47 protein-coding genes and 7 pseudogenes are annotated in these 51,736 nt (G+C 62.6%); 24 read left to right on the top strand and 30 right to left on the bottom strand.

Annotation, left to right across the window (positions count from 1 at the left end):
* A partial coding sequence (locus ABIB49_RS17155; RefSeq protein WP_354157447.1) for a helix-turn-helix domain-containing protein occupies positions 1-304 on the bottom strand: 304 nt, incomplete at its 3' end.
* A 46-nt stretch (positions 305-350) separates the two neighbouring features.
* Between ABIB49_RS17155 and ABIB49_RS17150 the strand changes: the two are divergent.
* Both ABIB49_RS17150 and ABIB49_RS17145 read left to right on the top strand, forming a co-directional pair.
* Positions 351-650, top strand: a pseudogene (locus ABIB49_RS17150) (integrase core domain-containing protein); the annotation flags it as partial.
* 45 nt (positions 651-695) lie between these two features.
* Positions 696-1,184, top strand: a pseudogene (locus ABIB49_RS17145) (ATP-binding protein); the annotation flags it as partial.
* Between the two features lie 645 nt (positions 1,185-1,829).
* Here the strand turns inward: ABIB49_RS17145 and ctaD are convergent.
* Entirely contained in the window at positions 1,830-3,575 is a 1,746-nt protein-coding gene (gene ctaD, locus ABIB49_RS17140; RefSeq protein WP_354157445.1) for an aa3-type cytochrome oxidase subunit I, read from the bottom strand.
* Between the two features lie 1,642 nt (positions 3,576-5,217).
* On the opposite strand from ctaD, the gene ABIB49_RS17135 reads away from it, so the two are divergent.
* Both ABIB49_RS17135 and ABIB49_RS17130 read left to right on the top strand, forming a co-directional pair.
* Positions 5,218-5,307, top strand: a complete 90-nt coding sequence (locus ABIB49_RS17135; RefSeq protein WP_354157444.1) for a YceI family protein — start codon at positions 5,218-5,220, stop codon at positions 5,305-5,307.
* Positions 5,304-5,507: a hypothetical protein gene (locus ABIB49_RS17130; RefSeq protein ID WP_354157443.1), complete on the top strand. Its 204-nt coding sequence runs from the start codon at positions 5,304-5,306 to the stop codon at positions 5,505-5,507. Before ABIB49_RS17135 ends, ABIB49_RS17130 begins: the two co-directional genes overlap by 4 nt.
* A gap of 439 nt (positions 5,508-5,946) precedes the next feature.
* Here the strand turns inward: ABIB49_RS17130 and ABIB49_RS17125 are convergent, their stop codons facing one another.
* From ABIB49_RS17125 to ABIB49_RS17110, 4 genes and pseudogenes are all read right to left on the bottom strand, one after another.
* The gene (locus ABIB49_RS17125; RefSeq protein ID WP_354157450.1) at positions 5,947-6,210 is read right to left on the bottom strand and encodes a DUF2630 family protein; all 264 of its coding nucleotides are present in this window, start codon (positions 6,208-6,210) and stop codon (positions 5,947-5,949) included.
* A 583-nt stretch (positions 6,211-6,793) separates the two neighbouring features.
* A complete protein-coding gene (locus tag ABIB49_RS17120; RefSeq protein WP_354157442.1) occupies positions 6,794-6,997 on the bottom strand; it encodes a cold-shock protein in 204 nt (67 codons plus the stop codon).
* 416 nt (positions 6,998-7,413) lie between these two features.
* Entirely contained in the window at positions 7,414-9,927 is a 2,514-nt protein-coding gene (locus ABIB49_RS17115) for an ATP-dependent Clp protease ATP-binding subunit (protein ID WP_354157441.1), read from the bottom strand.
* 491 nt (positions 9,928-10,418) lie between these two features.
* A pseudogene (locus ABIB49_RS17110) lies at positions 10,419-10,760 on the bottom strand (NADPH-dependent FMN reductase); the annotation flags it as partial.
* Positions 10,761-11,275: 515 nt separating this feature from the next.
* Here ABIB49_RS17110 and ABIB49_RS17105 point away from each other — a divergent pair.
* Positions 11,276-12,160 carry a slipin family protein gene (locus ABIB49_RS17105; protein WP_354157440.1) on the top strand — a complete coding sequence of 295 codons (885 nt, stop codon included), beginning with the start codon at positions 11,276-11,278 and terminating at the stop codon, positions 12,158-12,160.
* Between the two features lie 235 nt (positions 12,161-12,395).
* On the opposite strand, the gene ABIB49_RS17100 is transcribed toward ABIB49_RS17105, so the two are convergent.
* From ABIB49_RS17100 to ABIB49_RS17090, 3 genes are all read right to left on the bottom strand, one after another.
* Positions 12,396-12,686, bottom strand: coding sequence for a hypothetical protein (locus ABIB49_RS17100; protein WP_354157439.1), 291 nt, complete (start codon positions 12,684-12,686; stop codon positions 12,396-12,398).
* Positions 12,687-13,320: 634 nt separating this feature from the next.
* The gene (locus ABIB49_RS17095; protein ID WP_354157438.1) at positions 13,321-15,222 is read right to left on the bottom strand and encodes a UvrD-helicase domain-containing protein; all 1,902 of its coding nucleotides are present in this window, start codon (positions 15,220-15,222) and stop codon (positions 13,321-13,323) included.
* Positions 15,219-17,165 (bottom strand): ATP-dependent nuclease, encoded by a 1,947-nt coding sequence (locus ABIB49_RS17090; RefSeq protein WP_354157437.1) that lies wholly within the window; start codon positions 17,163-17,165, stop codon positions 15,219-15,221. Before ABIB49_RS17090 ends, ABIB49_RS17095 begins: the two co-directional genes overlap by 4 nt.
* Before the next feature lie 473 nt (positions 17,166-17,638).
* Here ABIB49_RS17090 and ABIB49_RS17085 point away from each other — a divergent pair, with 473 nt between their 5' ends.
* The gene (locus tag ABIB49_RS17085; RefSeq protein ID WP_354157436.1) at positions 17,639-18,247 is read left to right on the top strand and encodes a recombinase family protein; all 609 of its coding nucleotides are present in this window, start codon (positions 17,639-17,641) and stop codon (positions 18,245-18,247) included.
* A gap of 224 nt (positions 18,248-18,471) precedes the next feature.
* Here ABIB49_RS17085 and ABIB49_RS17080 read toward each other — a convergent pair whose 3' ends face one another.
* On the bottom strand, positions 18,472-18,648 hold the full coding sequence (locus tag ABIB49_RS17080) for a CsbD family protein (protein ID WP_354157435.1): 177 nt from the start codon (positions 18,646-18,648) through the stop codon (positions 18,472-18,474).
* Positions 18,649-18,853: 205 nt separating this feature from the next.
* Positions 18,854-19,048, bottom strand: a complete 195-nt coding sequence (locus tag ABIB49_RS17075) for a hypothetical protein (RefSeq protein ID WP_354157434.1) — start codon at positions 19,046-19,048, stop codon at positions 18,854-18,856.
* 640 nt (positions 19,049-19,688) lie between these two features.
* Between ABIB49_RS17075 and ABIB49_RS17070 the strand changes: the two genes are divergently transcribed.
* From ABIB49_RS17070 to ABIB49_RS17055, 4 genes are all read left to right on the top strand, one after another.
* Positions 19,689-20,162 (top strand): rhodanese-like domain-containing protein, encoded by a 474-nt coding sequence (locus ABIB49_RS17070; RefSeq protein WP_354157433.1) that lies wholly within the window; start codon positions 19,689-19,691, stop codon positions 20,160-20,162.
* A gap of 245 nt (positions 20,163-20,407) precedes the next feature.
* Positions 20,408-20,689, top strand: coding sequence for an SHOCT domain-containing protein (locus tag ABIB49_RS17065; protein WP_354157432.1), 282 nt, complete (start codon positions 20,408-20,410; stop codon positions 20,687-20,689).
* A complete protein-coding gene (locus ABIB49_RS17060; RefSeq protein WP_354157431.1) occupies positions 20,689-22,191 on the top strand; it encodes a multicopper oxidase family protein in 1,503 nt (500 codons plus the stop codon). Before ABIB49_RS17065 ends, ABIB49_RS17060 begins: the two co-directional genes overlap by 1 nt.
* 56 nt (positions 22,192-22,247) lie before the next feature.
* A complete protein-coding gene (locus tag ABIB49_RS17055; protein WP_354157430.1) occupies positions 22,248-22,658 on the top strand; it encodes a DUF302 domain-containing protein in 411 nt (136 codons plus the stop codon).
* Between the two features lie 107 nt (positions 22,659-22,765).
* On the opposite strand, the gene ABIB49_RS17050 is transcribed toward ABIB49_RS17055, so the two are convergent.
* Positions 22,766-23,065 (bottom strand): hypothetical protein, encoded by a 300-nt coding sequence (locus ABIB49_RS17050; protein WP_354157451.1) that lies wholly within the window; start codon positions 23,063-23,065, stop codon positions 22,766-22,768.
* On the opposite strand from ABIB49_RS17050, the gene ABIB49_RS17045 reads away from it, so the two are divergent.
* Positions 23,034-23,528, top strand: coding sequence for a DUF4395 family protein (locus ABIB49_RS17045; protein WP_354157429.1), 495 nt, complete (start codon positions 23,034-23,036; stop codon positions 23,526-23,528). The two genes, ABIB49_RS17050 and ABIB49_RS17045, sit on opposite strands and share 32 nt — an antisense overlap.
* Positions 23,529-23,706: 178 nt before the next feature.
* Here ABIB49_RS17045 and ABIB49_RS17040 read toward each other — a convergent pair whose 3' ends face one another.
* Complete coding sequence (locus tag ABIB49_RS17040) at positions 23,707-23,886, bottom strand: hypothetical protein (protein WP_354157428.1); 180 nt, start codon at positions 23,884-23,886, stop codon at positions 23,707-23,709.
* A 460-nt stretch (positions 23,887-24,346) separates the two neighbouring features.
* Here ABIB49_RS17040 and ABIB49_RS17035 point away from each other — a divergent pair, with 460 nt between their 5' ends.
* The 3 genes from ABIB49_RS17035 to ABIB49_RS17025 all read left to right on the top strand — a co-directional run bounded on the left by ABIB49_RS17035 (position 24,347) and on the right by ABIB49_RS17025 (position 25,999).
* Positions 24,347-24,598, top strand: coding sequence for an SHOCT domain-containing protein (locus tag ABIB49_RS17035; protein WP_354157427.1), 252 nt, complete (start codon positions 24,347-24,349; stop codon positions 24,596-24,598).
* Positions 24,595-25,164: a sulfocyanin-like copper-binding protein gene (locus ABIB49_RS17030; protein ID WP_354157426.1), complete on the top strand. Its 570-nt coding sequence runs from the start codon at positions 24,595-24,597 to the stop codon at positions 25,162-25,164. Before ABIB49_RS17035 ends, ABIB49_RS17030 begins: the two co-directional genes overlap by 4 nt.
* Before the next feature lie 163 nt (positions 25,165-25,327).
* On the top strand, positions 25,328-25,999 hold the full coding sequence (locus ABIB49_RS17025) for a class I SAM-dependent methyltransferase (protein ID WP_354157425.1): 672 nt from the start codon (positions 25,328-25,330) through the stop codon (positions 25,997-25,999).
* Positions 26,000-26,074: 75 nt separating this feature from the next.
* Here ABIB49_RS17025 and ABIB49_RS17020 read toward each other — a convergent pair whose 3' ends face one another.
* On the bottom strand, positions 26,075-27,322 hold the full coding sequence (locus ABIB49_RS17020) for an IS256 family transposase (RefSeq protein ID WP_354157424.1): 1,248 nt from the start codon (positions 27,320-27,322) through the stop codon (positions 26,075-26,077).
* A 666-nt stretch (positions 27,323-27,988) separates the two neighbouring features.
* On the opposite strand from ABIB49_RS17020, the gene ABIB49_RS17015 reads away from it, so the two are divergent.
* A complete protein-coding gene (locus tag ABIB49_RS17015; RefSeq protein WP_354157423.1) occupies positions 27,989-28,591 on the top strand; it encodes a recombinase family protein in 603 nt (200 codons plus the stop codon).
* A 382-nt stretch (positions 28,592-28,973) separates the two neighbouring features.
* On the opposite strand, the gene ABIB49_RS17010 is transcribed toward ABIB49_RS17015, so the two are convergent.
* The 4 genes from ABIB49_RS17010 to ABIB49_RS16995 form a co-directional block, all read right to left on the bottom strand.
* The gene (locus tag ABIB49_RS17010; protein WP_354157422.1) at positions 28,974-29,966 is read right to left on the bottom strand and encodes an Abi family protein; all 993 of its coding nucleotides are present in this window, start codon (positions 29,964-29,966) and stop codon (positions 28,974-28,976) included.
* A gap of 202 nt (positions 29,967-30,168) precedes the next feature.
* On the bottom strand, positions 30,169-30,495 hold the full coding sequence (locus ABIB49_RS17005) for a histone-like nucleoid-structuring protein Lsr2 (RefSeq protein ID WP_354157421.1): 327 nt from the start codon (positions 30,493-30,495) through the stop codon (positions 30,169-30,171).
* A 532-nt stretch (positions 30,496-31,027) separates the two neighbouring features.
* Complete coding sequence (locus tag ABIB49_RS17000; protein ID WP_354157420.1) at positions 31,028-31,822, bottom strand: GNAT family N-acetyltransferase; 795 nt, start codon at positions 31,820-31,822, stop codon at positions 31,028-31,030.
* Between the two features lie 75 nt (positions 31,823-31,897).
* Positions 31,898-32,791 (bottom strand): NmrA family NAD(P)-binding protein, encoded by an 894-nt coding sequence (locus tag ABIB49_RS16995; RefSeq protein WP_354157419.1) that lies wholly within the window; start codon positions 32,789-32,791, stop codon positions 31,898-31,900.
* Between the two features lie 557 nt (positions 32,792-33,348).
* Here ABIB49_RS16995 and ABIB49_RS16990 point away from each other — a divergent pair.
* The 4 genes and pseudogenes from ABIB49_RS16990 (at position 33,349) to ABIB49_RS16975 (ending at position 35,935) form a co-directional block, all read left to right on the top strand.
* Positions 33,349-34,503, top strand: a complete 1,155-nt coding sequence (locus tag ABIB49_RS16990; protein WP_354157449.1) for a protein kinase family protein — start codon at positions 33,349-33,351, stop codon at positions 34,501-34,503.
* A gap of 92 nt (positions 34,504-34,595) precedes the next feature.
* Positions 34,596-34,745, top strand: a pseudogene (locus ABIB49_RS16985) (helix-turn-helix domain-containing protein); the annotation flags it as partial.
* Positions 34,746-34,757: 12 nt separating this feature from the next.
* Positions 34,758-35,084 (top strand): helix-turn-helix domain-containing protein, encoded by a 327-nt coding sequence (locus ABIB49_RS16980; RefSeq protein ID WP_354157448.1) that lies wholly within the window; start codon positions 34,758-34,760, stop codon positions 35,082-35,084.
* Between the two features lie 38 nt (positions 35,085-35,122).
* The gene (locus tag ABIB49_RS16975; RefSeq protein ID WP_354157418.1) at positions 35,123-35,935 is read left to right on the top strand and encodes an IS3 family transposase; all 813 of its coding nucleotides are present in this window, start codon (positions 35,123-35,125) and stop codon (positions 35,933-35,935) included.
* 167 nt (positions 35,936-36,102) lie between these two features.
* Here ABIB49_RS16975 and ABIB49_RS16970 read toward each other — a convergent pair whose 3' ends face one another.
* Positions 36,103-36,606, bottom strand: a complete 504-nt coding sequence (locus tag ABIB49_RS16970; RefSeq protein WP_354157417.1) for a hypothetical protein — start codon at positions 36,604-36,606, stop codon at positions 36,103-36,105.
* 706 nt (positions 36,607-37,312) lie between these two features.
* Positions 37,313-38,308 carry a GIY-YIG nuclease family protein gene (locus ABIB49_RS16965; protein ID WP_354157416.1) on the bottom strand — a complete coding sequence of 332 codons (996 nt, stop codon included), beginning with the start codon at positions 38,306-38,308 and terminating at the stop codon, positions 37,313-37,315.
* 203 nt (positions 38,309-38,511) lie between these two features.
* Between ABIB49_RS16965 and ABIB49_RS16960 the strand changes: the two genes are divergently transcribed.
* Positions 38,512-38,976, top strand: coding sequence for a hypothetical protein (locus ABIB49_RS16960; RefSeq protein WP_354157415.1), 465 nt, complete (start codon positions 38,512-38,514; stop codon positions 38,974-38,976).
* A gap of 71 nt (positions 38,977-39,047) precedes the next feature.
* On the opposite strand, the gene ABIB49_RS16955 is transcribed toward ABIB49_RS16960, so the two are convergent.
* The 10 genes and pseudogenes from ABIB49_RS16955 to ABIB49_RS16910 form a co-directional block, all read right to left on the bottom strand.
* Entirely contained in the window at positions 39,048-41,252 is a 2,205-nt protein-coding gene (locus tag ABIB49_RS16955) for a tyrosine-type recombinase/integrase (protein ID WP_354157414.1), read from the bottom strand.
* 107 nt (positions 41,253-41,359) lie between these two features.
* Positions 41,360-42,577 (bottom strand): tyrosine-type recombinase/integrase, encoded by a 1,218-nt coding sequence (locus ABIB49_RS16950; protein WP_354157413.1) that lies wholly within the window; start codon positions 42,575-42,577, stop codon positions 41,360-41,362.
* 41 nt (positions 42,578-42,618) lie between these two features.
* Positions 42,619-42,981, bottom strand: a pseudogene (locus tag ABIB49_RS16945) (ParB/RepB/Spo0J family partition protein); the annotation flags it as partial.
* 93 nt (positions 42,982-43,074) lie between these two features.
* Positions 43,075-43,797, bottom strand: coding sequence for an AAA family ATPase (locus tag ABIB49_RS16940; protein ID WP_354157412.1), 723 nt, complete (start codon positions 43,795-43,797; stop codon positions 43,075-43,077).
* Between the two features lie 64 nt (positions 43,798-43,861).
* The gene (locus tag ABIB49_RS16935; protein WP_354157411.1) at positions 43,862-45,985 is read right to left on the bottom strand and encodes a tyrosine-type recombinase/integrase; all 2,124 of its coding nucleotides are present in this window, start codon (positions 45,983-45,985) and stop codon (positions 43,862-43,864) included.
* Between the two features lie 274 nt (positions 45,986-46,259).
* On the bottom strand, positions 46,260-47,435 hold the full coding sequence (locus ABIB49_RS16930) for a tyrosine-type recombinase/integrase (protein ID WP_123255250.1): 1,176 nt from the start codon (positions 47,433-47,435) through the stop codon (positions 46,260-46,262).
* A gap of 67 nt (positions 47,436-47,502) precedes the next feature.
* Positions 47,503-48,441: pseudogene (locus ABIB49_RS16925) on the bottom strand (ParB/RepB/Spo0J family partition protein); the annotation flags it as partial.
* Between the two features lie 251 nt (positions 48,442-48,692).
* Positions 48,693-48,833: a hypothetical protein gene (locus tag ABIB49_RS16920; RefSeq protein ID WP_354157410.1), complete on the bottom strand. Its 141-nt coding sequence runs from the start codon at positions 48,831-48,833 to the stop codon at positions 48,693-48,695.
* Between the two features lie 183 nt (positions 48,834-49,016).
* Complete coding sequence (locus tag ABIB49_RS16915; protein ID WP_354157409.1) at positions 49,017-49,367, bottom strand: DUF3846 domain-containing protein; 351 nt, start codon at positions 49,365-49,367, stop codon at positions 49,017-49,019.
* Between the two features lie 77 nt (positions 49,368-49,444).
* On the bottom strand, positions 49,445-49,873 hold the full coding sequence (locus ABIB49_RS16910) for a hypothetical protein (RefSeq protein ID WP_354157408.1): 429 nt from the start codon (positions 49,871-49,873) through the stop codon (positions 49,445-49,447).
* A 492-nt stretch (positions 49,874-50,365) separates the two neighbouring features.
* Between ABIB49_RS16910 and ABIB49_RS16905 the strand changes: the two genes are divergently transcribed.
* From ABIB49_RS16905 to ABIB49_RS16890, 4 genes and pseudogenes are all read left to right on the top strand, one after another.
* Entirely contained in the window at positions 50,366-50,644 is a 279-nt protein-coding gene (locus tag ABIB49_RS16905; protein ID WP_354157407.1) for a hypothetical protein, read from the top strand.
* Positions 50,645-50,875: 231 nt separating this feature from the next.
* Positions 50,876-51,208, top strand: coding sequence for a hypothetical protein (locus ABIB49_RS16900; protein WP_354157406.1), 333 nt, complete (start codon positions 50,876-50,878; stop codon positions 51,206-51,208).
* On the top strand, positions 51,189-51,497 hold the full coding sequence (locus ABIB49_RS16895) for a hypothetical protein (RefSeq protein WP_354157405.1): 309 nt from the start codon (positions 51,189-51,191) through the stop codon (positions 51,495-51,497). Before ABIB49_RS16900 ends, ABIB49_RS16895 begins: the two co-directional genes overlap by 20 nt.
* Before the next feature lie 6 nt (positions 51,498-51,503).
* Positions 51,504-51,736 (top strand): annotated as a pseudogene (locus ABIB49_RS16890) (hypothetical protein); the annotation flags it as partial.

Raw genomic sequence — 51,736 nt, 5'->3', positions numbered from 1 at the left:
TCTCCCGCACCCCGCAGTCCTGCGCACGCCACAACGCGATGTCCTCGCGGTCACTTGAGGACAGATACCGCCCGGACAGTGTCGGGGCCAGCTGAGGATTCACACCGCCAGCGTGCAGGAACCAGCGATGCGCCACTGGTTCTGACACGCCCGCCGCGACGCCGGCGTCCCTGGTCTTCGCACCGGAGGCGATCGCGACCCAGAACCGTACCCGGTCCTCGCGCCAAGCCACTGACGGCCGACCCGGCGAAGGGATATGCCCCCGATACGCCCGTACCTCCTTCTGACGACTTCGAACCGACATCCAACACCTCCGTGATCAGGTGTTGCTTCGATCGGTTGAATACGCCCAATACACGTCCCGGGAAATGGGCGCCTGGTGCACCGGCAACGGCGTCCGGCAGTCGATGGGAGCCACCGGGGTCTGCTGGGATAACGCCGTCGCAGAGTCGGCGTTCTCGTCCCTGAAAAACGAGTTCTACCACCACCACAGCTTCGCCACCCGCCAGGACGCCCGCCGGGCGACCATGCGCTATATCGAGGTGTTCTTCAACCGCTGGCGGCCCCACACCAACAACGCCGGCCTGCCACCAGCGACAGCAATGGCGAAATTCACCACCCACCAGCAGCCGCTACCTGCGGCCGCCTGACCAAAACGAAACTACGCGACTGTCTCACATCCTTGACACACCTCAGTGTTGACCCAGCTCGGCACCTGCTCGTTCGTGACCCGCCAGCAGAACGTTGTCTTCCAGGGGTTCACCGGGTCGGGGAAGTCGTATCTGGGCTGCGCGATCGCCAAACGCGCCTGCGAACACCGCATCCGCGCCTACTACGTCCGGATGCCCGACCTCGAGGAAGCCTGGGTCGCCGCCCAGGACGCCACCGGCGGCGCCGGCAAGTTCCTGCGGAAGTATGCCGCCTTCACGCTGCTGGTGATCGACGAGTGGTTACTGGACCGGCCGACGGAATCGATGCGGACAATGCTGCTGGAGTTGATGGAGCGCCGTTACGGCGAGACATCGACGGTGTTCTGCACCCAGTATCAGCAGAAGGACTGGCACCAGCGCCTCGGCTCCGGTGTTCACGCCGACGCGATCATGGACCGCATCATCCACAACACCGTCTGGGTCGAGACGGGCACCTACAACATGAGGGAGCAGACCGCCCTCACCAGCGCTTAACGATCGGGCCGAGAGCCAGTGGCTCCCAACCACACCACCACTGGCTCTCCTCCGCACGATCGCTGGCTCTGAACCGCACGATCGGGTGGCTCCCAAGGCATCAAATACTCAATGAGCAGCTCCACGCCGGCCACCCGGCCCCGGAACTGCTCTCAATTTCCAACTAAAAACGTCTCCACAAAACCCGGGCTTGACAATTGCTCCGTTTCGCTCGGGCGGGGCGGGTGCCTGACGTACCGGCTTCCCTCTCCCCCACCATGTTTTTTGCCTGCTGGCGGAGCATCGCATAGCTGTGCCCGACGGAGCCGGGGCATGCCGAACGGCCAGCAGCGGATGGATTGTGTGAGGAAATAAGCGCAGCGCCGAGCGCAAGGGATCCGGTGCGCTGCCGACCGCAAGACGGTTGCGCCGGTGGAGCGGGCACGTACGATCCGCAGGAGAGCAGCAAAAAAGACAAGAATGCTTGAGCTGCCCGAGCGAAGCGAGCCCCTCATCGCCCGTGCCCTCCGCCCGGGCCGGGTCTTCGACGATACGTCGAAGGCCGCAAAATCGCCCTGATCACCGCCTGGCGCCCGCAGCGCCGGAGCGGCTCTGCATGGGCTGGCGCCGGCGACCATCCGAATTCGGGGGCGAGGCTCAGATCTCTCAGTCGCTGGGATCCGGGGAACGCAGATCCCGTTCGCCGATGTCTGCTGCGCCGAGCGCGTCAGCAGCCGGGCTGTGTGCCGCATCGTGTAGACGGACGCTCAGCTCGGGGTGGTGCAAATCCAGCGCGGGACGTTCCGAGCGGATCCGAGGCAGTGAGGTGAAGTTGTGACGCGGCGGCGGGCAGGACGTGGCCCACTCAAGAGATGCTCCGAAGCCCCAGGGGTCATCCACTTCGACCCGCTCGTTGCTGCGCCAGGTGATATAGACGTTCCAGAAGAACGGGATCATGGACGCGCCGAGGAGGAAGGACGAGATGGTGGAGAACTGGTTCATCCACATGAAGTTGTCCTGGGGCATGTAGTCCGCGTAGCGGCGCGGCATCCCCGAGACTCCGAGCCAGTGCTGGATGAGGAAGGTTCCGTGGAAGCCGAGGAACAGCATCCAGAAGTGGATCTTGCCGAGGCGTTCGTTGAGCATTTTGCCGGTCCACTTGGGCCACCAGAAGTAGAAGCCGGCGAACATCGCGAACACGACGGTGCCGAAGACCACGTAGTGGAAGTGCGCGACAACGAAGTAGCTGTCGGTTACATGGAAGTCCAGTGGCGGGGAGGCCAGGATGACACCCGTCAGGCCCCCGAAGAGGAACGTCGCCAAGAAACCAATGCTCCACAGCATGGGGGTCTCGAGGGTGATGGAACCGCCCCACATGGTGCCGATCCAGTTGAAGAACTTCACGCCGGTTGGGACGGCGATCAGCATCGTCATGAAGGAGAAGAAAGGCAGCATCACCGATCCGGTGACGTACATGTGGTGCGCCCACACGGTCACGGACAGCGCAGCGATGGCGATCGTTGCGTAAACGAGGCCCTTGTAACCGAAAATCGGCTTGCGGCTGAAGACCGGGAAGATCTCCGAGACGATGCCGAAGAACGGCAGCGCGATGATGTAGACCTCGGGGTGGCCGAAGAACCAGAACAGGTGCTGCCAGAGGACGGCGCCGCCGTTCTCCGGGTCATAGATGTGCGCGCCGAAGCGGCGGTCCGCGCCGAGGGCGAACAGGGCCGCGGCCAGCGGCGGGAACGCCATCAGGACCAGGATGGAGGTGACGAGGGTGTTCCAGGTGAAGATCGGCATCCGCCACATGGTCATGCCCGGGGCGCGCATGCAGATGATCGTGGTGATGAAGTTGACCGCGCCGAGGATGGTGCCGAAGCCGGTGAGCGCCAGTCCGAAGACCCAGAGGTCTCCGCCCACGCCGGGGCTGAACGTCGTGTTGGACAGCGGTGCGTAACCGGTCCAACCAAAGGATGCCGCGCCCTGCGGGGTGATGAAGCCGGACACCGCGATCGTGGAGCCGAAGAGGAAGAACCAGAAGGCCAGTGCGTTCAGCCGCGGGAACGCGACGTCGGGGGCACCGATCTGCAGCGGCATGATCACGTTGGCGAAGCCGGCGAACAGCGGCGTCGCGAACATCAGCAGCATGACCGTGCCGTGCATGGTGAAGAGCTGGTTGTACTGCTCCTTGGTCTGCAGGATCTGCATGCCGGGCTCAAACAGCTCCGCCCGGATAACCAGAGCCATCACGCCGCCGAGACAGAAGAAAGTAAAGGAGGCGATCAGGTACATATACCCGATGGTCTTATGGTCGGTCGAGGTGATCCAGTTGACAACCAGCCGGCCCTTTGATCTGGGCACTGGAGATGTTCCTGTGATTGCGGCAGCGTCTATCTGGTTCACAGCCATAGCGGCCTCCCATGACTCCTAGTGCCCCTGCTGCCACACCGGCAGGGAACCCCTTTCACTCGACCGTAGCCACGCAGGGTCCTCCCCGCAAGGGCCAAACCGCACTCTCTTGGAGGAAGAGGCATATCGGGACGCGCGCCGACCGTCTCCGAGGTTCCCCACGCAACCTTTTGTTGTCCTGTCGGGGGCCCTCAGCGCGGGCGTCGGGGGCTGGTTAGAACCCAGCCGGTGATCCCGCCGAGCAGGGTGAGACCTGGGACAAGATTCCACGACAGACCTTGAAGCTCCCGGATCCACCCCGGGCTTGCTTCCAACACAGGCGTAATCAGCAGGTAGACAACCGATGCCAGGACGAAGCCTGCTGTCCCGCCTCCGAGGGCACCCCACAGCCTCCGACGGTGTTCTCCCCTCTTCGGCGCCAAGGTGACTTCGTTGTAGAACGTAAGCATCCAGCCAAAGGAGACGAATCCTGTCCTGCCATCACCGCCACGGACCATGGTGCTGCGACGACTATTACAACTCGCCACCGGCATATCGGGCGCAAAATTATGCCCCGGCACCACAGCAGTATCCGCCACGGGGGTATGCTCCCGTGCCTCCGGAGTCCCGCCGCCCCACCCCCACAGGGATCAGGAAGAACTCAGCAGTTACCTCGAATATCTCGAAAGCGAACTCGCGCAGGTTCGGGAAAGAATTGCCACCACGAATCCGGACGCCGAAAAGACGAACTAGGGTTGGCTGTCCACGGTGGTTCCGCGCCCGCCCGGGCATTTGACCCTGCCCCGACCACCTCACTCGGTCACTCGGGCAATGCCCTGAGAAGGTGGAGACAGTGGTTACCGCCAGGCGAACGATCGATGGAAAAGGCAAGACGGAGTGCGGATCGTGGATGGCCTCCGATGCCATTTGCGCAGTGGGCCTCGATACTCCCCCGTACAGCTAGTCCTCGTGTCTCTTGTCTTCCACCCAGATGTGGCCCTGTGCGTCGCGCTCCACTTCCATGTCGGCTATTTGTTCGTCCGACGCCACTTCCGCATCGTCGTGCCTGTGAACGACGGGCGTGGTTGGGTCGCCCCTGTCAGCCGGTCCGAACACGCTCCTAAGACGGCCCGTCGCGTGCATGAATTTGTCTACGAACCGTGGCTTACTCACCATTCAACCTCCAGTCAATATCGCTCAGATCTGAGTCAGCGTATGGTGGTCCGGCAACATCTGCATAGAGTCGAACGACCGTCCCAGCACGACTACGCCCATGGCCGGGGTACCAGGGAACACTCACGGAAAAGGCTGGACGTCAACGCTCATGGCCTAATCGGACGGAATATTTTTCTTTCCGCGCCGTTGGGCCCGGGAGAAGACAGGGCAGGACGACAGCCTTTCGGTCATGGTTCTCTTCAGATAGCAAAAAGTGCTCCGCAACCATGACCGGTCTGCTCTCCGGTCCGCCAGCCTCCTCGGTGCTCTCAAGCTCGAGCGGGACCACGATTCCCGCACCGATGGATCCCCAGTCCATGAAGCTCTGAGGCAGCGACATCCGCCCTGACGACCCTGAGGTGCTGCTCCGGATCTACTGGGACGGCTTCAGCTCCGCAGACGTTTCCGACCTGCTTAACACCCCTCCTCGGTCCAGGCCACCGTGCAGATGGCATCCTTCGATTCCAACGACGACAACCGCGACGCGCACGTCAAGAGCCCGGATTTCTTCGACGCCCCCAGCAGTACCCGCACATGACCTTCAAAGCCACCCAGGCCCAGGGCACCCCGAGAAACTTCAAGCTCACCGGCGACCTGACCATCAAGAACACCACCTGCCGGTGGAGTAGCCAGAGGACCAATACCAAGCTCTGGGCCTTGGCAGCGGAACTGACGGAGACGGCCACGGCCGGACAGATCCGGCAGACACTGGAGCAGTGGGGCATTTTCACCCTGTAGGCAAGACTCCCGCTGGCTGACACGAACGGACGCGGTCGTGTCAGGCGCACAAAATCCCGGCGGACCTGGTCGCTTCTGCCACTATCCCCCGCGCCGCTCTCCCCCCGGGAGTGGCCAGACAGGCCCGGTGCCGCACGGTGCTGACTTCAGGTGTCGGAGGGACCCGTACGGAGTGGGGACCGGCGGCGGGCTGGGGGAACCACGCGGTATGGGGGAACCGCTGGCTCTTCCGTCGCCGGCCTGCTTCAAGTCTACGCCCGGGGCGTTGGACGGTGATGGGCCGCTCAGGGTTGGGATGCCGCACCGTCATGGGAACGTGACGTCCCTGTCGCGCAGCCGCCCCGGCCTGGCCGAGGTCATTTCCGGACGTCAAGGGCAAAGTCTGATCCCGGCAACGAGCGGGCGGCAGGGTTCGCCTAAGGGAGGGCGCGCGTAGCCTTTACTGCCGGTAACCTTCTACTTCCTTGGCAGGCCGGGCGACCGCATCACCGGGGTCAGCCCCGGCAGTTTCTTTGGCCCTGCGCTGGCGCAGCAGATCCCAGCACTGGTCAAGGTCCTCCTCCACCCGCCGCAACCTGGCCCTGCGTTGCTCGTACGCCCCGTCCGCATCCCCGGGCTCAGGCCGCGCTGCCGCCGATTCGCGGAGCTGGTGTTCCTCGGCGACCAGGACCTGGATCCGGTCCAGGATGTCCTGATTATCCATCTCTGCCACTCCCTGATTCTTCCTTCGGGGACAACCTGTGGGAGCACCGCTCTCAAGACCCCACCGCCGCCGTTTCTGCTGCCGGGTCCGGGCCGGATCCGGCCGTCCTTTCTGCGCGGCCCTTAGGGCCTGAAGGTCGGGTCAGGATCCGGCGTCAGGGGTCCGGGACCGGGAGCTGGATCCGGTTCCGGACCGGGACCGGGACCGGGACCGGGAGGAAAGGGATTTGTTGGGTCGGGGGAACCTGGTGTTGGCTCCGGCTGGGGAGGAAACGGTGCAGGCTCTCGTTGCGGCGGCATGGTCATGGGTTACTCCTTGGATTGGTCCGGGTACGGGCCGTCCGGATGGCAGTTCAGGATACGTCCGGGGAAGGGTAAAGAAAACAGTGTCACTGGTGAATCCGGACGGCCAGGGCTTGGACGGTGTCCCTTGAGGGCGCTGTCATGCGTGACGTTCGACGCCGCGATTCACCCGTCGCCGGCCAGCCGTTCCCGGCAGCCCTGCCGCGCTGGGATCTGTCCATGGTCCGTCCCGCACAAACGACCAGTGCCCGCCCGGGTGCTGCTATTGTCGAGTCCGGACATCACATTGGATGGATGTTCTCCGCCTGCGGGCCCTTCGGACCAGGGGTGATGTCAAACTGGACTTTCTGGTTCTCGTCCAGGGAGCGGTAGCCGCTGCTGGCGATTGCGGAGTAGTGGGCGAAGACATCCGCTGACCCGTCGTCGGGGGAGATGAAGCCGAAACCCTTCTCGGCGTTAAACCATTTAACCGTGCCTGTTGCCATCGTTGCGTCCTTCGGTGACTGTGCTTCTCCGCCGGCTCTCAGGGCAGGCGCGGCGGAAGGTATCTTCCGCTGCCCCCAAGCTACGGGCCCGGAACCTGCCGTGCAAGGGTCAAGACTGCCGGGGCCGCATCAGTGAGCGCCACAGCCATGAGGATGGCCAGGTACAGGGCCGGCAAAGACCCGCTGATCCGGAATCGGCGGGCCGTGGAGATCCCGGATGCGTCGCGGCTGGTACTTGCACGCGGGCTGGGAGCAATCCACACCATCGACGCATCAATCGTGCAGGATATCCCTGCTGAATCCGGAAGTAGGCCGCGGTGCGGATGCCGCAATTGGAGCAACCGGTAAAACCAAAGTCCTGGAGCAAGCCATCTTGTCGACATCGGCATGCGGACTTCAGCCCGCTTCAACGGTGGTCAGGCGTGTTTTCCCGGTTGGCTCGCGGTCGGTAGGGCGTCCGGGATCCGCGGTTTCGTGTTTCCTGTGAAGGTGAACGTCGCGTCATCGCCCTCGCCGTCAACATCGACGGCGATGATCTGGCCGGGCTTGATTTCGCCGAAGAGGATCTTCTCGGAGAGCTGGTTCTCGATCTCGCGCTGGATGGTGCGGCGCAGCGGGCGGGCACCCATGGCGGGGTCGTAGCCTCGGGTTGCCAGCAGCATCCTGGCCGCGGTGGTGAGCTCGATGCCCATGTCCTTGTCCGCCAGGCGCAGCTCCAGCCGGCCCACGAACATGTCCACGATCTCGATGATCTCGTCCTGGGTGAGTTGAGGGAAGACCACAACGTCGTCCACACGGTTCAGGAACTCGGGGCGGAAGTGGGCCTTGAGTTCCTCGGTGACCCGGGCGCGCATCCGGTTGTAGCCGGTCTGGGTGTCCGTGCCGGACTGGAAGCCGGTGGCGACGCTCTTGGAGATGTCCCGGGTGCCGAGGTTGGTGGTCATGATGATCACGGTGTTCTTGAAGTCCACGACACGGCCCTGGGAGTCGGTCAGGCGGCCGTCTTCCAGGATCTGCAGGAGCGAGTTGAAGAGGTCCGGGTGGGCTTTTTCCACTTCGTCGAACAGCACCACGGAGAACGGACGGCGACGGACCTTCTCGGTCAGCTGCCCGCCCTCCTCGTAGCCCACATAGCCCGGAGGGGCACCGAAGAGACGCGACACCGTGTGCTTCTCCGAGTACTCGGACATATCCAGGGTGATCAGGGCATCTTCCTCACCGAACAGGAATTCGGCCAGTGCCTTGGCGAGCTCAGTCTTACCGACACCGGTGGGGCCGGCAAAGATGAACGAACCACCCGGACGCTTCGGGTCCTTCAGACCCGCACGGGTACGGCGGATCGCCCGCGAAACCGACCTGATCGCCTCGTCCTGGCCCACCACGCGCCGGTGCAGCTCATCTTCCATCCTCAGCAGGCGCGAGGACTCCTCCTCAGTGAGCTTGAAGACCGGGATGCCCGTCGAATTCGCCAGCACCTCGGCGATCAGATCCTCATCAACTTCGGAGATATCGTCCAGACCGCCCGCCTTCCACTGGCGTTCCTTCTCTCTACGCACGGTCACGAGTTTCTGCTCCTGATCGCGCAACGAAGCGGCACCCTCGTAGTCCTCCGCATCCAACGCGGACTCCTTCGCCATTTTCAGCGCGGCGATGCGCTCGTCCATGACCTTGAGCTCCGGCGGGGCGCTCATCCGCCGGATGCGCAGCCGTGCGCCGGCCTCATCGATCAGGTCGATCGCCTTGTCCGGCAGGAAACGGTCCGAGACGTAACGCGCCGAGAGGGTCGCCGCGGCGACCAGCGCACCGTCGGTGATGGTGACGCGGTGGTGCGCCTCGTACCGGTCACGGAGACCCTTGAGGATCTCGATCGCGTCGGCGACGGAGGGCTCCTTGACCTGGATCGGCTGGAAACGGCGCTCCAGCGCAGCATCCTTTTCGATGTGCTTGCGGTACTCGTCCAGCGTGGTCGCACCGATGGTCTGGAGCTCACCGCGGGCCAGCAACGGCTTCAGGATCGACGCCGCATCGATCGCCCCCTCGGCGGCACCGGCACCGACAAGGGTGTGGATCTCATCAATGAACAAGATGATATCGCCGCGGGTGCGGATCTCCTTCAGGACCTTCTTGAGGCGCTCCTCGAAGTCACCGCGGTAACGGGAACCTGCGACCACGGAGCCCAGGTCCAGGGTGTACAGCTGCTTGTCCTTGACGGTCTCGGGCACGTCGCCGCGGACAATCGCCTGGGCCAGACCCTCGACGACGGCGGTCTTGCCCACGCCCGGCTCGCCGATCAGGACAGGGTTGTTCTTCGTCCGGCGGGACAGGACCTGCATAACCCGTTCCATTTCGGATTCGCGCCCGATCACCGGGTCCAGCTTGTTCTCACGCGCAGCCTGGGTCAGGTTGCGGCCGAACTGGTCCAGGACCACGGAACCGGCAGGAATCGCTTCAGCCTGGTCCTGGCCGGGACCGACGCCGGTGGTTTCCTTGCCCTGGTAGCCCGAGAGCATCTGGATGACCTGCTGGCGGACCCGGTTCGGGTCCGCACCGAGCTTGACCAGCACCTGGGCGGCAACACCTTCACCCTCACGGATGAGGCCGAGCAGGATGTGCTCCGTGCCGATGTAGTTGTGTCCCAGCTGCAAGGCCTCCCGGAGCGAGAGCTCCAGGACCTTCTTGGCCCGCGGGGTGAAGGGGATGTGACCGGACGGGGACTGCTGGCCCGGGCCGATGATCTCCTGCACCTGCCCGCGGACGCCCTCGAGCGAAATACTCAAGGACTCAAGAGCCCTGGCCGCAACACCCACACCCTCATGGATCAGACCCAAGAGGATGTGTTCGGTACCAATGTAACCGTGGTTCAGCATGCGTGCCTCTTCCTGGGCAAGCACAACCACGCGACGGGCACGGTCCGTAAATCGCTCAAACATGTCGCCACACTCCTGACTTCCCCCTACCCTGATGCTACGTCGCATCATGCCCACTTTGGGGGCGTTCGCGGCAGGCAGGATATGACAGAGCCAGATCCATGTGACCTTGCCGGTTAGGCGCAGGGTTTTCGCGCCCCTATCCGGCGTTCCACGGCGAGTGGGCTCCGCCGCAATGACACCTCCTTGGATGCCGATTCAATTCCCGCCACCGCGTACGGAACGCATGGTAGATTTAGGCGGCGACACGCATATGAGTCCCTGGCGGCCGGGGTGCCCCGGGTCGTGCGGTTGTTGCTGCATTGACGGCTTGTTCCCCCGGCGCCGGTTCCGGCGCCGGGGGATCAAGCCGGATTGACGACCCGTATTGATAACCCGGTGGGTTCTGTCAGCGGCGCGGTGGTTTGAGGGCTCCGGCCCAGGCGATGACCTGGTCGAAGACCGCGCCCAGGCCCTGTACCGCCCCGGGCGACGGTGTGAAGGTGGTGTAGTTTTCAAACTCCGTAGCCAGACTCCGTAGCCAGAGGCACGGCGACCTGCGCGCGGACATCGGCCATCTGCAGCTCCGCGGCGACGAGCCGCAGATGTTCCACCGCCCGGGTCCCGCCGGTGCCGCCGTAACTGACGAAGCCCGCCGCTTTGTTGTTCCACTCCCGGTATCGGAAAACCAGGGCGTTTTTCAGTGCCGCGGGAACGGAGTGGTTGTATTCCGCGGTGACAAAGACGTACCCGTCGAAGGATCCGATGGCTTCCGCCCGGGCCTTCGTGTGTTCCAGTGACGGCTGGAGCGGTTCATCGAGCAGCGGGAGACCGAAGTCGGCCACATCGACGAGTTCGAACTGCGCATCGGTGCGTTTTGCCGCCTGTTCGTAGACCCAGTCGGCGACGGCTTTCCCCTGCGGCCCGGGCGGGGGCTTCCGAGCACGACCGCTATCGTGAGCATGAAGCCGCGCCTCCCGTCAACTACAGGACTCCTTACCCGTTTAAACACTCCGGGTCTGGCCCTGCTTCCCCGGGACCGGGCCGGCCGGACCTGTCCCGGCCGGGGAGATACGGCGCCGGTCCCCCGAAATCTGCAGGACCGTCCATGGACGGATCAACGTACTCCCCGGGCTCGGGTGGCACTGCCGGTCATGTCGTTGAACCGGCCGGGGAGATGGGACACGTCATGGCACTAATGGACCGTCTCCCCCAATCCCGCGGGGTGGGTGCAGCCGGCGGCTTTTTGCCGGCGGATCCGCGGGCGCATTTCCCTGGGCTGATGGGACAATAGGACAATAGGACAAGGGTCGTGCCCCGGCGCCGGACCGGCGCCGATAGACCCGGCCCAGGACACTAAGGAGGGATCCTGATGGACCCCACCAGCTATGTTGTTGCCGGAATCATCATCGTGCTGCTGTTCATCGTGGCGAAAATGTCCATCCGGATCGTGCGTCAGTATGAGCAGGGCGTGCTCTTCCGGCTCGGCAGGGTCACCGGGGTCAGGATGCCGGGGCTGCGGTTCATCATCCCCGTAATCGACCGCCTTCCGCTGGTCAGCCTGCGGATCGTGACCATGCCGATCCAGTCACAGGGCATCATCACCGAGGACAACGTGAGCGTCGATATTTCCGCGGTGGCCTACTACCGGGTGATCGACGCCGTGAAGTCCGTCGTGGCGATTGAAAACGTCTCGGCAGCCATCAACCAGATCGCCCAGACCACACTGCGGAAAGTCGTCGGCCGGCACAGCCTGGACCAGACGCTCTCGGAAACGGAACGGATCAACAGCGACATCCGCGAGATCCTGGATGCCCTCACACTCGAGTGGGGCGTCGAGGTCACCCTCGTCGAGCTCAAAGACATTCAGCTGCCCGAGAGCATGAAGCGCGCCATGGCCCGCCAGGCCGAGGCCGAGCGGGAGAAGCGGGCCAAGATCATCGCCGCCGAAGGCGAAGCCATCGCTGCGGCCGCCCTCGGGGACGCCTCCGACATCATGATGGCCCACCCGCTGGCCCTGCAGCTGCGCAACCTTCAGTCCCTGGTCGAAATCGGTGTGGACAAGAACACCACCGTCGTTTTCCCTGCCCCCTTGATGAGCACCATCGGGGAACTCTCCGCGTTTCTGGCCCGGGAAAACCAGGCCGCGGCAAGCTCGCAAGGAAAACCACCGGTCCGGGCCGCATACCGCCCGCCGGGGCACAATACGCCCGTTCCGGCCGAAGCAGCCGCCGTGCGCCTCCCGTCGGGCCGCTGACCCGTCGACGTCCATCCCGTCAGAACCCTTGGCGGGGCGGCGGGACCGTGCGACGATCCGTTCATGAATGAAGGAAAGCGCTTCCGCCACGGGCCGATCATGACGGAACTAAAAGGACCGATCAGGCCTCCCGGTGGCGGCCCGGCAGCGCCTGCCACCCAGCCGGCCCGCACGCCAAGGCATGGCCGCGTGCGGAACCACCGGGCCACCACCTCCGGACGAACGCCCGGTGTCGCTAGGCTGCCAGCGGGGCGCCGAAAAGCTCTTCTGCCAGACGGACCAGATGCTCCGGGACGTCTGCGTCCCTGCCGTGGGCGTCGCGGCCCAGAAGGACGGGCTGTCCGCGGGCGGTGCCGGCGAGGTACAGCCCGCATTCATGCATCAGATGCCTCGCACGCAGGTTCGGCGGAAGGTTGATGATTGTCCCCTCGGCGTTGAGGTAAACGTTCCAGTCGCCGCGGGTGATTGACTCATCTCTCCCCGGCCAGCCCCTGCAGGACCTCCCGGCCGGTGTCCAGGGATTCAATCCGGATAGGCTCGCCGAGGGCGGACGTAACCGCGCACAGCGTTCGGAACCGCGCGCCATGCCGGATCCACCACGCCATCCATGACCCTTCGCCACAAACCCGGAACCGCTGTGCCACGGCGGAATACCAGAGATGGCCCGCGACCGGAAAACCCGGTCCTTCAACACATCTGTCAGCTTGCGGGATGCAGCGGGATGTTCCGCCCCGATAATTTGGCTGTGTGAACCGTGTGGGCTGTGAACCGCTCAGTGGCCAAGCCTGCCAGCTACGCCGACGACGTTTGGGGCTGCGGAAGCTTTGATTGACATTCAGGCCGTCAGCAAGTCGCTCCCGGACCGTCTTGAAAACGATCGTTCGCAAGACACCGTTTGAGATCCCTTCCGACCCAAGGAATACAAGGGTCCGTCGTGTAAACGTTGCCGCGTACGCACCACCGCAACGGGTACCTCCCTTCGCGATACACCAAACCCACGAAGGCAACGCTTATTGGCTACGAACCCGGCCCGGTTGCCAGACCAAACGGCTGATCGTTTCTGGTGAAATATCGCTAACGTCGGATATTTCACTTTTTCACAAGCCGCCCCGTATTGACCGCAGACGACTGGCACTGCCCCGGGAGCTCGTTCGCATCGATCAATCGATGCGAATGATCGAGACCCCAGCATCGCGGAGATCTTCGTACAACTCACCGAATGGGGCGGGACCTCCTCGTTGGTCGCACTGCGTGAAGACCAGACGCTCGGCAGCGCGTGACACTCCGACGAAGAACGTCATGGTGGACTCGACGGTGTCGCGGGTGTGGGCCCACCACTGGTCGCGGTCCAGACCGATGAAGAACACTGTGTGGTATTCGAGGCCCTTGCTTCGGTGGACTGTGAGGAGGGGGATTGCGTCCGCGTCACTGAAGGCGTCGGCGACGGCATCCCACGAGTCGACTCGTCGAAGTACTTGGGCGACCCTGATCTTGAAGGCGTCTAGGGTGACTTGGATGTCTTCGGGTCGATCGCCGAAGATGCGCTTGGAGCCGGCGGAATCGAGGTTAAGGAAGGCGGCGATCTTATCGGTGAGTGCCTGAGTGATTTGTTCACTCAGGTCGGGCGCAGCGCCGGAGTCGAGTGGCGTCTGGGCGAACCACCTACGGAGCTCCTCAAGGAACGTAGTGAGGTTGTCCTCTAGTTGCGTTCCTACTTCGCGGTCGCGGTTGGGTGATGCCACATGTCCCAAGGAGTCAGTGACGTCCTGCCATGTTTGTGGCTGCCCGCCGCGAGTGGCGGCGAGTCGGACGATGCCTACGAGGAGATGTACGAGGTCGTCTTTCAGCAGGTCGAGCAGGCGCAGCTTGCCAACCTCGGCGTCGTCGTTGCGCAGCTTGAGCCCGACGGAGTGAAGCGCCTCAGTGAGCGCTGGCTCCAGGTCCGCAACCTTCTGGCGGGCTATGAGGGCGAATTCGCTCGGCTGCCGGCCTAACTGTTCGATGTCGGATGCGATCCAGGCTGCAATGGCCTGTGCCTCGCGCTCGGCCGTGGGGAACGACCACACCTCGATCGGCGACTCACCCACCGCCGGCGCGACCCGGGACTTCTGGTGCTGAGTCTGCGGATCGAGCCGTTTGGCGAACCGGTGTTGCAGGTCGACGAGCTGCTGGGTAGACCGGAAGTTCATGACAAGGGCGAACGGCTCGGCCGCGAAGTCATGCTCGAACTGCGTGAATGCGTCACTGAGAGCTCCGGCCCAGCCCATGATGCGCTGATTGCGATCGCCTACGGCAGTGACGGTTGTGCCGCGACCCGCAAACACCGACTTCAGGAACGAGTATTGGGCGTAGGTTGTGTCCTGGAACTCGTCGATGAAGACGAAGGGGTAGGTTGCCTGCAGCGCACGCTGCAGCTGCGGACTAGTGCGGATCATCAGCTCGGCAAGGCGATTGAGCATGACGAAGTCCACTATTGGGTTTTTCCGCCCTCGGTAGTTGCGCGCCCACCACTCCTGGACGGCGTACTCGCGGGCGGTCGTCGCCGGTGGCTGATTGGACGGCTGAGAGGGCAGCTTGGCTGCGCCGAGGACGTTCGGCAGGAATGTGGAGGCAGAGACCTCGCCTTGGAATCCGTCAGGTGCCGATGACGCGATATCGCTGAGGAACACCTCGATCTCCGCTCGGCTAGAGTACCCGATCTTGTAGCTCTCCTCGAAGGTCCACTCCTGCGGCAGTAGCCGGGTAAAGCGGTCGACGATGGACTTGGTGAACGCGTCGAAGGTCATCGAGGTGAAACGGCCGGCGTGTTCGGGAAGGCGGGCTTCGACCCGGCGTTGAAGGTTGGCCGCGGCGTCGCGCTTGAAGGAGATCGCGAGAATCTGTTGTGGCGGCCGGCAGATCCCAGTTTCGAGGAGATAGCTGGCGCGCTGGGCGAGAAACTCTGTCTTGCCGGCGCCGGGCCCGGCTGTCACGGATGCGGTGCCGGCGCGTAATGCGGCCCAGGCGGCCTTTTCTAGGTCGTCGATACCCTCGGGGCGCCACGAGGCCGGATCGATTCTCATGTCGTGGCGACCGCTTTCTCAATCCGGTCGATGAGCCGACCAATCCGCTCGGGTGGCTTCGCCAATTCCTCCTTAGCGACGAACGAAAGCGCTCGTAAGTGTGTGCCCGGCTTGGACTGGTTGAGGAACAGGTACCTGTACCACCGCATGTCCTCCATCTTCTTCTCCGAACTCCAGTATCGGATGTCCGGCCGGTCCTTCGTGTCTCCGAGGACGGCATCCCGCGCATCCGCCGTCGCCCGAGGCCCGGTCTTTCCAGCCTCGAGATGGCCGATGTAGGCATCGCGATAGTGCTGCATGAGAGCCATATCGAGGTCGAGCGGGACGGAGAAGTAGATGTCCCACTTCTCGAGGTGGTCCATCCAAGCCCTGATCTGGTCGATTGTGAGTCCGTCGATGTCGACGGTCGAGGTGAAGTCCTTGACGCCTGCTGACCCGTCGAAGGGATTGATCCCGTTCTCGATCAGACGTGTGCAGGCGTCTCGGATGCGGCCTTCGCCTCCGCCGAAGCGGCCCCAGTCGAGGTCGAGGAGCGTGGCGTGTGGAATGCCCAGTTGATTGAGCAGCTTCCAGAAGTGGTTGGTGTGCCGCCCTCCGAGCGGGACGAAGGCGACGAACGACTGGTCGATGTATATGTCCCGGGCGGCGGCCAGCTTGGGTATGACGACTTGCTCGGAGTCACCCTCGCCCAGGATGACGAAGCGGGCGAAGTAGAGCTCGGGGTGGGCGTGGACTGCTTCGCGTAGATACTTGCCCGCGTCGGTGGTGTCAGCGGGGAGAAGAATCGGGTTCACGCGGGTCGTCCGGGTGATCCTGTCGACCCGGAAGTGTCGGATGTTCTCCGGTTCGATCCTGACTACGGCGCTGGCCGAGTGGCTTGAGATCACGGCTTGGGCTCGGCCTGAGCCTGTGACGTCGATCAGCTGCTGGACGACGCGCGACAGGAAGTAGGGAGACAGGTTATTCTCCGGCTCCTCGATCGCCAGGACCGTCAGGGACGGGATAGCCGTCGCGGTGATGTCGAACTTGTCGTCGTGGATGCCCGCGGCGATCTCCGACTCGAGGTCGAGGGTCGCCGCAGTCATAGCGATGTGGAGCAGCGACTGTTGTCCGTCGCTGAGCTCACGGGCTGAGCGTCTTCGCCCAGTTGCCGACGGCTCGAACAGCATCTCGGCGTTGGTGACCAGGACGTTCATGTCCCGACTGATCGGCTCGAAGATCGGGTGGCGTTCGGTGCTGAGATGATGCAGCTCCTGCCACCGTCCGGAGATCGCGTCAGTGACAGTGGCAACCACTGCTTCATCCTTGAACTTCTCCGAGAGCGTGGCTGCGGTGATGACAGTTTCGTCGCGGAAGTCGTCGGACCACACACCCGCGCGCCACAGCCGTCCTCGAAGGAACGAAGTCACGTGGCGGGTGCCATCCCTCGTCGCCGGCACGTAGACCATCTGGATCCGGTTGCGGTCCGATGAGCGAAGCGGGGCCCAGGCATCGCCGTAGTCGTCATCGAAGTTGAATACAACGCGGCGGGTGTCCTCAATGGTTCCCTGCACGGGTCCCTCGGCCGTCCATATCGCATCCAGCACGATTCGCAGCTTGAGGCTCTGATTGTCGGAGGCGGCCATCTGTGCGAAGAACTCGGGGACAGCGGCTGCAGCGTCTGCGTTGGGGTCGGCCAGCTCCGGGAAGGCGAACACGGCGTCGATCCGCATCGTCCGGGTGCCCGCCGGGGTGCTCTCGTTCTCGGGGACGTGGAAGTCCTCGACTCGCACTTGGCGCTGCTCGGCGACCACACTGAAGAGCCTGAGTAGTGCCTGGCAGGCCGCAGTCTTGCCCGAAGCGTTCACCCCTAGCAGCGCGGTCAGTTGCTGGTCAAACGTGATCGTCTGCGGTTCAGGGCCGAAGCACTGGAAATTGGTTAGTCTGACTCGTTCGAGGTACATCGGTCTACTCTCTGCTCGGAATCAGCACATCTATCAGCCACGATACGAGGTTTTGTCCAAGCAGTTTACGAGCGTCGCCCGAAAGGCCGACATCGTCGTGGGGCGGGCTCGGCGGTCGCCGGCGCCGTTGACCCGTCCGCGGACGACCGGCCTGCTGGGGCTACACCTACTGTCTCGTCACCAAAGATGGCCGAGTGGGCTGCTCCCCCAGTACCGTCTGAGCCACATTCCCAAAGACCTTGGTCGTGCCGAGGATCGGACGCCCGCTGGCTTTCAGGAAGGATTGACCAGCTTCCCGCAAGGTCGAGAACGCTGCGTCGATTTCTCATAACCCTAGGGTTGCAAGACTACGAGTCGAGACATGTCAATGCCCTTGACGCTTCAATGACTGAAGTGTCTTGCTACTATGTCCTGCAAGTAGGAAGCAAAATTGCGATGGTCAACCACTGTTGCGGGACACTTTGGAGCCGAAAATGGGCAAGCTGATCGGATACGCCCGGGTATCGACCCGGGCACAGGACACCGACCGGCAGATCGCGGACCTGCTGGCTGCCGGAGTGCGACGGGATGACCTCTACATCGACCATGGGGTCAGCGGAGCCAGGGCATTGAGGCCGGCATTCGGTATGGCTCTTGATGCCCTGCATGAGGGCGACACCCTGGTGATCACCACGCTGGACCGGTTGGGGCGCTCCACCGCCAACATGCTGGAGCTGGCCACAGTGCTGCGAAAGCGAGGGATCGGTCTTCGCGTGCTGAACCTCGGCGGCGGCGACGTGGACACCGGCACGCCGATGGGCGGCATGGTCTTCACCGTCATGGCAGCCCTCGCGCAGATGGAACTGGAGATCAAACGGGAAAGGATCACCGATTCAGTGTCCAAGCGCCGGGCCGCCGGCAGAGACCTGGGCGGGCGCCGGGAACGGTTCACCGACAGCCAGATCGAGAACGCCCGCCGCCTGATCGACGCCGGGCAGCCCGCCACCCAGGTGGCCGTTGACCTGGGCATGTCCCGGGCGACGCTGTACCGGCGCATCGGCGAACTCGACGCCCGGCAATGGATCACCGCCCAGACTCCCTGAACACAACAACATGCCGTGCGCGGAACGTTCTTGTTCTGTTCGGTCGCTGTGGGACGCCTTAAGAGGGGCGACTGCTGACGGTTCAGTTGTCACATAGGTCCGAACGCCGATAACTGATCGTGTCAACAAAACATCGGACCGCCGCGATGGACGGAGGAGGGGAAGGGCACGGCCCGACCGGTGTGGTCGGGCCGTGCCCTTTGCCGCACTCTCGTGTGGGGCGCCTAGTCTTTCTTGAAGGCGTCCTTGACTTTTTCGCCGGCCTGCTTCAGGTCAGCTTTGCCCTGGTCAACCTTGCCTTCGGCTTTGAGGTTGTCATCTCCGGTCGCGTTCCCGGCAGCTTCCTTGCCCTTACCGCCAAGCTTCTCGGCGGTGTTGTCGATTTTGTCGTCCAAACCCATGAGGATCACCCTTCTGGTCGTTCCCGCCGGACTCTCCCCGGCGGCTGACCCTTCCATCCTAGCCACCACCGGACACCGCCCCGCCGGGTCGGGCGACCGGTTTGCTGTCCGCGAACGGCGGTCCAACCGCCGGTGTCCTTTCGAAGATGCAGCCACTGCTTACTGCCCGTGCCGGGCGTCGTTCGCGTCAGCGCGGGACCGCCCATCAGTCCGGCGGTTTTGTCCGGTATTCGCGCTGGTGGTCCTCGAGCTTCTTCTCGGAATCCCGGCGACGCTGGCCCACGGTGCGCATCGGCTGCGTGATCGGCCTCTTCGGGTTCTCCTTATCCAAACCCTGGCCACGGTCTTCCTCGCCGCCCGCAGAAGCCCCTTCCGTACCGGGAGGTGTGTTCTCGTTCATACAAGCATCGTCCCACCCTGCAAGCCCGGGCACTAGGTGTGCCGGGTCAGAGCCACTTCCGGGCCGCCCGTCACCCGGGCCCGGCCAGCGGGGTACCGGGCGGCACCATCCGATTCTGACTGCCGGGCACCAGACCCGTCCGGACACGGGGGTCGAGGACCATCCCGCGGAAAAGTAGCGCTAAGGATCAACCGATCGCGACGATTGTTACTGGCGATCGTTGAGAGAGCATGGCTTGTGAATACTAAACGGCTGCCGAAAAGGCGGCGTACGGGCGGTATGGGGCTTGGGGACCAACTCGTGGAAGAGAAACGCCCAAGCCATTGTCGGTTGACGTACGGCTGTAAAGCACGCCGTCTCCGGGCCCAACGCAACACCCACGGACGTTTGGGTGACTGCTCAGGCTGAACAAGGAGAACTTCCCATCGCGGTCGGGGAAAGCCGCTCCAATTTGGTCATTTTGATGCTTAGCGCTACTTTTCCGCGCAGTGGTCCTCGACCCCCCTCTACCGGCAGATCGGAGCAGCCCGAACCCACTGGTCCGCATCGCCGAGCAACGATTGGAACGAACGATGACCTATGTCCGCCGCCTCTTTGGCCGAGGTGGCTTGGCCCGGGCGGTCGGCGTTAGGCTGGGCTCATGGGAGTCGAACCAGCCGTGATAGAACGAATGTCCAGAACCCGTTCTCAGGATCCGGCCAGCGTGCCCCGGGCGGTGGAAGGGGAAGCGGATTTGGTGGTGGTGGACACGACATGGGGAGAGCTGCAGCCGCTGCAGTGCGCGCCCGGGGTGGTAACCCTCGGCGAGCTAGAACTCCTGGAATCGCTCAGCGGCGGCGCGGTCTTGATCGACAGCCGTGTGCCTGGTTCCAGGGCCGGGGTCACGATTCCGGGCGCAGTCAACATCCCCCACGACCGGATCCTGGAATCCAGGGACCAACTCGACCCTTCCCGGCTGAGCGTGTTCTTCTGCAACGGCCCGCAGTGCCCGCAATCACCGGCGGCCGTCCGGGCGCTGGTGGAAACCGGGTATCCGGCCTCCGCTCTGGCATATTACCGGGGTGGACTGCACGACTGGGTCGCTCTGGCCATGCCCACGGAACGGGTCACCTGACAGCCGGTGCCCGTCACGGCGCCGGGGTCAATGACGACCGCGCACCGGGCGCTGGCGAGCCGCAATCAACCGAAAACCAACCCACGGAGGGCGTTGTTGTGGCCCGTGCCGGTTGTGGCCAGCCGCTTAGAGTCCAATACGGCGGGGTCATTGTTGGCAATCTCTGCACCGGTCCCGCCACGAACTGCCACGACTCCCGAGGCGGGCGGCGGGCCGGGTGCATGTCATAGGAACGGAGAAGAATAATGATGGACGGATACGGTTCGACGATGGGCTCCACGTGGCTGTTCTGGCTGCTCCTGGTGATCGGTATTGTCCTGCTGGCGATCCTTGCCGTGCGGTTCTTCGTCGGCGGGATGACCCGAGCCGGGACCGGCCGAGGTCCAGGGGAGGGCCCTGGCCCGGACGGCCCCGGTGCTATGGGCGCGACTGCCGCCCGACGGATTCTGGATGAACGGTACGCCAGGGGGGAATTGAGCGCGGAAGAATACCGTGAGCGGCTCGACGTCCTCGGGGGCGATACGTGATGCAACCTGTCAGCCGTCGCAGTGCCTTGATCCTGGGAGGTGCGGGCGCTGCGGCCGCAGCGACGGGCGCGGCAGGATTGCTCAGAGACCAGGACATGGGAATCCAGGCCGCCGGCGGGGAGGACTTGAGTGAGCCGCAGGCCCTGCACAGTGCCGATGGCCGGCTTCAGGTGAAGCTTTCAGCAGCCCTGGGCCAGGTGGGGATCGCGGGCAGGGATGCCGACGCGCTGTCCTATAACGGGTCCCTGCCCGGGCCCACCCTGTTCCTGCGGCCCGGGGACCGGGTGAATGTAACGCTGGAGAACCGGCTGGGGGATCCGACGAACCTGCACGTCCACGGGCTGCACGTCTCCCCGCAGGGCAACAGCGACAACGTGCTGGTTTCGGTCGAACCGGGTACGTCCTTTGATTATGAGTACCGGTTGCCGGCGGACCATCCGCCGGGCGTGTACTGGTACCACCCCCACCGCCACGGAAGCGTCGCCGACCAGATCTTCGGCGGACTGTACGGGGCGATCATCATCCAGGACTCCCGGCCCGTGCCGGTGACCCGGGAACGGGTCCTGGTTATCTCCGACATCTCCCTCACTGGGGGCGGTTCCATCGCCGCCGTGTCCTCGATGGAGAAAATGATGGGCCGGGAGGGTGCCCTGGTCCTGGTCAACGGGCAGCTGAACCCGGTCCTGGCCGCCCGGCCGGGCGAGCGTGAACGGTGGAGGATCATCAATGCCTGCACCTCCCGGTACCTGAAGCTCCGCCTGGACGGCCAGGACCTGCAGCTGCTGGGCCTGGACACCGGCCGCTTCCAACGTCCCAGGGACGTTGAGGAGGTGCTGCTGGCCCCGGGCAACCGGGCGGACCTGCTCGTGACCACCGCCGCCGGGACCGCCGTACTACGCACCCTGCCCGTGGACAAGGGCGGCATGGGATCCATGATGGGCAACAACGAAGGCGGACAATCCCCGCCCGGCCCGGACGGGACCGTGCTGGCCACCCTGGCCGTTGCCGGCGAACCGGCTGCTGCGCTGGCACCGGTCCCGGCGCAGCCGGCACCGCGGGACCTGAGGGCCGCCGCGGTGACCGCCCGCCGGGAACTGGTCTTCGCCATGGGCATGGGTATGAACAGCGGCGGCGCGGCTATAGGCAGCGGCATGGGTGGTGGGATGGGGTCGGGGATGATGAGTTTCACCATCAACGGCAGGCCGTTTGACCCGGCCCGGGTCGACACCACGGTCCCCGCCGGCGCCGTCGAGGAATGGACCCTGAGGAACACCAGCCCGATGGACCACCCGGTGCACCTGCACGTGTGGCCGATGCAGATCATCGAACAGGCCGGCCGGCCAGTGGACAGCCCCGTGTGGCAGGACGTGGTGAACGTTCCGGCCCGCAGCAGTGTCCGGGTCCGGATCGCCTTCGATGACTTCACCGGCAAAACCGTCTACCACTGCCACATCCTGGACCATGAGGACAGCGGCATGATGGGCCTGATCGAAGCCCGGTAGCGCAGCGGCCCCACATTCCTTTGCATGAATGAGAAAACCGATGAAGGAGCACAACAATGAGCTACGCACACACCATCACCGTCTCCCTGCCCTACGGGGAAGCAGTAACCCGGACCCGTGAAGCCCTCTCGGGGCAGGGCTTCGGCGTGCTCTCCGAAATCGATGTCCGCGCCACCTTCGAGGCTAAGCTCGGGTCCGACGCCGGGCAGGGCCTGGGTGACTACCTGATCCTGGGTGTCTGTAATCCTGCCCTGGCGCAGAAAGCTCTCGCCGCGGACCCGGACATGGGGCTGCTGCTGCCCTGCAACGTCGTGATCAGGCGCGGACCTGACAACTCCACCACCGTCATCCAGACCATCGACGCGCAGACCATGGTCCAGCTCAGCGACGCCCCGGCCGTCTCCGAAGTCGCCTCGGACGCCGATCACCGGCTCCTCGCAGCCCTGAAGGAACTCGAAACCGCCTAAGACCGGTTGAACGTGCAGCGACGGACCGCGCGCGGAGAGAACGAGTACGGTTGAACGCGGCGTGGCGCCGGAACCCGCCGTCTAGTGTGCGGTGTCGGCTGGATTATTCACGCTATGCCTGGCTCAGCCGGGGACCTTGTTGGCGGCTCTTGAACTTTGGGCGAGGTGCGGTGTTCAGCAGGGCCAAAGTTCAAGAGCCTGTAATCATCGAGATTGAAAGGAATCGACGCAGCATCAACAGCGCCGGTATCCTTGAAAACGGCTCGTAGTCCTCGGTTATGAATGTCTTGAACAACACCCATAATTGCAGGGCTGCGGGCCTGCTCATGTTTGGGACACCACGCTAAAAATTTGAGAGCCAGTTTTCCACCCACAATGAGGGAACCAAGAATGCTCAGTGACTTCACAAAGAACAATCTAGATAAGCAAGGATTTGGAAGTCTCGATGAGGACGCCAAGGCTTGCTATGCGTGGCCCCTGCGATTCACGCCGGGAGTGGGCACCGTCCTAATCGTTGTCGGATTGACTTTGCAGTCGCCCACTTTTCTTGGACTTGGGGCAATCGTTCCACTTAGCGGAGTACTATTCCCCCGCGGAATGATTCTTGATCTGGTTTACAATTTGGGCGTCCGACATCTATTTCATGGGCCAGCGCTCCCGCCCACGCCGACACCTCGACGGTTTTCGTACCTGCTGTCCACCGTGCTGCTGACGGGCTCGGCCTTATCCTTCTACTACGGGTTATCAACGTTGGGATTCATCCTAGGAGGAGCGGTCGCTCTAGGTGGCTTAATGCTCACCACCACCCATTGGTGTCTCGGGTCGTGGATCTACAGATTTCTTTTCCGGCATTCAGCGGCGAGGTCGTAACTACAGGAGCATCAACGCGGCGCGGTATCTTCACCATTACCTCATCAGCGCGCACTCACCCGGCCGTGCCCGGATTCTGACCATCATCTGGTTCACCGACGGCAGGTTCCTGGCCGGTGTCGGGGGCCGGGGCGGGCTGATGCGTCCCAGCAAAGACTCGTACGGGCCCTGCAAAGCCTCATCGCGCGCCTGCGCGCCCTGCCTCAGTCGGGGATTCGGCTGAGAGCTGGAGTGCCCATTGGCGGACCGTGGCCAGGAGCCATCGCCCACCGAAGGCCCAGTAGAAACGAAACCCGGCCTGCACCGCACCGGCGATGCTGGCCACCCACACCAGGGATCGGCTGAGGAAAGTTTTCATTTCCGACGCTAGTTGGCGCACTGACCTCACGTTCTGCACACCCCCAACATCCCACCGAAAAACGCGTTTCCGCGCGTCAGCGCCATGGGTGATGGACACGAAGGGCGTGCGACGGCACGCATCCACCTGTCAACTCAAGAAGCAGAACGAGGGCATGCTCCGGGTGCTGGCGATGCAGGTCAGAGCGGTGTGGTGGGTCCCTCTCTTGGTGCCAGGTCAGGGAACCGCGCATCAGTGCTGGCAGGTCATGGACCCGGTCGATAGAGGCGTCAGGCAGGGGCGCGGCCATGCTCTCGGGCAGACCCAGCATGGTTAGGCATCGCCTCCACCGTTCGGCCAGGGCTGCGAACCTGGCGCGGGGCGGGCAGCCGTCTCATGGACCAAGGACCCTGTTGTCCCGATCCGGAACAGACAATAGTGGAAGCGGGGCAACAGTCACCGACGACTTGAAGGAGATCACATGATGTATGGATGGTATGGCGATGGGGGCATTCTCGGCTGGGTGGTCATGGCAGTGATGATGCTGCTGTTCTGGGGAGGGGTGGCGGCCGTGGTGATTCTTCTGATCCGCAGCGGACGGGCCGGCGCGGGGGGCCACTCCGGGTCCCCGCACGATGACCCGGAGCGGATCCTCAACGAACGCTTCGCCCGCGGGGAGATCGACGCGAACGAGCTCAATGAACGCCGCACGGTTCTTCGAAACAAGCCATGAAGACCCTGAGCCGCAAAACGCATTTTTTGTTCGGCGCCGCCGCAGCGCTTGTCCTGACTGCCCTGTCCATGCTGGCTGTGGTCTTCATGAGCGGCGGGACGGACCCGGGAGGCTACGCGTTTCCCGGAGCCTCCCGATGCACGGCGCCCGGCCTCCCCGGCACGGTCATCAACGTCACGGCCTCCGACATGGGAGGTGCCATGATGGGCGGCTCCGCGATGATGCGCGGCAGCATGCTGCTGGCCGCAGACAGGACCACCGTGACTGGCGGCAAGGTGTCCTTTCTCGTCACCAACGTCGGTAACATCCCTCACGAAATGATGATCATCCCGCTGGCAGGTACCCAGATCGCAGGAACCCGCCCGGTTGGCCGGGACGGCAAAATCGATGAGAGCGGCAGTTTGGCTGAAGCCGCCGCCACCTGCGCCGAAGGCGAAGGCGAAGGGATTCTCCCGTCTGCGGCCGGATGGATCACCCTGGATCTTGCACCCGGAGAATATGAACTGTTCTGCAATCTGCCGGGCCACTACTGGGCCGGGATGTACACCCGACTCACCGTCACCTGAACCGGCCGGACCCGATCCGGCATGATTACCGTCATCGGAGGCCTGCGTTGTGAACGGCATCCACCATTCCCGCATGCTGGATCCGGCCGAGGATAGATCCGGGAAGGCCTGGGCCGGCTTTGTCTCAGGGAGCGGCATCCTGGCTTGATCAGAGGAGCGCAAAATGGAAAACTCGCGGAGAACGTCCATTATCCAGACTTATCGCAAGCGCGCTGCGAGATACGATTTTACAGCAAACCTATATTATTTATTCGGTTATCGTGAGTGGAAATACAGGCGGCTGGCCGTGGAAGCGTTGGACCTCCAGCCGGGTGATAAGGTTTTGGAGTTGGGTTGCGGCACGGGATTGAACTTTTCGCTCTTTCAACGTTACATCGGTTCCGGCGGTCAGATCATAGGCGTGGATATTACGGATGCCATGTTGCAACAAGCTCAAAAACGCGTTGCCGATCACAAATGGACTAACGTCACGTTATTACAACATGACGCCTCAACTTTTCAAAGTCCAACGGAAGTGAATGCAGGGTTCTCCAGCTATGCACTGTCAATTTTCCCTGACACCGAACAGGCCGTAAGAAATATTGTCAATTCATTGACCCCCGGCGGACGTCTGGTGCTCTTGGAACTTCAGATCCCTGCGTCATGGCCTTCCCTGTTGGGGTCGGCCGCAGTTGCTCTCATGAAGCCCTATGCCGTGACTGACGAATGGGCCAGGGGCCGCCCCTGGGAACTGATCCGCAAAACAGCAGAAGAAGTATTGACCAATGTTGAAGTGACCAAGCAATACTTCGGATTTACTTATCTCCTCGCCGGGAGAAAAGCCAGCCAAAACTAAGAGCTGACGTTTCATATGGGTTACGTCCCGCTGAGTGGTGGAGTTTTCTCGACACCGTGCAGGTCAGTTCTCTGATTATGCTGCCGTGAGTTCAGGGAGCAAAATCGGGTCCTCTATTGGCGTGGCGGGTGCCGTGTTCATGACCTTGAGTTCGGTCATGGAGGCCTCGGAGAGGTAGCGGCGGTCCCCGGCTTCCCATTCGTCATGTTGCTCGACGAGGACCGCGCCGGCGAGCCGGAGAAGGGCTGCCGGGTTGGGGAAGACTCCGACGACGTCGGTCCGTCTTTTGATCTCTTTGTTGACTCGTTCCATGGGATTCGTGGACCAGATCTGGCGCCAGCGTCTGGCCGGGAACCCGGTGAACGCGAGGACGTCGTCCCGGGCGTCGCCGAGCATCGCGGCGACCTTCGGGTGGGATTTGAGGAGCATCCGGGTGACCTCGTCGAACTGGGTGTTCACATGCCCGGCGTCGGGCTGGACGAAGGCGGTGCGGATGATCGAGGCGACCATATCCTGGGATCCCTTCGGCACAGTCGAGAGTACGTTTCTCATGAAATGCACGCGGCAACGCTGCCACGCCGCGCCCTGGAACACGGTCCCGATGGCCTTCTTCAGGCCGCTGTGCGCGTCGGAGATCACCAGCTTCACCCCGTCCAGGCCGCGGGCCTTCAACGACCGCAGGAACGCGGTCCAGAATCCCTCGTTCTCGCTGTCGCCGACGTCGAAGCCCAGGACTTCCCGGCGTCCGTCCGCGGCGACGCCGAAGGCGACCACGATCGCCTGGGATACCACGCGGTGCCCGACGCGGGCCTTGCAGTAGGTGGCGTCGAGGAACACGTACGGGTAATCCATGGCGGAGAGGTCCCGGTCCCGGAACGCGCCGACTTCGTGGTCCAGGTCCTCGCAGATCCGGGACACCTCGGACTTGGAGATCCCGGTCTCGGCCCCGAGCGCCTTGACCAGATCATCGACCTTGCGGGTGGAGACCCCGTGCAGGTAGGCCTCCATCACGACCGCGTAGAGTGCCTGGTCCACGCGGCGGCGGCGTTCGAGCAGGGCCGGGAAGAACGACCCGTTCCGCAGCTTGGGGATCTTTAGGTTCAGGTCCCCGGCGGTCGTCGTCAGCGTCCTGGGTCGGGACCCGTTGCGCTGGGTGGTCCGGGCCTCGGAGCGCTCAAACGGGGCGGCGCCGATGAATGCGGTCGCCTCCGCTTCGATGAGCTGCTGGTACAGGGTTTCGGTCGCGGCACGGATCCGGTCCGAGACATCGGTGAGTTTCAGTTGGCCAAGGAGGTCAAGCAGGGCAGACTGGTCTAGAGCCATCGTGTGTTTGTGTCCTTTGTGAGTTCTTTGATCGGTACTCACTGACCATCGCACGATGGCTCACTACGTCGCCGGAACAACGCGCAACTACGGAGATCTACACCACTCCACGGGACGTAACCTTCATATGAGCCTCGACGGCCTTCCTTGAATCAAGGAAAGCACGGTTCCAGGACGGCGACCAGCATTCCGGATACCTCACGGTTCCGGACCTCATTCAGGGACACGGACCCCCGCCAGGGCGCGTCATGGTTACTGCCCACACTCATCCACGGGGACAACGGATGTTCCCTGCGCGCTCGGCGGGGTCGGACCGAATCCAGGCAGAGAGGTGCCGGTCGTGGCCACCCCGGTCCCGTGGCCCGGACGTCTCCGCCACGGACCAATCTGGCTCTTTAAGGTTCCCGGGGAATGGTCTGCTGAGATGATTGCTCATGCGGCTATCCGGGCTGCACTTCTCAAGAGGATACGCGATTTGTAGTTGTCTGGGTTTCGGTAGCCTGGGGCTTGAGGACCAACGCTCGGAAAAGTCACGCTTAGACAGGTGTCGGGAAAGGATCATCTACCGACACCCCGACGCTGCCGGCGACACGCCGCGAAATCCATGTCGAAAACCCGCGCCGGAAATCAACGTCGGCAACCCTGTGGTACGGGTATTATCGACATATGTTGATCGGATATGCGCGCGTCTCCACCGCCGACCAAAACCCCGACCACCAAACGGACGCCCTCGCCCGCGCCGGCGTCGACCCGGCCAACATTTACCTCGACCACGCCAGCGGCGCCAAAGCCAGCAGGCCCGAGCTCGACAAGGCCCTCGCCTCGGCCAACCGGGCCGGTGACCAGCTCGTCATCACCCGCCTCGACAGACTCGGCCGGTCGGTACTCCACCTCGTCACCCTCGGCGCAGATCTCCGGGAACGTGGTGTGGGATTGCGTGTCCTCGAGCAAGGCATCGACACCACGACCGCGGAAGGGCGGGCAATGTTCGGGATGCTCTCCGTCCTCGCCGAACTCCAACGAGAACTCATCATCGCCAACACCCGCGACGGCCTCGCGGCCGCCCGCGCCCGCGGACGAACCGGAGGAAGACGCCCCAAACTCACCCCCGACCAGGCCCACCACGCCCAACAGCTCTACGACGCCGGGGACCACACCGTTCAGCGCATCGCCGATCTGCTTCAGGTCCCGCGCTCCACGATCTACGGCCACCTCAACAAAACAAGCATCGGACGACGCCCCCCACCCCAGCGCCGTGACCCGGCGTAACAGCGGTGCCGACCAGAACCTCTACTACCTGCCCCATCGGCTTAGCGTGACTTTCCCGAGCATTGGTCCTCAAGCCCCGATCCGCGACATTCCTAACGCCACCTCAAGCGCGGCCCGACCGTCTCAGTAATCGATCGTTTATGAGATCGGGGCAGTCGACTGTCGCCATTGGCGGAAGGGTGATCGACGGGCTGATTCGCAAACGGTATCTAAGGCGGCCTCAGCTTTCCCTGGCCGTGGTTCCCGGCGACATACGTCCGGGCGTGCACGGAGGACGGAAGGCCTGCCCCGGCGCCTGCGTGAAGGAGGCCTCCAAAAATCGGGAACGCCCCGTAGTTTCTTCACGGAGGAACCGGCACTTCCCGGCCAGTACCGGCAGTGCCTAGGCTTGCCAAAGTTCTAGGCTTGTCCAGTCATCAGGCATTCCGATGGAATGCTTGGTCAAATGCCCCGCTCGAGGGAACGAGCCGACGAGCTCGACTAGGCGTTCGGTCCAGCCGCCGTTGGGATCGATCACACGAAGCATGTATGCCATCACGGCCAAAGCGTTATAAAGACCAAACACCTGCTTCGACGACTCTTCATCCCTTAGATGATCCAAGAGAGGAACTTGCCCCTTACTCGGCCGTTTCGGCGCAGTAACAAGTTTGCGGTTGAAGATCCGGGCGTGGTGGGCAGCCACGTTCCTCACATAGTTCAGACTCGCAATCCAACTACTCATCACCCGCTTCGACGGTACCGCGTAGGCGGTGGCGATCTCCGTGGCGATCGAGTTCGTCAGTCCAACGTATAAGCGACTGAGGTGCCCCAGCTCCATGATCTCCGTGAGCGCCCAAATCGGCATCTGATCGCCGTATTTCTCCCGGAAATGGGTCACAAAGGCCTCGTCGGATCCGTTCTGTCGCTCCCGCATCCGGTCGATCCATTGCTCGTGTTTGCTCGGTGCCGGTCCTCCCGTGGCTGGATCCACTTGTGCATCCGTGAAAGACCCTACGAACGTGGCAGGTTCTAGATGGGAAAAGGCCGAACGCCTGCCCAACACATATCCGATCTGCATGCGGAGCGAAATTTCAATCCTCTCGATTCCATCAAGGATGAGCATCCTCAGTCGACGGTCGAAGTCGATGAGTTCCGCGGCGTCCCGCATAGAAGTGCCGGCCCGATAGTGGTTGAGGACCCGTACCCGTGGACGACCGTCATCGTCCACGTACGGCTCAGACTCACGGAATGGATAGAGATAGCCGGTAAGCCGGTAGTAACCAACCGCACAAAGCAGTTGAACACCGCTCCCGTCCTCGGGAACGCTGACACCGCGCAAGGCAAGTTTTTTGACCTGGTCCTCGACCGACAGCCATTGCTTTGTGTACTCAGCCACGAATCCCCCGGTTAAAAGAAAATCAGCCCGAGCCGTGAGGCGAGCGGGCTGATCATGATGAACAAACCGTATCACGAACTGCCCAGCAGTCAGGGCACGGCATGGCACCCCCGACTTGAGCCACCTGGGAAGCCGAACGCCGACAACAGCGCCAATGGGACAACAATAGGGCCGACGCACACAATCGGCCCTTACCGGTTGCCTAGTGGGCGTCGTCGTAGGCTTTTTTGATGTCCTGGCTGATGCGCCCGCGGAAATTGGGGCTGTACCCGTTGGCCATGGCCCACTCACGGATCTTCTGAGTCTCTTCCCTGCTGGATGGCATAGTCCTGGTGCTCCGGCTTCCTGAAGCGCCGCGGACGCGCCGGCCGTGGGCGATGAACGGTGCCAAGGTCGCGCGCAGTCCGGCTGCATTTTCCTCTGCGAGGTCGATTTCGTAGTCGGTGCCGTCAAGGGAGAACCGGAGGGTTTCCTGCGCGTCCTCACCCGAGATGTCATCGATCAGCTGGACATGGATTTTACGAGCCAATGGGGGTCCTTCGTTCGAGATTGATGCTGTCGTTTCCCCCAAGCCAACGTCTGCCTTTGACCTCAACACTATTTCACTTCCGAACACCATCGAACCCGCTAAGCGTTCGTCTGTATGCGGGCCACTAACTCGGCGTCGACGTGTGTCAGGAAATGGCATATCGGATATCAATCGGCCGCACGTTAGCCGAGTCGGAGGTTACCTAGGGATACACCGCAAACGGACAGTCAGAAACGCTCCCCTGCGTCTATTGACCGACTTTGATACCGAACTCGAGTTCTGACCGCCAGCGCCAGTTTACGTCCGCCGTCGGCAACGGGCATTCCCACGCCAACAACAAGCCGCAACGGCCGGCGTCACGGAGCACGTCAGTAAGGGTCGTTTTTGACCCGCGGTTTGCGCGGAGAATGACTTGGGCTACGGGGCAGCCGCCGCAGTCATCGATTGAAACAGCGCCCTCCGACCGCCTGCAGGTGTTGCGCTGGGCAAGCATCTCCGGGCCGACTGCTGGTTGCTGCGACCATGTGCGTGTTCATCCGGTTGAAAGCTGCCAGGCAGTCCGCTCGACGATGGTGAATCCCAATTTTGTTAGGTTGCTGATGCTTGGTGATCCCGGAGCTGCGGTGGCCGTGGCCAAAGAGGCACCCAGCTCTGTCGCGAGTGAGAGCCGGTAGGCCAGGAGCGCTGTTTGAGCCCCTGTTCCTCGCGCTGCCGGAAGCGTGGAGGCTCCGCCAAGTACCGCGCCAGTGGGGTGCATGGACATTGCTGCTGCAGCGCAAGGTTGACCGTTGCGCGAAGCGATGAAACCACGGATGGCCGGAAGGGCGTGCTCGGTGCGGATCAACGCGGCCACTGCGCTCGACGCCGCGTAGCCCTCGTCAAGAAGGTCCAAGAAGAGCGCCATCTCCTCCTGGGTGACGACTTCGCGTATCTGCCACGGCTCAGCCCACATTCGGGACTTGTTGCAATCGGCGTTCAAGCGCATGAAAGCAATCGGCCGCACGGGGGCCGGTTCGTAACCCTCGCCTCGCAACCAGTCGATGAGATTCTGCGATGAGGACATTGCGACGATGGTTATCCGGCATGGATCCGGAAACCACTTGATGACGTCGGGCAGCGCCCCGGCCGAATGCTCGGTTACGCCTTCAATGGTGTTGAGGAAGCCATATTGACCTGCGGTTGCAAGGCTTGCCCGCAATCCGCCGATACCTAGCGATTCAAACCTGCCCGGCAACCTCGCACTTGCCGCCGCACCAAGCAAAAGTTTCTTCCGGGCGAAAACTGCCAGTTCCGCAGCTTCAGCAGACTCTTCCAGATGACTTGGCATCCCCGCAGCCTATCCCTCGATCAATTGCGCCAAGATGCATCCCGCCTCCCCCACGATTCTGAAAAGCAACAGGGGTCATTTGGTTTCGTTGGCGGTCGGGGCGGGGTTCCAGATTTCGTGTTGCCGGTGGGTAAAGTCAGCGAAGCTGATCGGGGGCCGGCCCAGCACCTGCTGCACGGTGTCCGTCAGCTCGCCAGCCAGTCCGAACCTGGCTGTGGTGTAGATGGCGGCCGTGACGAAGACCATCCCCCATGGCATTCCGAGGGTTCGGCGGGCGTGCCAGAAGTATCGGAAGATCCCGGGCCTGGCGTACCGGATGGGGCGGCCAAGCTCGACGGTCAGGATCCGGGCTATCTGTTCGTAGGTCAGGGCTTCATTCCCCGTGACCGTCCAGGCGGTGTTGCGGTGCGCGGCGGGGTTCATGAGCGCGGCCGCGGCGACGGCACCGACGTCCTCACCGTCAACGAACGCGGTCACGCCGCGCCCGGCAGGGACCATGATCTCGTCACGGTCACGGATGTCGGTCAGGTGGGTGGTTGAAAGGTTCTGGTGAAAGAACGACGCCCGCACGAACGTCCAAGCGGCACCGGAGGTGCGCAGCCATGCTTCGATGGCCGCGTGCGGGACGACCTTATTCTTCTCCGCGCCCTGAATGGAGAGAAACACCATCTGCTCGACGCCGCGGGCGCGGGCGTATTCGAGGGCGGGAATGATCTGTTTCTTTGGCTTGCCCAGATGTGGCGGGCGCATCAAAAACATCCGCTGGACCCCATGAAATGCGTCGGGCCAAGTCATCTCGTCGGTGAAGTCAAAGGCGATGGCTTCAACCCGCTGCCCGAACATCCGCTTCACGGACTCCGCGGTTTGCCCGGCCGCGCGGACTCTCTGCCCGGCGGCCAGCAGCTGTTCGACCACGACCCGGCCGATGTTGCCCGTAGCCCCGGTCACCAGAATCACTTCTCCCGCCATCAGGGGAACTTCCTTTCAGCTCTTCTTGAGGCTAACAAACCCGCGCCACGTCACTCGCGAGCCGTTTTGCGCCCCCGAAAGTCGATAACGGTCGTTATTGCATGTGATGAGAATCACGCGCAATCTCTAACGTATTCGGCCGCGCGCCGCAAACAAACGGGCATGCAGCTGATCGAGATCGCCTTGTCCCTCATCCATCCGTCCACTGCAACCACCGGGGTATCCATCCCCTGGTTGTGCGGCTCTTGCCTCAAGTTCCTGGTTGTCCACCTTCACGCCATACGAAGACCGTAAATTCGGATCCCTGTGGCGTTCCGCGAAACCCCGCCGGGGCATGCGGAGCGGCTTCCCCTTCCAGGTCAGCACGCCGCGAGCCTGCTTAGGGCGGTTCGCATTCGATGCCTCAGGAGACACGAGTGCCGGGCTGGGGCGCATTTAATCCACTGGACGCCGCGCAGTTCCGCCTTAGTAGAAATGAGAGAATCTGGAACAGAGGGGCGAATCCGGCAGGTTGCCCTCGAATTCAGGATGGGGGGACGATGCCGAACGCTTCCGACATGCGAGTGGCTGATTTACTGGAGAAATACAAGGAAGTACCTGCACCGAGGGCGTACTCGCGACTCTACGAGGACGTTGCCAACTTCGGTCACATGTTGGCTGTCCTTCACGGCCAACTGAACAATCATTTCCAGGCGATTAATGAGCGGGCAAAGGACAAGCAGAACTATTGGGCCCCGACCAGCAGGGAGCTACTGGCTCTCATTGAGGAGCTACGACAGGACCTCCACGATGCTAACTTGGCCGGGTTCGAGGTGAACCTCGTCGAGTCCTATGAGTTGGCCCTCGAGGATGCAGAAACGTGGCTCAGGAAGAGCAACGGAAGCCCCATCCCCGACGACTACAAGCCCGTTGACATTTTGCGATACGCCCAGGCCTTCACCTTCGGCGACAAGTCAATCCGGTTGAAGAAGGAATCGACCCCACTAAAGCTGACGATGGTGGGCAGTGGATCGTATGCAGATGTCTACAGCTACGTCGACCCGGACTATGGAGTGAAGTACGCGGTCAAGAGGGCGAAACGTGGGATTGACGCTAGGGATCAGCAACGATTCCGGCAGGAGTTTGAGGTTATGAAAAGCCTGAGCTTCCCCTACGTGGTTCAGGTGTTCAAGTTCAACGAAAAGCGCAACGAATACGGCATGGAATACTGCGGTGAAACGCTGCGGCAGTACGTCCAGAGCCGAAACACCAAACTCAGTTTCTCCACACGGAAGCGCATCGCCCTGCAGTTCCTCTACGGACTCAACTACATCCACACCAAGGACTTACTGCACCGAGATATCAGCCTCCAGAATGTACTGCTCAAGATCTACGACAATGAAGCTGTCCTCGTGAAGCTGTCCGACTTTGGGCTTGTGAAGGACAAGTCCTCGGAGTTCACTCGCACCCAGACGGAAATGCGCGGAACCATAAGGGACCCAATGCTTCACGACTTCAAGAGCTACGATCTCGTGAATGAGATGTACTCGGTTGGGTTTGTACTCTCGTTCATCTTCTCCGGCCGGGAATCACTCCTCTCCGGCCACGGCGAAGCGGCAAAGCTCGTTCAGAAGTGCTCGTCTCATGACACGTCTCAGCGTTTTGCGAACGTTCGAGAGGTCATAGCCGCGGTAGAAAAGCTTGACATCAGACCAGATCAGGCGCCCGCGTAGCTCGCGTATCAAGAAGAAAGGCCGGCACGTAAGTGAACTGCTCCCCGAAAGTTGGACTGAAAATTCAGTTCTGACTTAAGGGGAGCAGTTTCATGTTCAAGGGCAGTTCGTTGTCTGAGGAGCAGCGTGAGGCCGCGGTGGCGCTGTTTGCGACTGGTTGGGGCTCCAGGGCCGTAGCGACCAGGCTTGGGGTGGGTAGGAAAGCAGTCCTCCGGTTGCACGACAGATGGCGCGTTCGCGGAGATACTGCTCTTGTGACCAAACCCGTGAAGCGGCTGTATTCGTTCGAGCTCAAGCTCAACGCGGTGCAGCGATACATTGCCGGCGAGACCAGGGTTGAGCTGGCGAAGGAGCTCGACCTGTCGTCGCCACACCTGATAGCCGTGTGGGCAGGGCAGTACCGGGCTGAGGGCGAGGACGGCCTCCGTCCGAAACCTAAAGGCCGGCCGAGGAAGAACCCAGATGCCCCGGCGCAGCAGGAACCGGAGCTGCAGCGGCTGCGGCGTGAGAACGAACGCCTGCGTGCGGAGGTGGCCTTCCTGGGAAAAGTAAAAGCCTTGAGGGACGGGGAACAGCGCTAAAGGTCCGCGCTGTCATCGCTCTCAAGGCTGAGCATCGGTTGGAAGTTCTCCTGGACGTAGCCGGGTTACCCCGGTCCACGTTCTTCTACCACCAGTCCCGCCTCCAAGGCCCCGATCCACAGGCGTCCCTGAAGGCCGCTATTACAGAGATTTTCAAGAAGAACCACGGCCGGTACGGGCACCGTCGTATCCATATTGAGCTGCTGAAGCAAGGCTGGACGGTCGCCAAGAAGACCGTTCTGAAACTGATGCGTTCCCTGCACCTCGTCTGCAAGGTCCGAAGCAGGAAGCGATACAACTCCTACCAGGGCGAGCAGGGCATCGTGGCCCCCAACCTCCTGAAACGCCAGTTCGAAGCCGACGCCCCAAATCAGAAATGGGTCACCGATGTGACCGAGTTCAGCGTCGGTGACGGGAAGCTCTACCTCTCACCGATCATGGACCTTTTCGACCGGCAGATCATCTCCTACGCGATTGGGACGTCGCCCAATCTAGAGCTGGCCAACGCCCCTTTGCGGGGCGCCTTGGCCACGCTTGAGGACGGACAGACACCCCTCGTGCACTCCGACCAGGGATTCCAGTACCAGCACAACTCCTGGCGCACACTTTTGGAGAACGCCGGGGCAGTCCAATCGATGTCCCGTAAAGCAAACTGCTATGACAACGCCGTCATTGAGAACTTTTTCGGACACCTCAAGGAAGAGCTCTTCCACCGTGTCCGTTTCCTCAACACCGACGCCCTGGCAGCAGCGCTGCACGACTACATTCACTGGTACAACACCGAAAGAATCTCCACAAAGCTGAAGGGTCTCAGCCCTGTGCAGTACCGTGCTCAAACGCTCGCCGCGTAAGACCCCCAGCAAACAACGCAGCATTCGAGCTCCGTATCGAAGCAAGGACCGCCGGGGCCGGGCGCTAATGATGAAGCCAGTATCGCTTGGGCCCGTCTAACGATCGGCACGTGAGGCGTTGTCGGGACTGAGTGGCCTGCGAGCGAGAGAGGGGTACTTTCCTGGCATTAGGACGATTTGGCACCGTTCAGCGATCTGAATTGGCCGCCGAGTTTGTGAGCCAGTCCCTTGGGGTCTTTGCCGCTTAGAGGCTCACCAAGTGCTTCGGACATGTCTACGACCATCCAGTTCTTACCCTCCACAATGGACAGAGGCTGAGCTGAATCACCGTACAGCTGGTGCTCGGCATCTCGGGCGTCTTCCGTCTTGAACCACTCAACTTGGACGCGGTTTGCACACACGACGTATTCAGCCGTGAAACCTGCGAGGTCCGGATTGATGATGGGATCCGTCTTTGGCTCATCGTCGCAGCCGATCACGCCGGCAACGGCTCGACGGGCATCATCGACAGAATCGAATTCCTTGAGCTGCGGAGCGGCTGAGGTTTGCGTGGTTGTGGACTGCTGCGGCGCTGCTGCCCGTTGACCGTTGACCGCGCATCCTGTGAGACCGACGATCACACCGATTACTGCGATGGCTACCGTGTCCCTGCGTCTGCCCTTGATCTTCATTGATACCCCATCCCCCCGGAGGTTAGTTCAGCCATCCTTGCATACGACCGTCGTTGCGTACAGGAAAGAACGGACAGGAAAGAACTGCACGCAGAAGGCCCCGTCCTAATTTGGACGGGGCCTTCTGGGTGGGGCCGATCACTGACCGCTAAAGTGGAACTCGCACATTAACGAGTCCAACTTTTGGGGACCAGTTCATAAGTGCCGGCCTTTCTAGGGTTTCCCTCTGCAAAGGAAATATGTGGTTCAGCTTAGCTGAACGATTTGTACTGCTGCCGCGGCCTGGTACCTCGTTGTTCCTGGTCCCGCGGGTGGAGGTTGGCCTTGTCGCGTTGTCGCGGTTAATGGCGGTCCGTCGCTGGTGAGTGGCCGCTTTGGTTCATCCTGGGCGACGGACCGCCCGGCGTGCGGGAGGTTCCGTGCCCTGCGAATGGAATGGCCGGGCGGCTGTATTGGGGGATCAGCCGCCCGGCCCACTTCAAATTATTCAGTATCGGCGGTGTGCTTGTCGATGATGATTTTCTCCACGGCACTTGCGGTGTAACTTCTCCGGACTACCGGTAATCGTCAAGAAATTCATCAGATCTCGCGCGCTATGCAGGCGCTGTCAGTTTCCGAAGTCGTCTGCATCGGAGCTGGCGACGTCCATGAAAGCGCCCGCCCAGAAAGCGAAAGAGGGCGGGCGCTTCGGGGAAGACCCCCAAATCTAGCCCGCATGGAGTCCGAGCGAGTAGATGCCGTGGACTACGTCGGATGTGAAGGACTGGTTGTGGTGCTTGGCGTAAATGGTTTTGGCCCGTCGCATCATGGTGACGTTGAGTCTGTAAGCGGCGTTGATGATCACGGTCTGGTCCATGGCCTTGGCGAAAACGTCGGTGCCCAAGCAATCAATGGCCACAACCGGCCCGACACTCCTGTATTTATCGCTTACCTCGTAGGAGGCCTTGCGGAGCCAATCGCCGTCGAGGGCCCGCAACGGTTCGATAATGCCTTCGGGCCAAATGTTCATTGTCCATTGGAGCTCGCTTCCGCCTCCCTCCAGATCCCATTCGGTCAGGAAGAGCATTTCCACGGACCCCGCGTTGAGCGTGAACAAGCGGCGCCGGTCAGCAGTGCGGCTCGTAGTCGGTAGGGCGGCAAGGGACCAAAGGATGCCCCGGGTACGGGCGGGGTCCGGAATCGTCTCGTGAACATAGCGAGCCAACTGTGCGCAAATCTGGGGGTAATCGGAGCGCTCGGCCAGTTCCCAAAACCGGCGTTCCTTCGAGGTCTTCGATTCCGACGCCACCGTCTCGCGCCTTGCCCGCTCCCAAGGCAGCTGCACGGCCGTGCCCTCAGTCAGCGCAACCTCAAGGTCCTCCCTGCCACCCGGCCAGTCCGTCAGCATCAAGTTACGCAGGCTATGCGTACGCTGTTCGTACCGGATCACCGCACGCTCGTAGTAATCCAAAAGCGCGGCCTCACATGGGGCAAAGCTAAAGGCCGTGACATCACCGTGGTGGCGCTTATGTGCCGCGTATCTGGACACGATATTTACTGTCCGCCCGACGTATTTATCCCCGTCGTCAAACTCCAGGACATATATTCCGCAGATGGCGGCCGGGTCTTCGACCGAAAACAGCGTCGACACCGGCGCCGCGTCCCGCATTGGGTACTTCGTAAAAAAGAGAGGACCCGCAGAAGCCGCATCAGAGGTGGTCATAAGTCATGATGCCACTTCGAGAATACAGAAGAGGACAGCGGCATAGACGTTGGGCGTCGAAGGAATAAGGCACGGGCACCCATTTGGTGAGAAAGCGGTCGGTCGGTCGGTCGGCGGCAAGGCGCCTAGGAGGGTCAATACATGCCGGGGCCTCGAGCGACAAGGTTCTCAGGGCACAGTTTCATCCTGTGTAGTCTGAGGCCATGAACACAAAACCGATCTTGGGGAATCGCCAATTCTTTGCAGTCTCCGGACTTATCTTGACCGCGGTGCTTGTCGCCGGATGCGCGCCGGCAACTATTTCCAGCCCCTCTGTTCCAGAGGCCAACACGCCGACTCCTACACCTACGGCGACCGTCCAAACCACCTTTTCGATGTCGGAACTAAATGTGGGTGCACTTAAAACAGCCCTTACAAATGCCAGGGCCGCGCTTGCACACCCAACCGGACCGGCAATGGTCGCCGAAGCGGTCAATACAGTCGTGTCCCTTGCCGGCGATACCGTAAAGCCCAAACTCACCACCCAGGAATGGACGAACATTGCCGTCCCCAATTACCAGCTTCAAATCGACTCGGGTAACGGGAAGGGTTTGGCAGCAATCCTCCCTGCGGCTCAGGACATCATTGTGAAAGTCGAGCGTGCCGGGAAGAACGCTGGACTCTTGTGACGCCATGGTGCCTCACAACCAATCGTCGTCGAAGCGCTGACAGGGCATCGGCCCGTAGGCCCAGGCCAGGGTCAGGGTGATGGGAAAGCCGGTAGGCCAAGGGACACCTGCGTGCTCATTTGTGCGAGTTTGTCCCGGGCGGCTTTCAAGCTGATCTCTATTCCTTCGAGCTCGCCCAACCACCCGCGTTCTTCGGCTTCGATCTTCCGGTCCAAGAGTGCCTCGATCAGTTCTTCCAGGCGGGGACGTTGTGACGGATCGGGGCGGAGCATGGGGCATCGTATGCAAGCGTGTTCGTGGATGCAGGGTGTCCCGTAGGCCCGGCCGCAGCTTCCCAGCTCGACCTTTCGCTTCTTGAAGTGATCATGAAATTCCTGGATCTCTGCAGCGCTGGGTTCCAAGTAGTCTTCCCGTGGCCGCAACGCCCGTCGTCTGTCAACAAAGCTTCGGAAGTGCCGGAAAGTATCCTCATCGTGGACGGCTGCATAGCCCTGCGTCGTGACAATGTTTTGATGACCCATCAGTTTCGCGAGAATATGGATCGGCAGCCCCGTGGCCAGCGCAGATGTTGCGAAGAGACGTCGAAAATCGTGTGGAGTGAACCTGTACTCCGCCCCGGTCTCGTCCCTGAGACCGGCCCGGGCGACAGCACTGTGAATGGCCGTCCTCACCCGGGCCGGAGACATTACCCGACGTTCACTCCCGATGTGTGTCTGGAACAGGTGAGGCAGCGGTGCGCTGTAGACGCGCTCCGCGTCGTCGTAGCGGATAGTCAAAGGGACACTTCCATCGGTACGGGAAATGCGTTTCTTCACCAACGCGAAGACATGCGCGAGCTCGGGCGAGACGAGCAGGACCCGTTCCCTGTCGGTCTTCGAGGGAACGATCTGCAGAAGCGGAAGCGCTTCGCCGGTCCCGGCAAGCTTGTAGATGGACAGTGCGAGCGTTGTGATCTCGACAAGTTCCTCGACACGGACTCCTGTCTCGTTCAACGTGTTGACGAGCGCCCAGCTCCAAAAGCAATTCTCCTCCAACTGGGTCAGATCCACCCGCCGCTCGAAGCGGCCACCGGATATCCAGACCCGACCAACGCCCCGGGGAGAGCTGCTCGTCCTCTGGCTCAGGAGTAGCCGCCGGTAGACGACCCCTTCGTGCTCAAAATCATCCCCGCCGTCAGTCGCTGTCCCAGCGGCCAGGAGCGCTTGAGCGGATTTCAATTCCGTTGCAGTGCTCAAAAGCAGCCGCGGGAGCAACGGTCCAAGATCCCGAATCCTTTGGTGAATCCTGGCCTGCGTCCGCAGCTTGTGTTTCGCTTCCCCCTTGGTATCTTCACGGGTCAGAAATGACGGCGCCGCCCACTGGGCCCAATACCCGTCATCGGTTGCCCACGACGCGATATCCAGATACATCGCCCGCACGGCAAAAAGCGTGCGGTGCTTGCCGGCCAGAGATCCCTGCAGCAGACGATTCAGCCACGCTCTTCCCTCCTCGAAGCCGATATGGAGGCTGCGCGCCTCCGGATTATGGGCCTCTATGTCGGTCCAGAAGTTCTTCACCAATTCGTAAACCAGCCAGCGCAAAGTCGAGTAGTCCAGCGACACAACCCGCGACTTCAGATAGCGGATGAGCACCTCCCGAACAGGTTTGCAGCGAATCTCGTAAGCATCGACCATCTGCTCGACCGAAGGCCGCTCCACTGCAACCGCCTGCAGCAGCACCGGTGTCGATGCATCGAACACCCCCAGGTCCTTGAGCATGGACCAGGCGTAGGTCAGTCCGTCAGGCTTCTGCCCACGCGCTATCTGGAAATCCCGGTACTCAAGAAGATGTTCCGGGAGCAACTGCTCCACCGGCACACCGGTGCGTGCGAGGACCTTCGTCATCACCACCAGGCTGTTGCCGAAGTTCGGCGGCGCCACGACGCTGGCCGTTCCGTGGTCAATCATCCGCACAAAGAATTCCGGATGCCGGTTCCGTCGAATCCGCTCGAAGCGTGGTGAAGCTCTCCGAAGCCAGATGTAGCTGGGGCGGATCACGTCCATCGCAATCAGGTCCGCAATTCCATGCCCGGACTCGTCCGCCGATCGCTTGACATGGATCCCCTCCCAGGGGCCGCCAATTTTCTGCCGCCAATCAACGCCTGCATCCTGGCATCCGGCGCTCTCCCAACGCGACTGCCACGTCTCGCCTTCAAACACGGACAACGCTGCCAGGACGACGCCCACGCCGCGTACTGACACCCCATCCGCGTCGTTCAATGCCGCGGCACGGTCCACGATCTCGTCCCGCGAAACCGAGGACAGCAGTGGAGCGGCGTCTTTCCAAGCGGGGCGCTTCTCCGCGGGAGGTGCCGGGACGAACCGGGCCGGAGCATAGTCCCTGACTATTGCCACCGGGTGCCGCCAAAGAGATCGTTCATGTCTTCGGCTGAGTAGCGTGACAGGGAAGCCGGTGCCCCGCCGGCAGCAAGGATGTCGGAAGCTCGCGACGAAAGATGCCGGTTCACTCTCTCGATCACTTCGTCATTACGTGGCTTTAGATACGCTTCGGTCGTGGATAGATGGACATGGCCTAGAACCGCCTGAATGTCTGTGATGGACACCTCCGGGTCCTGCGCCATGCGCATCGCAGCGGTGTGACGGAAGTCGTGAAGCGTCCAGTTCGCGCCCAGGACCACGTTCACCCTGCGAATGACTGCCCGGGCCGCCTCATAGTTGAGGGGCCGATATGGCCTTCTGAGAGTCCACCACGCCGAGAGACCGGAACGGGTGAGCTCTTCGGGGAGAGCCTCCTGATACAGCCGGAACCAACTGAATGCCTCAGGGGATGCGGGAATCCGCTGAACAGCTCCCGAGCCCTTCCGCGTCACCGAAATACACTGCTGCCCAGCATCCACCCTCCCGTTCGTCAGCCCGACGAGCTCCGAAGGGCGCGCCGCGCTTGAGACATAGAACGCCACCAGCGCCCTGTCCCTGTCCGTGCCGAGGGCTGTGAACAGATCCTCGAACGCTTTGTCCGGGATCGAACGGGCCGCCTGAATTGGAACCTTTTGCCGGTAATCAGCCCGCCGTCCATGCCTGTACTCGTCTTCGGGGTTGTGGTGGGCTCCGAAGCGCCCGCCCTGCGGGAGTCTCTCCGGAACGGGATTGCGCAGAGGTCCCGTCAACGCCCGCAGGTGGTAGTCGTAAAACGCACTGATCACCGAAAGATTGTGATTGATGGTCCGGGGAGCGTAGACGTCGCTTAAATAGGGTTTGCCAGAGACTTCATTGACGGCCGGCACTTGCCGGCGGATCTCCGCGGGGTGCTTGGACGCTTCGCGCAGGCTCATCACAAAGTCCCGGACATCATCCCTGGTCACCCGGTCCCAGCCCCGATCTGAGAGCCACAGAAAGCGGAACCACCGTAATAGATCCCTGGCATACGATTCAACGCTGGACGAGCTCATCCCCCGCGCCCAAAAATCCCGGAGATACGGCTCAATGCTTGGTACCGGCACCCCCTCGCAGCCCAACACTTGCCAGTACGGGGCCTCCGGTATCGACTTCACCCGCCCGATGGCGCAGACCTCAGCGAAATTCCCCTGACTCTGAATACTCAACTCGTGCCTCCATTGGCCGGCGAACGTCCGAGGCTAACAGCCTAAGTCCGGTCAACATATCCCCAAACGGTGAGCTGGTTCAGGTAGTGGAAGTGCCGCTTCTCGGCGCTCCTCCAGGAGTCTTTCTGGATGGTCTTTTCGTACCCGGCGCAGATGAGGGCGATGAGGGAGAACTCGGGGCGTGCGGTGGTTTTGGCGGTGTGGTCCCGCAACGGGTTCCAGCCCCACCGGTCGGTGTCCTCCCCGGTCTTGGCCCCGATCATCTCGGTGGCGACCTTGCCGTCGTAGCCGCTGGCGGTTTCGGGGTCGTGGGTGATGGCGTGGACGGTGAAGTACTGCCAGCCCTTCGGCGCGGTCTTCCGCGACAGCAGGGTCTTCACGAACTCCCGCCTGACCTTGGTGGCTTCTCTGCACTTTGCAACTATGGATGACGGGCTGGAGCTTGCCGGGCAGACGACGGGAGTTGCCGTCCTAATGGATTCTGGCTAAACCGAAGGCTAAATGTGCCGGAGGTATCTCTGAGGCGAGTCTAGGAATGACCGCCAATTGGTAACCAGGTCCAGATCCTCCCAGGCCTGAGCCCGTAGACCCCATGGCCCCACTTCCAGGATCTGCGCACCCGGAAGGGCCGCAAGGACAGGTGAGTGCGTCGACATTATGACCTGGGAATCTCCCTGGGCCAGGAGACCCTTCAAGACTGCAAGAAGGCTGAGGCAGCCTGTGAACGACAACGCGGATTCCGGTTCATCGAGTACCCACAATCCGTGCCCGCGGAATCTATCGACGGCCAGTTCCAAGAACGACTCGCCATGGGACATGTCGTGGAATGAAATGTCGGGACCGGAAGTGCTCGGATTTTTCTCGAGGGAGGTGAAGAATCCATGCATGGTTTCCGCCCGCAGGAAGTACCCTCGCCGAGTTGTGCCAGCATTCCGGACAAGCTGTAAATGGTCGGCCAGCGCGGATTCCGTGGACCTGGTGGTGTGCCGCGCACCTGTTGAGCCGCCTTCAGGGGACAAACCGTAGGCCAGTGCTATAGCCTCCACGAGAGTCGATTTTCCTGACCCGTTTTCGCCGACGAAGATGGTAGCGGACGTCAGCTCAAGACCCTGGTCCAGGACCTGAGCTACAGGCGGCAGGGCTGCCGGCCATTGACGGCGATCGAGAACGTTAGCGGGGTCCTCTCCCAGCCGCCGGATCGGATAATTGTGGAGGGGCATGCGCCCATTCTTGCAGCCCGCCTGTCTGCCGCGCTCAGAGCGGAGAAGGACCTCTACCTTCCGTTCAAATGCGGATGGCTGGGATTCCGAGGTTGGTTGGGCCGAGTTTGGCGAGTCGGTGTGCGTCGGCGCGCTTGTCCTGCAGGAATTGAAGGGTGAGGTCGATACCTTCGAGCTCGCCGAGCCAGCCTTTTGTTTGGGCGAGCTCGCGTCGGGCGATGAGGTCGGTGTTGATCTCGTCGAGGCGGCCGATCATGCCAGGGTCCACCTGGAGCAGGGGGCAGCGGATGCAGGCGTGTTCGTGTTCGCAGGGCGTGGCATAGGGTCGCCCGCAGTTGCCGAGCTCGACTTTGCGCTTATCGAAGTGCTCTTCGAACTCGGCCCATTCCGTGGTGGAAGCGGTCCGGTATTCCCGTGCGGCCCGGGCCGCCCGGCGGCCGGCGAGGTGGGTCTGATAGTGGCGGATGACGTCTTCCTGGAACACGGTGACGTAGCCGTGGGTGGTCTGCAGGTCCAGGTGTCCAAGGAGGGCGGCGCCGATGTGGATCGGCAGGCCGTGGTTGACGAGGTCAGTGGCAAAGAGGCGGCGGAAGTCGTGCGGGGTAAACCGGCATCCGGCCAGCTCGGGGTGCTCGACTGCCAGGACATCGCTGAGTTTGCCGAGTTCTGCGCGCAACGATCCTGGATTGATAACCTCGGTTCGTTGCCCGATCGTGCGCTGGAACAGAAACGGCTGCGGCTCACTCGTGATGCGCTCGTACGGGTCATAGCGGGTCGCCAGAGGCACGCTGCGCCGGTTCCGGGTGAGGCGGCGGATGATGGTCGCGACCACATGGAACAGCTCGGCGGTCATCGGGATCACGCGCTCACGGTCGGTCTTGGACGGGGCGACCACCAACAGAGCCACAACTTCCCCGTTGGGCCGGGCATACTGGCGGATGCTCAATTGGGATAGCTCCAGAAGTTCCTCGCAACGCAACCCGGTATGCTGCAAGGTCTCAACGGTTGCCCACTGCCAGAACGCGGAGTCCTCCAGAAACGTGACGTTGAGTTTCCGTCCGGTCGACTCATCGAGCACCCGGATATTGGCCTGACCATGACGCTCGGCGTGCCTGGCGTCACCGACGGTGAACAGCCTTCGATAGTTCTTCGCCCCGACCGTCAGCACCTGGTCAGGTTCGGCATCTGCCGCTGCGTCCAGGAGCTCATGCAGATGGTCCCGGCGGGCGATCACAGCGGCCACGAAGGCAGGAAGGATAGGTTGAAGCCGGCGTATCCGGCCATCCATGCGTTCCTTGGCCCGGCGTTTCGATTTCGCCTGTGACCTGGTTTCCCTGCTGCCAATGGGGCAGGGCGCAACCCATCGGGCCCAGCTTTCGGGTTCCTGAGCTGCCCAGCCCTGGATATCGAGGTAGAAAGCCCGGATCGTCGTCAGGACCCCGTCCGCACTCAGACGGGGCTGCCCATCGCCGCGGATCTCAAGTACGGCGCGCCAGCTCTGATAATCCTCCGGCGCGAGGACGAGATCCGCCTGGGCGGGGTTGACCTTCCGGACCCCGGTCCAGAACTTTCCGCAAAGGTCCGCTGCGATATCGCGCAGCGTCGAATAGTCGATGTCATGGCTGCGGCGCGTGAGGTAAGCCACGAACAATGCGTGAATGTCCGGGTCGGTGATGTTGTGCCAGTCAACGAGCTCTGCGGGCGTCATCGCCGGGGCGCGTTTCGCTCCTCGCAACGTGGCGGGAACGTGCGCGGGGAAGTGACCGGACTCGGCCATCACCTTCCAGGCGAGGTGACCGACGTAGGACTCGTAGCCGGCGCCCCAGCCGCCCTCGCGGGTGGCGATCGCATAATGAAGCAGCGCTTCAGCGCTCAGATCGGCGAAAGCGATGCCCTGGGTAGTCAGCGCGGCGGCAACGTCGAAACGGGCGCACCGCTTGAAATGCGCCGAGGCTTCGTGCCCGTCGACCAACGCCAGAAATCGCTCCAGATCCGGATCGTTCTGCGCTACCTCGAAATGTTCGTGATAGCGCACGAAGCTGTTGACCCGGAACGCCGCCAACGATGGCCGGATCACACGCAGGCAGCACAGGAGCAGGAGCGCGTGTCCCAGCTCTCCGTCCAGACGTGGATCCCCTGTGGTCAGTTCCCTGATCCGGCGGTCCCCGTCGTTCAGACCCGATGCCACCCATCGTTGTTGCCATGACCGCCCCGGGTGCCCCTCGAGGTAGCCGAGCAGCCACCGCAGACCCGCGCGGCGCAGCGAGCACCTCGGTTGGGACCGCGGCCAAATCGTATCGACCAGACCGCTGATCGTCTCGAGAGTCGCCGTTTCCAGGTCTCCCTGCGGTTGCGGCGGAACTGCTGGCGGGGTTGCCGGGGCGGCCGTGATGACGTTGCGGGGCCGCGTTTTTCCGGGCGATGCCGGCTCGAGGTGCCGCTGTTCCGGATGCTTGAGTCCTTTAACCACCGAACACGACCGTGAAGTCGTCCGCGTCATACCCGGGCGTCAGCTTCGGCTCCGGCCGCGGTGCGGCGAAGTGCTCCTGTACCTTTTGGAAGACCTCGTCAATCCGCGGCCGCAGATACGGTGCCATTGACGACACCCGCCGGTGGCGTGTCACAGCCATCACCTCGGGCAATGTCAGATTCGGGTCGGTCACCATCCGGTCGATTGTCGTGTGCCGCAGATCGTGCAGCGACCAGTCCGTTCCCAGCGCCGTGTTCGCGCGCTGCAGGACCCTGCGCGCCGCGTGGTAATTCAACGGTCGCGGCTTCCCATGCAGGGCACGCCAGATCGGCTCGCCCGGTCCAGGGGTGCCGTGCTCATGGAAATACGCCGCCAAATGCTGCAATGACTCCGGAGAAGCGGGAACCGGTTCCAGGGTCCGGGACCCTTTTGAAACAACCCAGACGCGCTGCCTGGCCCAGTCCACCTGGTCACCCCGGACACCGAGAAGCTCGCTCGCCCGGGCACCCGATGACAGATACAGGCTCACGAGCGCCCGGTCCCGGCTTGTCCGTAAGGCACCGATCAGCTCATCAACCAGATCATCCGGAATGGAACGTGGCGCCAGCACGGCCGCCTTCTGCCTCAACGGCGCACGACGAATTCCCGGGGTCTCCTCCAACGGGCTGCGGTGCGCCAGTCTCGCCCGGCGGCCCGGGCTCTCCGGCACGGGGTTCGTCACCGGCCCGCGCCCAAAGCGGGCGTGGAACTCGTAAAAGGAGGCGAGGACAGCAAGTGCGTGATTGATGGTCGCCGGCGCATACCCCTCAGTCAGCGGTCTCTTCCCGGTCCGTGGATTCATCAGCCGTGCCCCGCTCCCCCGCCGCTGAGGATTCACCGCCGAGCGCATCCAGCCCACCATGACCTCGATCTCCAGACGGCCCGCCTGGTCCCACGGGAGCCCGATCAGTTCCAGCACCCGCCACCAGCGCAGCAGGTCATTGCCATACGACCGCACGGTCAACGGGCTCATGTCCGTCAACACGAGATCGCGCAGATACACCGAGAACACCTCGATTTCCCGCCCTGCCTCGTCGACCACGGCGTAGGGCAGCAGGCCTGCCGCGTTTTGCCGGACGGCGCCAATGCCGGGTAACCCGATCTGACCCTCGAGCAGCTTCAGCCGCATTTCGTCCACGATGACCACCTCTCCGGAAAGCCTGGGTTCAGTCTCCCCGAAGTTCAGTCAACAGGACGCTTTCCATCTCGCGATTATTGGCGATCAGGGTCTTCCGATCGGCTTTCTGTTCCTCGGTCATCGGGCCTTTCCGGGCCTGCGTGCCGCCGTCGTAGCGTTCGTACTTCGGGGTGAAGCCCAGCTCCTTCCAGCCGGTGATCACGGGGTTGGCGTTGTGCTGGCCCCGGTAGTCGGTGCTGATCAGGTAGGCGTTGGCGTCCTCGTCGGTGGCCGGTTCCCCGTCGGCCCGCTTCGCGGCCGACACGTACAGGTTCTCGTCGTTGGCGTAGTGCCCGGCGTCCTCCACGATGGTCTTGCCCTGGGCCTCGAGCTCCGCGATGAGGGCGGCGAGGGCGGCGGCGCGGTCGCGGCGGTCCCGGAGCATCTGCGCGACGTGCAGGAGCTGATCGGGTTCGTCTGCGATCACGGATTCCAACTCCTCCGTGGCGTCCTGGTTCCCTTCAAACTCGGCCATGATGAGCGCTTCGTCTATGGTGTATCCCTTGCCCAGGGCGGCGGCCCCGGCGCTCGAGGACTTGGCTTTCAGCGCCCCTTCCACGGTGGTCTTGGTGCGCCCGGTCTTCTTGGCGATCGCGGCGGCTGAGACGCCGATCAGGGATAGCTGGTGGTAGGCGTCGGCCTCGTCCGCTTCGGTGAGTTCGGCGCGCTGGATGTTCTCCACGACCTGGGTCACGATGCGTTCGGCTTCCTCGGGGGACTCGATGATCATCACCGGGATGCTGGTGCGCCCGGCTTCGACGGCGGCGCGGGTGCGGCGCTGTCCCATCAGGACGTGCACCACGCCGTCGTCCTTGCGGTGAGCGATGACGGGTTCCATCACGCCGTGCTCTTTGATGCTGGCAATGAAATCGGGTGTCAGGGCGGCGTCTTTGCGGACGTTGATGTCCACGGTCAGGGTGACCGGGTCGAGCATTTCGAGGGTGGGTGTGGTGTTCATGGTGTTGCTCCTTTTTGCCCAAGGATTCGGTGGGTGGGGCGGCTCAGGTGACCGGACAGCGTCCCCTCTCCCCCCGTTGTTTTTTGGTTGCTGGCAAGCTTGCTTGCTCGGCGGCCGACGGAGCCCTGTCTACCCGCAGGGCAAGGTGAAGGAAATTCCCGGAGGAAATCAGCGACGGAGGAGCGCCGGAGGGACATTTCCTGCGCCGCAGGCCCCGACGAAGGAGGGGCTAGACGGGGTGGAGCGGACGCCTAGAATCCGGAGGACAGCAGCCAAAAGACGTCGTAGACAAACAGGGTCAGGGAGTGACGGAGCTCTGCGACGGTGCACCCTGGACCCAACAGCCGGCCGCGCCAGCGGACGCCCCATTTGGGGTGAGCCCTGCGAACCATTGAGGAGCACCCCGGGGATCTGCGCCTATTGTCCTGCGGTCGGTTGGCCGCGCACCGTTCTGGCTCCCGCCGAAGAGACCTGGGCGGTTGGCGGTCCGCCGCTGGTAACCCGAAGCGGTAGCCGGCCACGACGGCGGACCGCCAGCGGTGACCGGCCATGAAGGGCCGGCCACCGCCTGGGTGTCAGCTCGCCGGTTGGTGCAGCCCGAAGAGTTGCTGTGCCAGGTCGATCAGTTCCTCGGGGACGTCGGCTTCGCCGCCGTCGTCCGTCTCGCCCAGGAACACGGCATTCCCGCAGTAGACATCGGTCAGGACGCCGGTTTCTTCCAGGACCAGCACAGCGGCGCGGCGGTTAGGGGCGAGGTTCAGGATCTTGCCTTCTTCGTTGACGTAGAAGTGCCAGTCGTAGCTGGTAACGGCTTCGATGTTTCCGGCCACGAGGGTTTGCAGGTTCTCCAGTGATGCGTCGATGGTTTCGACCCGTGCGGGTTCGCGTCCGTCGGCGGGGATGATCAGGGCGGTGCAGGTGCTCATCAGGTGTTGTCCTCTCGAGTGGTGCGGTGGGGTGCGGTGCCCCGCCGAAAGCGGCGGGGCACCTGCTCTGGCGCTGGTTAGGCGGCGTTGACCGTGTAGGGCATCCGGTAGCGGGACGGAAGTTCCGCGGCGGCTTCGGGCAGGTCGTCCGGGCCGTGGGCCTGTCCGTTCTTCCAGTGGAAGAACGCCTGTTCGGTGATCGCTTCGAACTGGGCCGCCTTGGTCCGGTAGAACGTGCAGCCCACGTCTCCCTCGCAGTACGTGGCGATTCCGAAGAGATTGCCGATGCTGTCAGCGGTCCGGGTGGCCGCGACCATGACATAGGGCCACTGGCCCAGGTCCCAGCCGTCACATCCCCAGCTGGGGATGACTGCCCAGCCTTCGGCTTCGATGAGTTCCATCCAGTCGTAGCCGTCGTTCATGTGGTAATCGACGAGGACGGTCAGGCCCTCGATGGTCTCCCCGGTGTCCTTGGTGGTTACCGTCTTGGTTGCTACTGCATTCATGGTGTTGCTCCTTTTTGCCCAAGGATTCGGTGGGTGGGGCGGCCTAGGTGACCGGCCAGCGTCCCCTCTCCCCCCGTTGTTTTTTGGTTGCTGGCAAGCTTGCTTGCTCGGCGGCCGACGGAGCCCTGTCTACCCGCAGGGCAAGGTGAAGGAAATTCCCGGAGGAAATCAGCGACGGAGGAGCGCCGGAGGGACATTTCCTGCGCCGCAGGCCCCGACGAAGGAGGGGCTAGACGGGGTGGAGCGGACGCCTAGAATCCGGAGGACAGCAGCCAAAAGACGTCGTAGACAAACAGGGTCAGGGAGTGACGGAGCTCTGCGACGGTGCACCCTGGACCCAACAGCCGGCCGCGCCAGCGGACGCCCCAGACCTGGTTGGAGCGCAGCGGAAATCAGGGCCTTGCTAGGGTGGACGGGTCCCGTCAGTCGCAGCTCACTCATCCCCCGAGTGAAATCTCCTGGCGGGGCGTTCCAGCCGAAAAGGGGCAGCGCATGGGATTACGAAGTCTTTTCCGGAAACGCCCGACAAGTTCCGGGCCGACTGAGGCGACGCTCTCAGCGGCCGGCCCGGAGCCGCTGACTGCCGAACAGCTCGTAGAACTCGAAGCCGCCTGGGCAGAGCTCACCGCTGCAGCGGAGGCATCGGAAGTCACGAATTTCAGTGCCTGCACGCGCGGTGGCCGGTCTTGGACTGAGAACGCGGCGGCGGTGCGGGCCGTCGCGGCGACGCTGCGGGAATTGCCCGCAATGGAAGACCAGACACCGAAGTAGTTTGCGGACGGGTTGTGCCCATTGGGGGCAGGTGGAGCCCTCCGCACAGCTCGGGCTGTCCCCACTGGCGTTCAACCCGTCCGCCGAAGGCCCGCGCCGGCCCCTTTGGTCGCTGGCTGTCGTAGCCGCCCTCCATAATGAGATCTGCGTGATCATGCATCAGATGCAATTCGGCATGATTGCGCCTTTCTTTTGCCGTGTCGATTCGAACATATATTCTAAAGTGGTGGTATGGGACCGGATCAGGCGGGCAGGCTGCAGGCGCAGTATGCGCGGCGAGCGTCCCCGATTGGGCTGACGGTGGAAGAGCTCGATTTCGAGCACTTCCCGTCCAAGAACGGCTTCCCCGGGATCCCGGTGAAGGCGTGGATCAGGTTTCCGAACTGCGCTGAGCTGGTGGACGGCGAGGTGTACGCGTGGACGGCGAAAGCAGTCGAAGTGACGTGGTGCGACGGGCCGCTGACTCGCCGGACGTGGGTATGGAGTTCGGCGGTTACCCGCCGGGAAGAAATGATGAACAGGAACTTGGGAGAGCGGACAAACCGTGACAGCAGTAGCGAATGAAACAACCCTGGACGCTGAGGTTGACGTCCGGTTCACCCCGGCCGGCACTCCTCTGGCCGTCCGGTTTGATGGCCGGATCTGGGCCGTGGCGGCCGATCCGGTGCACTGGTTCGCCCGGGACGCCTGGTGGAACACCCGGCGTACCGCAGCCGTCGGCAGCGGCGACCTAGTGAGCGTCGAGTTCTGGCAGTTGCAGGTCCGTCTCGGCTCGACTTCGGCCCTTCGAACGTTCACGCTGCGCCGGGACCCACTCTCCACCCGGTGGCTTCTGGAAAGCATCAGCGACTAGGCCACAGTGACGCCTCAAGCGATCAGCGATCAAACCTGGGCGGAGATCCGGATCGAGTTCACGCTGCCGTCCCTCGGGCAGGTGCACCGCCGGCTCTCCGAGCTGATGGAGGACCCGGAACCGGTCATGCGCGAGCTGGTTCGCGTCTTCTTATCCGGACTACTGACGTCGGATTGGTTTCTTTTGGAAGCCTGTCGTGCTGGCTTAGGCGTAGACCCCGGGGTGCGGGTCGGTGCGTG

The organism is Arthrobacter sp. UYCu512 (assembly GCF_040547075.1).
GTDB lineage: Bacteria > Actinomycetota > Actinomycetes > Actinomycetales > Micrococcaceae > Arthrobacter.
Note: the sequence above shows the minus strand (reverse complement) of the source record. Positions and strands in the feature narration are given on the sequence as shown.

Excerpts from the sequence above, each read along its gene's own strand:
- ABIB49_RS17040 (WP_354157428.1), bottom strand. The coding sequence starts at position 23,886 with ATGAAAACTTTCCTCAGCCGATCCCTGGTGTGGGTGGCCAGCATCGCC.
- ABIB49_RS17020 (WP_354157424.1), bottom strand. The coding sequence starts at position 27,322 with ATGGCTCTAGACCAGTCTGCCCTGCTTGACCTCCTTGGCCAACTGAAA.
- ctaD (WP_354157445.1), bottom strand. The coding sequence starts at position 3,575 with ATGGCTGTGAACCAGATAGACGCTGCCGCAATCACAGGAACATCTCCA.
- ABIB49_RS17055 (WP_354157430.1), top strand. The coding sequence starts at position 22,248 with ATGAGCTACGCACACACCATCACCGTCTCCCTGCCCTACGGGGAAGCA.
- ABIB49_RS17135 (WP_354157444.1), top strand. The coding sequence starts at position 5,218 with ATGGCATCCTTCGATTCCAACGACGACAACCGCGACGCGCACGTCAAG.
- ABIB49_RS16995 (WP_354157419.1), bottom strand. The coding sequence starts at position 32,791 with ATGGCGGGAGAAGTGATTCTGGTGACCGGGGCTACGGGCAACATCGGC.
- ABIB49_RS17000 (WP_354157420.1), bottom strand. The coding sequence starts at position 31,822 with ATGCCAAGTCATCTGGAAGAGTCTGCTGAAGCTGCGGAACTGGCAGTT.
- ABIB49_RS17060 (WP_354157431.1), top strand. The coding sequence starts at position 20,689 with ATGCAACCTGTCAGCCGTCGCAGTGCCTTGATCCTGGGAGGTGCGGGC.
- ABIB49_RS17070 (WP_354157433.1), top strand. The coding sequence starts at position 19,689 with ATGGGAGTCGAACCAGCCGTGATAGAACGAATGTCCAGAACCCGTTCT.
- ABIB49_RS17105 (WP_354157440.1), top strand. The coding sequence starts at position 11,276 with ATGGACCCCACCAGCTATGTTGTTGCCGGAATCATCATCGTGCTGCTG.
- ABIB49_RS16940 (WP_354157412.1), bottom strand. The coding sequence starts at position 43,797 with ATGCCCCTCCACAATTATCCGATCCGGCGGCTGGGAGAGGACCCCGCT.
- ABIB49_RS17075 (WP_354157434.1), bottom strand. The coding sequence starts at position 19,048 with ATGAACGAGAACACACCTCCCGGTACGGAAGGGGCTTCTGCGGGCGGC.
- ABIB49_RS17090 (WP_354157437.1), bottom strand. The coding sequence starts at position 17,165 with ATGTACCTCGAACGAGTCAGACTAACCAATTTCCAGTGCTTCGGCCCT.
- ABIB49_RS16900 (WP_354157406.1), top strand. The coding sequence starts at position 50,876 with ATGGGACCGGATCAGGCGGGCAGGCTGCAGGCGCAGTATGCGCGGCGA.
- ABIB49_RS17130 (WP_354157443.1), top strand. The coding sequence starts at position 5,304 with ATGACCTTCAAAGCCACCCAGGCCCAGGGCACCCCGAGAAACTTCAAG.
- ABIB49_RS17115 (WP_354157441.1), bottom strand. The coding sequence starts at position 9,927 with ATGTTTGAGCGATTTACGGACCGTGCCCGTCGCGTGGTTGTGCTTGCC.
- ABIB49_RS17030 (WP_354157426.1), top strand. The coding sequence starts at position 24,595 with ATGAAGACCCTGAGCCGCAAAACGCATTTTTTGTTCGGCGCCGCCGCA.
- ABIB49_RS17035 (WP_354157427.1), top strand. The coding sequence starts at position 24,347 with ATGATGTATGGATGGTATGGCGATGGGGGCATTCTCGGCTGGGTGGTC.
- ABIB49_RS17065 (WP_354157432.1), top strand. The coding sequence starts at position 20,408 with ATGATGGACGGATACGGTTCGACGATGGGCTCCACGTGGCTGTTCTGG.
- ABIB49_RS17095 (WP_354157438.1), bottom strand. The coding sequence starts at position 15,222 with ATGAGAATCGATCCGGCCTCGTGGCGCCCCGAGGGTATCGACGACCTA.
- ABIB49_RS16905 (WP_354157407.1), top strand. The coding sequence starts at position 50,366 with ATGGGATTACGAAGTCTTTTCCGGAAACGCCCGACAAGTTCCGGGCCG.
- ABIB49_RS17125 (WP_354157450.1), bottom strand. The coding sequence starts at position 6,210 with ATGGATAATCAGGACATCCTGGACCGGATCCAGGTCCTGGTCGCCGAG.
- ABIB49_RS17015 (WP_354157423.1), top strand. The coding sequence starts at position 27,989 with ATGTTGATCGGATATGCGCGCGTCTCCACCGCCGACCAAAACCCCGAC.
- ABIB49_RS16965 (WP_354157416.1), bottom strand. The coding sequence starts at position 38,308 with ATGACCACCTCTGATGCGGCTTCTGCGGGTCCTCTCTTTTTTACGAAG.
- ABIB49_RS17045 (WP_354157429.1), top strand. The coding sequence starts at position 23,034 with ATGAGGGAACCAAGAATGCTCAGTGACTTCACAAAGAACAATCTAGAT.
- ABIB49_RS17120 (WP_354157442.1), bottom strand. The coding sequence starts at position 6,997 with ATGGCAACAGGCACGGTTAAATGGTTTAACGCCGAGAAGGGTTTCGGC.
- ABIB49_RS16990 (WP_354157449.1), top strand. The coding sequence starts at position 33,349 with ATGCGAGTGGCTGATTTACTGGAGAAATACAAGGAAGTACCTGCACCG.
- ABIB49_RS17085 (WP_354157436.1), top strand. The coding sequence starts at position 17,639 with ATGGGCAAGCTGATCGGATACGCCCGGGTATCGACCCGGGCACAGGAC.
- ABIB49_RS16970 (WP_354157417.1), bottom strand. The coding sequence starts at position 36,606 with ATGAAGATCAAGGGCAGACGCAGGGACACGGTAGCCATCGCAGTAATC.
- ABIB49_RS16960 (WP_354157415.1), top strand. The coding sequence starts at position 38,512 with ATGAACACAAAACCGATCTTGGGGAATCGCCAATTCTTTGCAGTCTCC.
- ABIB49_RS17025 (WP_354157425.1), top strand. The coding sequence starts at position 25,328 with ATGGAAAACTCGCGGAGAACGTCCATTATCCAGACTTATCGCAAGCGC.
- ABIB49_RS16910 (WP_354157408.1), bottom strand. The coding sequence starts at position 49,873 with ATGAATGCAGTAGCAACCAAGACGGTAACCACCAAGGACACCGGGGAG.
- ABIB49_RS16930 (WP_123255250.1), bottom strand. The coding sequence starts at position 47,435 with ATGCGGCTGAAGCTGCTCGAGGGTCAGATCGGGTTACCCGGCATTGGC.
- ABIB49_RS16920 (WP_354157410.1), bottom strand. The coding sequence starts at position 48,833 with ATGGTTCGCAGGGCTCACCCCAAATGGGGCGTCCGCTGGCGCGGCCGG.
- ABIB49_RS16915 (WP_354157409.1), bottom strand. The coding sequence starts at position 49,367 with ATGAGCACCTGCACCGCCCTGATCATCCCCGCCGACGGACGCGAACCC.
- ABIB49_RS17080 (WP_354157435.1), bottom strand. The coding sequence starts at position 18,648 with ATGGGTTTGGACGACAAAATCGACAACACCGCCGAGAAGCTTGGCGGT.